Consider the following 57671-nt stretch of genomic DNA (forward strand, 5'->3'; position numbering starts at 1 on the left):
GTAAAAACAAACGTAGTGTCGCGTATTCAAAAGCTATAAAATAACGCAAAAAACCTATTAAAATACCTGGCAGGTATCAAAGCCGGGTTGTAGTTCAACCTGGAATAATCGCTGGGTCTTGCAGACCGCTCATATACTCTATTTATTGTAGTGCGTTTTTTCTTTCTTCCTTAATTTCAACTAACGCTTCAATAGCTTCAGGAACTAAATCTTCTTGAAGTCTGTTTTCAATTTCTATGTCAGTCAGATTTTCGAATTTTCTTTTAAAAAAATTCTGAGAGCTTTTCCTTGATTGTTCTTTGTCCTCCTCTGTCAACCCAAATATTTTAAGATAAAAAAGCCTTGTTTTATTACGTCTTTTTGCGACCAATACAATCAGAAAAACTAATGATATAAGTTGAATTCCTGGAGTTACAAAAATAGAGATTCCAAATGTCATTACCATGTTAATAAAATATGCAAATGACAGTAAATTAAATAGTCCAAGTAGCAGTAACACCAAAAGTGCTTCAAAAGACTTCGTTGGTTTTAAATATGAAAATGTAGACACAACTACCAAACCTACAAATCCAAAATAGTCAGAGGGAAACAAAGAATAATCATTTAATAACGCGATTGGGAAGGTAGTTAATGAAATAGTCCATAGAATCAATAAGATGATATTTTCGATATTCTTAAGTTTTTCCATATATAATTTTTCATTTTAGAATTCAGTAGAATTTGCTTGTTAATGCATACATAGCTTGAAATGCGGCAGGGTGTTGCACACAACGTTCACTGGATGAAGCGTAAATGATTTGAAAAGCCAAACCGACTCAAACTCCACAAAGCCAATATTTTTATTTTTGTTAAACTTAATGCTTTCTAAACATAAATTGAAATTTTGGCGGTGCTCAAACCTCCTGTGAACCGCCTAAATCCAAGCTGACATTTATGCTTTATACCAGATTGTTGGCCCTTCATTATATCAAAAGGTTTTACTTTAATACACCAACCTTCCCGATGGTGCCATATAAGTGTTGAAACTCATTTTCGATATCCTCTCACATAAAATGTTCTATTGGTAACCGGCTTATTATTTACTCCAGAATCTCTCATGGTTTCCACAATCAATGTAGGCTCCCAAGGTGATATTGTTGGGGCTTCCAACCACATAGTCTGTGTCATTTTAGATTCAATCCACTTACCGGTTTTTGGATGTTGATAAGGAATCAAGGTTGTTATCACTAATCTATTTTCCTGCCATCTTGTTTTTGAAATAGTGGGCCTCATACTACGTCCCATCGTATTATTATTTTCGGTAGTGGAGCCATCAAGCATATATCGGTACTTTATTAACGGTTGTATCTCTCTCGGAATAAATATCACGCGTTCAATTTCCAGTTGATCTGCTTGATGGATAATTGAAATTTCATCGCCCCAACCACTTCCCAAAGCAGGCACTTCAGGTTTTTCAATTCTATTTATTACTGAAACAATATGCAATTCGGCAGTAGACCAACTACCGGTAAAGTCAGGATTGGGCAATGCCGTAAAGGTACTATCAACGGTATCTCTATCAGAACGTGTATAGGTAGGAATTAAACTTCCAGAGCCAACTTTTGGAGGTAAGTATGGATCGGCTTCATTGGCACTGGCAGACACTCTGGGATATTGCACGAGAGATAATTCATATTCATTCACAATGGAATCCATGACACCGATGACCCAGGGATAGTAGTCTTTTACATCTATTTCTTCTTGTGGATCTACTCTAAGATCGAATAGCCGTACCAAATTATCGGGGTCCGGGTCAGGTATTTCGGTTTTAAAATTGTACCACAACTTCCAATCATGCCATTTTACTGCCATTACTTCGCCTCTTTGATTCATAATAATGGCACTTTCACGATTTGAATTGTGTTGAATACCTTCCAAAAACGGCAGTTGGTTTACACCATCAACAATTCGATCATTAGTGTCTGTAGTAGGCACGTCAGCGGCCGCCATAATCGTAGTAAACAGGTCTACCACATGCACAATTTCGTTGGAAATCTGACCGGCCTTTATCCTCTTTGGCCAGCGAATAACGGCAGGTGTTCTAATGCCACCTTCCATGGCCGAATTGTAATAACCTCTCCACGGGCCTGAAGACCCTCTCCACGGCCTCCTCATTTCGGCACCATTGTCGGTACACCATATCACAAGCGTATTATTTTCAATATCCAATCTTTCCAGTTCTTTTAAGATTAAACCAACATTGTAGTCAACATCGGCCATAGAATCTCCCATGTCACCCGCACCGGTAGTGCCTTCCTTATCAGGATGGGGCAGCGACGGAAAATGAAGTTGAGTCATGGGGTAATACAAGAAAAAAGGTTTTTTATTTTTTGCGTTTTTTTGAAAAAACCGGACTCCAAGCTCAGCTGTTTCACGATCAATAGTACGTCTTGCCAATAAATCAAACGGTTTTACCTTTTCCGATTTAGAACCTGCTTTCCCCTTCCATATATAGCTAACTTCATGTTTTTTTGGAAATCCTTCCATCGAAGAAAATTGCGATACATGTGTAGTGCCCGGAATACCATACCACTCATCAAAGCCTTGTTGTGTAGGCTCCCGTTTACCTCTCCAATCATCACCCCCAATATGCCATTTGCCATAAAGGGCAGTGGCATACCCAACAGATTTTAAACGTTCTGCTATTGTGTTTTCCCAAAGCGTGGCCCCTTTGTAATATTTATCGCAGGCCCGAGTGGCATATCGGCCGGTAAGCAATGCAATTCGAGAAGGTGTACAGGAATACTCGACATTAAAGTTAGTTAATCGAATGCCTTCTTCCCCAATGCCATCTATATTGGGTGTGGGTACGCCTCTAGCTCCTCCGAAAGAGCTAACCTCGCCAACTCCCAGATTATCGGGAAAAATGAGTATAATATTTGGTTTTTCTTGACTGTAAATTGGCCCAGCGATTTGTAAAAGCAAAAGAGAAAACGTGACAAATAAGGAATAGTTTTTCATTTTAATAATTTATAAGATTTCATTGTAGGTTTCCCTGCGGGTTATCATGAAGGTGCAGAACAGAGCCCGATAGCCTACTCGAATTACTGTGACTAAAAGTAACAATTATAAATAAACTAACAGCGCCCCCTGCATCAAACCGTACGTGAAGTTTTATTTTTCATAGTAGCAATGATTTATCTGTTTCGTTACGCATAACGCACAAAACAATAGACAGAAAAGAAAAGCAGGAACCCATTCCGCACTTTTCTATAAGCTATATTTATTTAGTTTAGCCAAAGTGATATTTAGTTCTTTCTCCATGCTTAATAGCTCTTCCTTATTGGCGTAAAAAAACATTAATTCATAATAATATTCAGAAATAGAAATCTCACCCTTTTGCATCCCTTTTTCTAACAAATCCAGAATGTTATTGGCCGAAATGCGTTGTTTAAAATCGGTTATACTATTTTGTAAAGCCGTTGCCTTGCCATGTAAAGTTTTCATTTCGTTATAAAACTGAACTTTGGCATCAGTTTCCATGCTATTCACTGCCTCGGTTTTTAACCTGGCATATTTTACCGTGTTTTTATTTCCCCACAGAGGTATTGAAAGACCAAGCGTTACCCCATGAAATTGCTCACCCACTACTTTTTCGCTCATGTAACCTGTATTTATTTTCGGTAAATTTTGTGCTACCCGTAGTTGCTTTTCTTTCAAAGAGATGGCTATTTCCTGTTTTAGCCAATTAAGCATTGGATTATAGCTTGCAGCCTGTGCGTACCACTTTTCAAAATCAGGTTCAATAATATCTGCCACAAAAACACTATCGCTATAATCAAGCGTATTACCTCCATTTAACCATGCTAGCTGTAGTAATGCGACATCACGCTCAATTTTGATTTGTTCCAATTGTTTTTCTGTATTTAACAGGCTTATTTGAGACTTGTTATATTCAAGAATAGTAGCATCACCAACTTCCATTTTCTTTTTGAAGGCATTCGCATTTTTTAAATCATTGTTAAAGCGTTTTTGATATTCAGCATACAAAGCGTTTAAATAAGTAAGCTCTGTGCAAAGAACTTTTGCGCCAAGCAAAACATCATACCGTTGCCTTTTATATTCCATTTCAACCTGTTCGTTTTTCAGGTTGGCAAGCTGCGATTTATACATATAAGCTGTCGGAAAATCGAATGATTGCGTGACCGATAAGTCGGTTCTGTTACCAATCTGGTCAGGGTTACCCCATAAATAGTTAAATCCCACTTCCGGATTTTCGGGTAATAGGCTTGTCTTATTACCTATTTTATCGGCATCGGCATTTTTACGATATGCTGCCAAGGTTGTATTGTTCTTTTCGATTTCAGCCAAAACCGAATCTATGCCGGCTTGGGAAAAGGCGGTGGAAACCGAAAGAATGAATATTAATGTTATATATATTTTACTCATTTCGATTCGTTTTTAATTAATCCTTTGTTGTTGAAGAACTGGTAAACCATTGGTACGATATAAATATTCAGGATGGTTGAGGTAAGCAGGCCACCTAAAATAACCTGTGCCATCGGGCTTTGAATTTCGTTACCGGGCTTATCGCCATTCATGGCCAATGGAATAAGAGCCAACGCAGCGGTAAGCGCCGTCATTAGGATTGGTAATAACCTGTCTTTAGAGCCATGTATCAATGTTTCATACAGCCGTTCTCCCTCTTGCTGTAAATGTTGGTAACGGGAAACCAGTAAAATTCCGTTTCGGGTAGCAATACCGAACAAGGTTATAAACCCGATTATTGCAGGGATGCTTAACATACCGGAAGTAATTACCACGGCTATAATCCCTCCGATAAGAGCAAGCGGTAAGTTTAGCAGAATAATTGCTGCCAGGTTGAAGTTTTTAAACTCCTGATAAAGCAACATAAAAATGATAAATATGGCAGCTATGGAAGTCAACATAAGCATACGAGATGCTTTTTGCTCACTTTCAAACTGACCTCCGTACTGGATATAGTAATTTTCAGGAAGCTTAATATTGTTGTTTATATTATTCTGAATATCTTCAACAACACCTCGTAAATCCCTTTCGGCAACGTTGGCAGAAATAACCAGCTTGCGCTGAACATTTTCCCTGCTAATGGAGTTTGGGCCGGTAGCCGAAACAATTTCAGCAACCTCACTCAATGGAATTTTACGACCATCATATGTATCAATCAAGGCATCCATAATACCAGATATTTTGTCGGTATAATCGGTACTGAATCGCAATATTAAATCAAACGTCTTTTGGCCCTCGTAAATATCAGCCACCTTTTCTCCTCCAAGCGCTATGTCAATAAACGCGTTAAACTCATGTATGCTTATTCCATAAAATGAAAGCATATTGCGGTTTGCACGAATTTGAATCTGAGGAATCTCAACCTGTTGTTCCACGCTAACGTCAACCAGACCTTCAATATCAATAATGTCGGATTTAATTTGGTTTCCGATAGTGAACATGCGGTTTAAATCGGTTCCGAACAATTTAATAGCAATGTTGGCACGCGTACCCGAAAGCATGTGGTCGATACGGTGTCCCAAAGGCTGGCCCACGGTATATGCTATGCCGGGAATGGAAGATAATTTAGCCCTTACTTCTCTTAAAAAATCTTCTAGTTCCCTTTCTTTTAGTGAAAAGTTAACATCTATCTCGGCACTATTTGTACTTTGGGAGTGGGTATCCAGTTCGCCCCGTCCTGTCCGTCTTGCGGTACTTGTAACATGAGGAATTGAAAGCATTTCATTTTCTACAAGGTTTCCCACACGGTTGCTCTCTTCAAGTGAGGTTCCCGGTTTTATCACAACAGAAAGGGTTAGAGCTCCCTCGTTAAACTCAGGCAGAAAGGTTCTTCCCAATCGCGAGAACATGACAAGGGAAATAATAAACAATCCCATAACCGGCAACACAACCCATTTTTTATGACCAAGCACCCATTTTAACGATTTCTCATATCCCTTAGCCAATTTCCCTGCCAGCCAACTATCCTTATCTCTTCCCGATAAGTATTTATCTCCTGACAGCATCATTTTAGCCAGGAGTGGCGTTAAAGTCATGGCAATTAGCAAGGACATAAAAAGAGATACGATATATGCTATACCCAAAGGTTTAAGCATTCTCCCCTCCATTCCTGACAGAAAGAACAGGGGCATAAAGGCAACTATAATAATTAGTGTTGCATTTAAAATAGATGCCCTTATTTCTTTTGAGGCTTCGTAAACCACCGTAAACGAATTTTGCCTGTCGCCGGGCGGTATTTTAAAATTCTGCTTTAAACGTTTATACACGTTCTCAACATCAATAATGGCATCGTCAACCAATGAACCGATAGCAATAGCCATACCTCCAAGGCTCATCGTATTAATGTTCAGACCTAAAAGCTGTAATACAATTACAGAACCTAATAACGACAAAGGAATTGCTAATAGTGAAATAATGGTGGTTCGAAAACTCCCCAAAAACAGGAATAAAATAATAATCACTAGTGCAGCTCCTTCCAGCAAGGCTTTTTGAACATTGTTTACCGATGTTTCAATAAAATCGGCCTGACGGAAAATCTTAGTATTTACAGTTACATCGGGCGGAAGTGTTGCTTTTATGGATTCAATCTTTTTTTCAATGTTTTCTGTTACCGCCAAAGTATTGGTGTTGGGCTGTTTAGATACAGATATTATGATGGCAGGTTTTGCGTTGTGGGCAGCATATCCCATTTTAACAGCACTTCCCAGTTTAACTTCTGCAACATCATTAACTCGAACGGGATTTCCGTTAACCGACTTAATATACGTATTCCCTAAATCATCAATTTTCGAGGTGCGGGCCATTCCTCTTACAACATATTCATTGCCATATTCACGTACTATTTTCCCCGAAGAATTTTGGCTCATTTCTTTACAGGCATCGGCCAGCTCCTGAACAGATACATCGTAATAGTTCATTTTCATTGGGTCGGCAAGAACCTGGTATTGTTTATAGTCTCCACCTACTATGGTAACCTGTGAAACTCCACCTGTAGCAAGAATTTGTGGTTGTAAATTCCATTCGGCAATGGTACGTAGTGTAGTAAGGTCTGTAGAATCCGCTTGCAAACTCAAAAAGAGAATTTCTCCCATGACACTCGATTGGGGAGCAAGTATTGGCTTTGCCACATTTTCAGGGATAACTTCCTGAACGGTCATTAGTTTTTCGCTCACCACCTGTCGTGCTTTATACACATCAGTTCCCCAATCAAAATCGACCCAAACGAAAGAAAAGCCCAGGGCAGACGTTGAACGAACACGTCTTACATCCATAGCTCCATTCACAGCTGTTTCAATGGGGTAGGTAACCAATCGTTCCACTTCCTCCGGAGCCATACCATGGGCATCGGTCATTACAATTACGGTAGGCGCGGTTAAATCGGGAAAAACATCGATATCCATATTGGTTGCTGTCCGTAATCCGAAAACCACAAGTACCACCGAACCCAAAAGAATCAGAAACTTATTATTCAGTGAAAATCTTATAATATTATTTATCATTGTTTACTCTTATAATGATTAAAATGGAAAGCATTGTTTTAATGTACGTGACCTGCATGAGGGTCAAGTACAGAAGATGCCTGAGCCAGCTTTATTTGCATTGCGCCACGCGTTACTATTCTTTCAGTGGCTCTTATTTCGGAAATCACTTCGGATCTAATTCCATCTGTTCCGCCAAGTTTTACTTCACGCTTCTCGAATAATTCAGGGCTGCGCTGCACAAAAACATAGAAAACACCTTGTTCTTCCAAAATTGCGCTATTGGGAATTGTCATGGCTTTGGTATTGGTTACCGTTTTTAAATATACTTCTGTCAGTGTTCCGGGGGCAAAACCTGCTTTATTGGCAATTTGCAGATGTACAGGAATCATAAAAGAATTGTTGGATGCCGATTTACCATAAGACAGCACCTTTCCATTTAATTCATCAAAAGTGTAAGTTTTATTGTTGTGCAAGGTTTTAATATTGGCAGAAACAACAGAAGGCAAATACTCCAGATACTTCTGTTGTACCTGAGCGGTTAAAATCAGGTTTTTATTTTGAGATAGGGACACAAGCGCTTGCCCTTCTTCGACATATTGACCATTTGCCACATAGATATTTTTAACGTAGCCGTTCAAATGGCTTTTAACGAATTGGCCTTCCGAACTGAAATTCCTCATAAGATTATTATAAATTGCTTCTGTTGTTTCAAACTCCTTTTTAGCTTCAAGAAATTCTGATTCAGTTATCAATTTATCTTTCACCAAGTCCGATACCCGTGCATAGTTTGCTTTAGCCGTTTCGTAATTGCTTTTTGCTCCTGCAAGACGTACAGCGATATTTTTTTCAGCTAATGCCCCTGATGATAACGTTAGCAGCGTTTGTCCCTGTGTTATATTCTTACCTTCAAGCAAGCTGTTATCCGAAAAAACAACTATCCCGGCAGCTTTTGCTGTAAGTACCGATTCTTCCCCTCTGGCAGGTTCAATTTTGGCAACTGTTTTAATTACCTGTCCGAATGGGGTTACTATTGGAAGCTCTGTGGCAAAATCTATTTTCCAAGATTGTTCTTTTGTAAATGCAATCGTGTTGGTAGGCGAAACAGCATTCATTTCAGAAGCTTCATGAGCTTCTCTTTCACCAGCAAAAACAGTTACTTGTGGAACTGTTATTTCTGAATATCCTGTTTCTGTTTTAATTTTAAATATAAGTGCTCCGGTTCCCATTGTATTGGGTTCAATATCGAAGCTATAAATCCCTTTACGGGTGGGTTTGTCAAGGGTCTGTTTTGTTTCTTTGCCATTTACCAAAAGAATAATGGTGATACTGCCTTTCTCAACCGCTTTAAAGTCGGGTAAAACAGAGAAGTGCGAAAGCACATTGGCTTTCTTTCCGGCAATAAAGGCATCGGCTTCTGCAAATAATTCAAAGCTTTTACCATATGCAGTATATTGAAATTTTACTTCTTCGTTTTCATCGTGTCCTTCTTCATTAGAATGATTGTGTGCTTCATGGTCATGCCCTTCGTGGCTATTACTTTGATTACATGCTACATAAATTAAACTCAGCAATGCAATAGCTAATATTTTCAGCTTCATTTTTCCGTTGTATATAATTTAAAAATCGAATTCATATTTTGCGAATAGCAAAACCTTTCGGCATTATCCGCCAAATAACAGCATATGTTTTTACAAGCCAATCAGGTAAAAAGGCTTAAAACATTCTGAAAAAAACAAATTGACTTTTAACAAACAGGAGGTGCTCTCAGACCTTGTGAAGAAACCAATAACCTTGAATACAATGGAATGCTTTCTGCTATTCCATATACAGCATTGATGAAGAAATTACGGTGTAAGGAAAATCTAAAATCACCGAACGTAAAGAAAAGGGAAATTAAAGAAACCACCTCACTCGACAATTCGTTATTACTTACCGAATTCCCTGGAATTAAAATGGCCTGACCTAAACTGCAAGCTGTAGTTTCGGAGGATTCACCCTCTTCGCAACAGATAGGCGAACATTCAATATGGTTATGACCTTCTTGATGAGTACAATCAACGATGAGTGCAATAGTATTGTCAACATGATGATGGTGAGGAATAACAGCATGAACCCACAAAACCAGGTTGGCTAACAATACAAATATGAATGCTGTTTTATTTCTCATCATTTATCCTGTACTTTACTTTACGTTACAAATTTACAAAAAAGTTTTGCAATAGTACGGATAAATGGTGGGTTGCGTGACGGCAAAAAAACAGCTCTTTTGAAAACTTATTGCGATAAGAAAGAGAGCAGAATCAAGCTTGCTTGAATTATGCCGAACGGAGCAATGATCTTTAAACAATTATTTAGGTAGGGTTTACACCTACCGGATTACCACAGCTTTGTGGCACACCAACACTAGATTGTATGAGTAGTGACAGATTGCGTAGAACTTTCCTGTCAAACCGCTACACAGCTTGAGCGGGTTACAAACCTTGATATTTAGCACTTTCCCTGCCATTCCAAAATACCAAATGTTAGGGGCTGGGATTTAGAATTTATACTTTAAACCTATCCGCATAATTTGAGTTTCATAATAATTCTCATAATCTGCCGTAAATCCTTCCCCATCTATTTCCTGCTGAAGACCGAATTGATTAAGAATATCAGTAAATGCATAAGATAATTCACCTTTTCCTTGCCACAGTTTCTTGTTCATACCAATATCAATTGAACTTCGGGACAATTGTTTTCCTTGTGGAATGTTTTTAGGGGCTAAATACAATGCCGTTAACTGAAATTGAAATTCTTTTGGTAAAGTAATGGTATTAATAATTTTAAAATCCCAAGTATTATCAGTGGTCTGTTCTACATTAAAAGCGTGTTCATAAGGGAATAAAAGAGTTCCTGTGTAGGCTTGTATTTTGTTTTGATACCTATTAAAATTCCCTGACAATTCGTAGAAGTCCGAAATTTTCTGACTAAAAACTAATTCAAATCCCAAATTCGCTGATTCTCCTGTATTAGCGTAGCTTTTTAGAATCACATCATATTCGGGTCTGCTCGTGTCCACTGTGTAAACCCTCATATATGGGTCGGTAATGAACCTGTAATAACCCGAAAGGAACAAGGAACCTTTCTTCCAATTTGTTTTATAACCGATTTCTGCTGATTGTGTATACTGAGGTCGTAAGTATGGATTGCCTACTTTGACCAATTCATGGTCGTCTGATTTAGCATACATACGCAGTTCCGGTTCGCCCGGACGGTCAATTCGCTGATTAAAGAAAATCGAAATTCTATTGTTTTCATTAAGTTTATAGCTTAATCGTATGTTGGGGAAAAGTTTAAAGTAATCGTATTTATCATTCTGGGTGTAATAAATGTTTTCCTCATCCATATCATAAAAGACGGAGGTGTACTCAGCCCTTATTCCGGCTTCTACCGAATATTTTATTTTCTCGTGTACCCAGTTGATGTATCCGGCATATATAGACTCGCCCCATTTTGTCCAACTCCCCAATCCGGGATATAAAATGGAGTTTTCACCCCTTTCTTGTTCGTAATCTACAGGCAGGTTCCTTATCTGAACTTTTGCCCCACTTTCAACACGCCCGGCCGATAAGGGTTTGGTATAATCAACATTCAGGCTTGTTGTATGCTCTGTACCTAAAACACTGGTAATATCTCTGCCATTTGGTCTAATAGAAGAGCTGTCGTTTACATAATAGGTTTCGTCTTCCCAACCTTTTGAATACTGAGCATGTGCATGAAGTTCGTGTCCGGTTTGTTTGAATTTATGCGTATAGTTTAACAGGTAATTCATGTAGCCTGTTATTTCTTCTTCATTCCAGTTTATATAGCGGTTTCTGGTATCCGTCATTAAATCGATATAGGGAACTTGGGCTGAATCGACATGTGATTCCCAATCGTAGATTCCTGAAAGCGATAAAATATTTTGCTCGTTAAACTGATAGTCTATGCCGCCTTTAACGATGTAGTGCGTTTGTTTTCTGTTTTCAGGAACCTGCGAGGCTATAATTCTTCCATCGTCGTAATACCGTGTCGTAAATTCATTATTGGGTAATTTCTTCTGATGAAGCACCTCCGATTGTATAAAAACACTAAGTTTTTTTGCTTTGTAGTTTAAATCAAGACTGGGAATATATTTTGGGGTAGGAGAAAAACTACCCAAATCCGTTGGTAAATCTGCCTTAGGTTTAGTAAGTGCTCCTAATCCGTACGCAAAACCAATACTTCCGTGTAAACCGTTTTGCTTTTCCTTTTTGTATACGATGTTAATTATACCAGCCATGCCTGCTGCATCGTATTTTGCCGACGGGTTATTAATTATCTCAATCCTTTCTACATTGGAAGCTGGAATATTGTCCAATCCTTTTTGATTGCCATATCCTGTCAGGCTCGATTGTTTCCCGTCTATTAAAATAATTACCTTGTCGCTACCTCTTAAAATTACCTTTCCCTCCTGGTCAAACGAAACACTTGGCATCGCCTTCATCGCATCCATAACTGAACCTCCCGATTGTGCCATATTACTGTTCATACTGTACGACTTTTTATCCAATCCGCCATTTATCTCGCTTCTTTCACCGCTAATAGTCACTTCGTCCAGTTGAGTTGTATTGACTTCTAGTTCTACCTTGCCAATATCATAGAACTGATTTAGTGTCCCTATTAAAATGTCAGATTGATAGGTATTATAACCCAGATATGAAACTTGTATTTTATATCTTCCAGACATTAAGCCATTTACCGTAAAACATCCGTCTTCTTTGCTCATGGATGCATTTTTAATATTTTCATTGGATAGAATAGCAACTGTTGCAAATGGAATCACTTCTTTTGTTTCTTTGTCAAGGATTTGCCCTGATATGGTAGCGCTTGATTGTGCATAAATCTTGAAACCTGCAATAAGGATTATTGCAAAAAGCAGCATATTTCTCTTCATATTATATCTAAAAAAAAATTAGGTGACAAATGTAATATTTTATTCACTGTTTGGTTTTTATCCTTGGCCACAGCAATGGCCGGACAAATCGTAAGCGATTTTCAAAATAAATGAAGTAAAAAGCAACGGTATCCGATCTCGCCGAGTTATCCCATTGGTATACAGGCCATTTTACAATATAATTCAAACAATCGCCCCAATATACTTCCCTTACTGTATATCAACAATCGACATATAGTGAAAGCACGGGTGTTATTAGCTACCACACCGAATTCGAGTATTGAAATAGCTGAAGCATGCGGTTATAAAAGCCATGCTTGTTTCTGGAATATTTTAACACATTGGTCAATCTCCCGGGGAATATAGTAATAATCCTGTTTGATTATTTGTGTTGAAATAAATTATTCGGAAATCAAAAGTCAAAACTACTACCATCCGCAACAGCACTAAAGTTTATGGAATCATAGATGTGATTCTTTAGCATGATCTCTTCCATTACATTTCTACAGAATCAACGGTATATCAAATTTTACTTTCATCCTACGGAATTCCAAGTGTCATAAATCCGACTATCATTTTTCGGACAAAATTAAGCTAATTTCACGAATCAAACTCCAACTGTTCCAAAGTACAGAACTTTGGAACAGTTTCGGTAATGCTTATTCAATACCCTACCATTGAAGCAGTTGCTTCCCCTTTCCAAACCTGAAAGTGGACTCCAAAAGCCAGGTTCAGTCCTCTGCTGTTCCACACATCCAAAGAATTAATGTTATCGGTCACCAAATATACCTGCATGCTTTTGGCTTTATACTGAAAGCCGAACCCAAAATTATACAACGAAAAATTACTGTACGATACCGTTCCCGTAAGGCCTATTCTCTTTATGGGCATCCATGTTGCCCCAAGTGTACCTTTGGCCACATACCCGTTTTTGTATATATGTGAATTAAACAATCCGTTAAAGCTAAGTTTATCCGAATATCGATACGAGGCGCCAAGATAGGTTTTAGGTACCAGGTTTGTTCTATAATCTTTACTGTACGAATCCGGAATTACGGTCGAGGATAAGGTATCGGCATATTGCTTAAGATAGTCCACAAAATCAAAATCATCTTCGTTGACGATATATGGCGAAAAATACGCTCCACTAAATTTAAATTCGTCATTTGAAATCAGTTGCTGGGCACTTTTACCCCATTTAATAAAGCCCAAATCAACCATCGAAGCATAAATATCCATTTTATCGCTTAGGCTATAAGTGATGCCCACATCCAAGGCCACTCCAAAATTCTTAAATCCAAACGCTTCTTTCCCGTATAGAAAATCGTCCACCTGTATTTGGGTATTAAACACCCTTTTTAACTTATCTGCCTCAAACAAGGTGCCCGACGTGTTCATGGAAATATCGGTCTTGAGTATCGACTCCGAAAAGTCATCACTTGTTTCAATGGAAGCCAGAAAGTGATTTGTTTTAATGGACGACAAACCCATCAAAGCCTTTATATGGGCGCCATAAGTAAATTTATCGTTTACTTTTTTAGAAGCTCCAAAGGAAAACTCGGTATAGCTTTGTTCTTTAAAATTATAGTTGTTCAAATCGATAGTCCTGGGCGAGTTGGTTTCCAGGTTGGCATTGCCAAAGCGTAATTTGCTGATGCTGCCCGGGTACATAAGGTAAGAGTCGTTTTTAAGGGATGCCGAGAAGTTCAAATACCATTTGTCGTTCAGTTTTAAGCCCACAAATATTGGAGAAACACTACCACCCACATATAAAAAGTTTTTATCTCTGAGTTTTTTATCGATAGACTCAAAATCCCAATATACCTCCGAAACCCCATCCACGGTTTTGCGGGTCAACAAATCGCTGAAGGTGAGCGAGGAGTTATCGAAGAATGAACTTGCCGACAATCCCACAATAAGCACTGAGGCATCATTTTGAAAGGCCGGATTCACCATGTTTTTCTGTGGATGGATGTCCATAAAATACAAGGTTCTGTCCTGGGCGTTTAAAGCCAGGCACAAACCACTGGTGCCTAATATTAGCAACCATATGGCAATCCTAAGAAATTTAGTTTTCATTACCCGACTGAACATGAAGGCTGGTTAAGATAGTTAAACTAATATCAAGTTTGTGTTCGTTACGGAAAACAACAATTTTTTCTTCTTCGGCGTTGGCCGTTTTAAAAGTGGCCACGGTAATCGTTTTCCGGGTATCATATAATTTTTCGATCTGCTCCTGGTTTTTACTTGAGTAAAATGTGGTCTTCACAGGATTACCTGCGTTATCGGACCCCCTTATTTCAGCAGGATTATCAAACAGGCTATCGATAAGCATGTTGTTGCGGTCGTAAAAATATGATTGAATATTCAACACAAAAGGGAAATTATTGGAAATATCCGTTTTAATAGAAGTCATTAGGGCATCAAAACCCAAATCTTCCAATGGTTCGAACACCTTGCTAACGATAGTGTCTCTAATCACAATTTCCGATATCCTTGCTTCAAATGGAAGATCTATATCCAACGTAATGTCCAGCGAGTCTTCGTCCCGTATGTAATTTTTTTGGGTGGGATTATTGGGGTTGGTGATCAAAAAACCTTCTATATCGAGCCATTCAGCCCCCTTGCCCAACAACTCATCAATATTGGTTGAAGGGTCGATCGTAATGGTTGACACGGCACCGTCCGAAACACCTTCCGCATTGGAAGTCCCTATATAAATCACATCGGGAATCCCCGTAACCTCTTCAATACTTCCGTCGTCCAGTTCCATCAAAGCTTTTTTAATGTTATATGCAAATGGCAGGTCGAAACTGTTACGCGTGTGCAATTTTATATCCGGTCGTTTAAAATCCATTGATATATCCTGATCTTGCAAAATGCTTCCCGGCATAGATATTTCCTGCGGCCCTATATTAGGTATGGTGTCGTACCCGAACGCGCCATAAATATAGTCCAGGTCAACCTTTTCCATCTGGAACTTTATTTTAGGATCAACATCGGTATAGTCTTCCAGGCTTTCAATATAAAAATCGAAATGAATCAGAAAGTATTCACGGTTTCTTCTTTTTAAAACCTGGATTTTATGGTTGGACAAATCCAGATCAATAGAATTCTTTTCGCGAGAGGGCACAAATTTTTCTACTTTCAGCACCTCCCCTTTTTCGTCCGTAATACCCGGGAAAGAGATAGTAAATTCGGAGTAAAACTGATCGTATGTATTAAATTCCAGTTTAAATATACCGTTATCGAGCTTTAACGAATCCAACTGTTTGGTATCGAATCCATCGCCCCAAAATGTGTTTAATTGGAAGCCAAAATCAAAATCCCCTTCAACGTAGAAATTGGATATAGCCGGAAAACCCGTAGAATCGGCAAACACCGAATCTGCTATATTTATCATGGAATCGAGACGGAGGGTATTGTATTTTTGGGTCATCCGCATTTTTAGAATGCCATCTTCACCGGGCATCAGTTCCACCACTGGTTTTGGCATGCCTTGCACCATTGGTTCCACGTCAATCTTTATGACTTCATCAATGTACAAGCTGACATCCGCCACACGAAGCCCCAAGTCGGTTACAAAATCAACCTTGGCGCTATTTAAATCGTCCAGCAAATTTTGGCATGCACCCATCCCCAGCAAGATTGTGATAAGAAGGAATATACTTTTTTTCTTGCGTTTGCGTAAAATCATATATGTGTTGGATTGTTTATTTATGTCCCAATATACACTATTGGACAATACTTTACAACATCCTTTGACAAAATAAAGCGATATTAATACTAACCTGAACGATTCATAATTTATAGAAATAATGCATAAAATTCAGCACCTGTCCGGCATAATTGCGGGAATAGTCCCGTCCCGGATAACCTACCTAAATAAATCCGGAACGATCTGTTACGAAGGATTTCGGGAGTTTTTCCCGAACTTGATTCTGGGAAACGTAATAAAAAATCAGGTCTAGTCGCTGTCGGATACAGAAATGATTTTTGAAACATCGTTCGGTGCAGCCAGCTATTTGGGTCTAGAACAATTATAACGCTTAAATCAAACAATCATCTGGGACCTGGCATTAGGCATTTTAAACTCCTTAGCGTAAGCAGGCACCAACGGTCCCGATTGCTATCAGCACAGAAAATCTTACATGGCTGTATTTAAGTAAGGTTTCGAATTTGATCATCGAATTGACATTTAGAGGATGTCTAATGACTATTTTGGGATAATTTATCCCTTGTCAGCGAAACAAGGGCAACACGCTTATCAGTAATAAAAACATGATTTCAAAATATTTTTTATGGAATCGAAGCCCACCAGAAACAGTTGACCGAATACTGCACTTTTGTCACAAAAACATGACAGGATTATATTGAATTTCTTTCTTCCCGTGTCAATATTTCATCAAACTGACATAAATGCCACGTGGCACAGCATTTGAAACAATGCTGATCGAGTTCACATATAGACAATTTAAAAATCTTATAATAAATTAAATAAAAATGGGAAAAATAATTGGAATCGACTTAGGTACAACCAACTCTTGTGTTTCCGTGATGGAAGGAAGCGAGCCGGTTGTAATTCCAAATAGCGAAGGTAAAAGAACCACACCATCAATTGTTGCATTTATTGATGGAGGAGAGAGAAAAGTAGGTGATCCTGCAAAACGTCAGGCTATTACAAACCCTGCTCACACCGTATATTCTATCAAGCGTTTTATCGGTGACAACTATGACGAAATTCCTAAGGAAGTTTCTCGTGTACCATATAAAGTAATCAAAGGCGATAACAATACCCCACGTGTTGTTATCGGAGATAGAAAATATTCCCCACAGGAAATCTCCGCCATGATTCTTCAAAAAATGAAGAAGACTGCCGAAGATTATCTTGGACAAGAAGTAACCGAGGCGGTAATTACTGTTCCTGCTTACTTTAACGACGCACAACGTCAAGCTACCAAAGAAGCTGGTGAAATAGCTGGTTTAACGGTGAAACGTATCATCAATGAACCCACTGCTGCATCTTTGGCATATGGCCTTGACAAGATGGACAAGGACATGAAGATCGCCGTGTTCGACCTTGGTGGTGGTACTTTTGATATTTCCGTTCTTGAGTTAGGCGATGGTGTATTCGAAGTAAAATCTACCAACGGTGATACTCACCTGGGCGGCGACGACTTTGACGATGTGATCATTAACTGGTTGGCAGATGAATTTTTAAAAGAGGAAGGCATTGATTTACGCAAAGACCCAATGGCGCACCAGCGTTTGAAAGATGCAGCCGAAAAAGCGAAGATTGAGCTTTCGAGCAGCAACTCAACTGAAATCAACCTGCCATATATTATGCCTGTTGACGGTATTCCAAAGCACTTGGTGAAAACATTAAGCCGTGCTCAATTCGAGCAATTGGCCGACAAATTAATACAGGCTACTTTGGCGCCATGTAAGGAAGCGTTATCTGATGCAGGAATGTCTCCGTCCGATATTGACGAAGTAATCCTGGTGGGTGGTTCAACCCGTATCCCTGCAATCCAGGAAATTGTGAAAAGTTTCTTCGGGAAAGAAGCTTCCAAAGGTGTGAACCCGGATGAAGTTGTAGCAGTAGGTGCCGCTATCCAGGGAGGTGTATTGACCGGTGAAGTTAAGGATGTATTGTTATTGGACGTTACGCCGCTTTCGTTAGGTATTGAAACCATGGGTGGTGTCATGACCAAGCTGATCGAATCCAACACTACTATACCGACCAAGAAATCGGAAACATTTACAACAGCTGCTGACAACCAGCCTTCGGTAGAGATTCACGTCTTACAGGGCGAACGTCCGATGGCTAACCAAAACAAAACAATTGGTCGTTTCCACTTAGACGGAATTCCACCAGCACAGCGTGGGATACCTCAAATCGAAGTGTCTTTTGACATTGATGCAAATGGTATTCTTCATGTAACAGCTAAAGATAAATCAACCGGTAAAGAGCAAAGCATCCGTATCGAAGCTTCTTCCGGCTTGAGCGATGACGAAATCAAGCGCATGAAGGACGAGGCCGCTGCCAATGCAGAGGCTGACAAGCAAGCCAAAGAGAAGATTGACAAGATGAACGGGGCCGACAGCCTTATCTTCCAAACCGAAAAGCAATTAAAAGAGTTTGGTGATAAGTTACCTGCTGACAAAAAGGCGCCCATCGAAGCTGCGCTTGAAAAATTAAAAACTGCTCACAAAGCTGAAGATTTGGCCGGTATTGATGCTGCAACTACAGAGTTGAACACAGTATTCCAGGCTGCTTCGCAGGAGATGTACAACGCTAGCCAAGCTGATGGTGGTGCTCAACCAGGAGGTGCTCAACCAGGACCTGATGGAGGACAACAAGCACAAGGCAGCAAAGCTAAAAGTGGCGACGACGAAGTGACTGATGTAGATTTTGAAGAAGTCAAATAAATAGCGATTATTAACAATAATCAATAATTAGCAAAACGCAGTAAATCTTTGATTTACTGCGTTTTTTGTTTGTGAGAAATTATTTATTTAAATAGTCTCTTATTATTTTCCGTCATACATAAGTACCATATTTGTTACGCACGTTATTTGATGTTAATGTGCGTGTTAAACAGTCTTATTAGGTCATATAGATGCTTATTTTATATAACGAAGCTAAAAACTGACGAAAGCATGGCGAAAAGTCAATTGAAATTACCAAAGATTTGTGAGCAATGTGGCCTATTTTTCCGCTCATTATTTATTCCAATTCCTTTTGAAAATCTTCCAGAAATATCAGATCGGTTGCTTAAGGGTGTGAAATGTGACCTATGCTGAATAATTGAATGAAAAAAATATACATAACTAAAACCGTGTTCTTAGAAAATCCCTAATATAAATATGGTCAACCCCATCATAACCATCTCCAGCCAATTTATCCATAGAAACTACCACCTTAGGATGGTTGTCATCAATTTTCAAGAGGTTCCCAAACTCACGCTTAACCGTTTCCTCCTTTTCTAGTAGATATGAAACCTGTACATATTTCTTATTATTGCTTCTTTCACAAACAAAATCAATCACCTGCGCATTCAACACGCCTACTTTTACTGAATAACCGCAAAACAACAGATGATTGTATACCAAATTTTCAAGAATCTTAGCAATATCATTGGTTTTATAACCCACTATCGCATTTCTGATTCCAATATTTTCAAAGAAATATTTGTCTCCTATCTCAAAGATTCGTTTCCCTACTATATCGTACCGCCTTGCTGGTAAAGTAATAAACGCACTCGACAAATATTTGATATAATTCTGAATTTGTACAGAAGATATATTTACTTTTTGCGATTTTAGAAAGTCACTAATTTTTTTTGCGGAAAAAAGACTACCTACATTATCTGCTAAAAATATAACCAAACGTTCAAGAAACTGGGTATTCCTCAGATTAAACCGACTCACCACATCTCGATATATAATAGTACTATATATATTTTTAAGATATTCAAAAATAACATCGTCATTAAGCGGTAAGTTGGTTATGTATGGAAGTCCTCCATACTTCATAAACAATGCTAAACTATCATCTGAATCATCTAGTGAATGAAACTTCAGAAACTCAAGGTAGGACAAACTATAGACGCTAATCTCAATATATCTCCCACTTAAAGTAGTTGCCAGTTCTCCGGAAAGCATCTTGGCATTACTTCCTGTAATATAAATATCAATATTTTCATTCAGAGCTAAAGAGCGCAAGGCTGCTTCGAAATCTTCAACGTCCTGAATCTCATCTACAAACAAATAGTTGGGATTTGATGATGATAGATGCTCAATCACATAATTATTTAAATCCTTTGCGGTTTTAATGAAATCAAAAGCCAAATCCTCCAGATTTATATAGATTATATTGGCGTTATCATATCTTTTTGAAATAAGATTTATTAGCTGAAATAGAAGATAAGATTTACCAACCCTTCTTTGTCCTGTTAACACCTTTATTAAAGAAGTATTTATGAAGGGATCAATTTTAGATATATAATCTTCTCTTGAAATGATATTTTTGGGAATATTCACAGCAAACAATGTTTTAAGTATACCTTAACTATTTGCATATATAATACATTATTTAAACTATACTTTAAACTTTTTCTGTAAAATTTAATCATATTTTAATAAGATAATTCAGTTATCTTTTTAATTGATTCAATTGTGATTGCCCTCTTTTGTGCGGAATTGTTTTTATGGTATACAGTTACGCAACTCTAAAAATATAGATGTCAAAATAATGAATTAATACTTTATCCCTTATTAAGTCTACATTGGTTCAATTCTTTGATAATTGAGGAACTTATAAAGAAGAGTACATTTGTTCCATATTTGTTTCATATAATTATAAAGCTCTGATAATAAGCAGCGGTTAATTTTGAAGAGGTAAAGTAGATAGCGATTATTAACAATAACCAATAATTAGCAAAACGCAGTAAATCATTGATTTACTGCGTTTTTTGTTTGTGAAAAACTATTTTCTAGGGTAATTGTAGAATAGTATTTTATAAAAAAAAAAGAAGCACCCAATTATTTGGGTACTTCTCCTCCTTAAATTCTACGCTAAAGATTACTGTCTATTGTTTCGGTTGGGCTTTTCTCCAACCCGCTTTTAATTGTTTCGAAAGTTCTTCGATCGATTTTGTATATTCAGGATCATTAGCCCTGTTTTTATTTTCCTGAGGATCTATCTCATGATCATATAACTCACTTCTTAAAAACTCTCCTTTTGTATCGTCAATCCATTTATACCATTCTACATAACGAAAGCGGTCGGTTCGAAGGGCATAACCCATTTGCTCGAATGGAATCGTTGTTGTACGTCCGTAACGTCCTAAAAGAAATTGGCTAAAGGCTCCACTTTTCCATACCAAATCAGGATTTTCAAGGAGTGGTGTAACACTCGTGCCCTGTAAATGTTCTGGAATTGGAATACCTGCCATGTCACATAAGGTGGGATAAATATCGACAAATTCTGTTAATGCATCACTCTGTCTGCCTTTGGCTTTAACACCTGCACCACTAAAAATCATCGGAACACGTGTATCTATTTCATAGGTAGTTTGCTTGCACCAGCCATTGTGTTCGCCAAGTTTCCAGCCATGGTCACCCCATAAAACCACAATGGTATTTTCTGCCAAACCCAACTCATCAAGCGCATCTAACAAACGGCCAATTTGTGCATCGGTATACGTAACACTGGCATAGTAACCGTGTTTAATTTCTTTCTGACGTTCAATATCCCAGGGCTCTTGACTGGGTAATGGCAGATCATGACAATCGGAATATCCTCTCAACTCTGCTTCACCATGAATCAGATAGGCAGGCACTCCTTCTGGAACAAATTGATTTTCAGCTAATGGAATCTCATCTCTGTTATACATGTCCCAATATTTTTTAGGGGCATTAAACGGAAGGTGAGGACGATAATATCCTACAGAAAGAAAGAAAGGTTTATCTGCCGACTTTAGTCTTTTAAGAATATTTATGGCCTCAGTAGTCTGAGCACCATCATAATATGCATCATCGTCTGCTTCAGCAATCTCCGTGGCATTTGCTTTTACATACCAATGCCCGCACTGATCAATTCTTGATTTCCCTGCAGCCTTTAACGCTTCAATTTTTTCTTTTTGGATTTCCAGATTTTCTTCGTTCAGATAAAAAGCATCCGGATCGAATGGAAAACCATCGAGATTTTGAGGTACTTCCGACCAAGAAATAGTGTCCGGATCATTGTTATGAAAGGCTTTCCCCAAACCAACTGTATGGTATCCATTTTGTTTAAAATATTGAGGTAGGGTAACCACATCAGGCATAGTATGTCTGAATTCGGTAATTAAATCCCACACTTTTATTGAATCGGGACGAAGACCTGTAAGCAAACTCGCTCGCGAAGGATTACAAACTGCCTCCTGGCAATAAGTTCGGGTAAAGGTTACCCCTTGCTTGGCCAACCTGTCCATATTAGGAGTTATTACGTAATCGCTTCCGTAGGCACCAAACTCAGGACGTAAATCATCAACAGGAATAAATAGAATATTAGGTCGTGCCGTCTTTTCTTTTTCCTGCTCCTTCGAAGGAGATGTGCAGCTAGATAGCAAAACTAAGATTGCTATCAATAAATTCCATTTTACTTTAGTCTGTTTCATATGTTTAAAAATTAGCAAAACTCTGATAACCAGCGCAAACTTCAATCATGCTCCTGTGTGGCCTAATTATTTGCCCCGGCCATGCCGGTTTCATCTATTTATATTTTAAAAATTTTACTACTAGGTCAACATCCCAAGAGGGTTGTCCATCTATTTTTAATAAAAATTGTAAAACCCTCAATATCTTGCCCTAATAGTTTGCCTTTATTAAATATTAAATTGTATTTGTTTGCATTACAAAACCTTGCACCTGTATACAACAACTTTTACCTTTTATTAAAATATAATTGTTTAAGTTGTTCAGAAAGAGCACTCACCATTTCTTTATATTTTGGATCCTCAGCCAGATTTGTGTTCTCTTGTGTATCCATTTCATGGTCGTACAACTCGGTACGTAAGTATTCTCCCTTAGTACTGTCTTGTGCAATCCATTTGTACCATTCCACATAGCGGTAACGATCAGTACGCATAGCATATCCCATTTGTTCTTCGTCTATATTTGTTGTACGTCGATCACGCCCCAGCAAATACTGGCTTAAAGCCACCTGTTCCCATTTCTGGTCGGGATTGGAAAACAACGAAGCCATGCTTGTTCCTTGTAAATGTTCAGGAACGTCAAGCCCGGAAAAATCGCATAAAGTAGGATATATATCTACTAGCTCTGTAAGCGCATACGACTTCTTACCTTTGGCATCCACCCCTGCCCCACTAAAAATCATGGGAACACGGCAGTCGATTTCATAGTTGCTTTTCTTACCCCAACCATTATGCTCTCCAAGTTTCCACCCATGGTCTCCGAAAAGCACGACAATAGTATTTTCACTTAAGCCGAAACGTTCTAAGGCATCAAGTAATCTGCCAATCTGGGCGTCGGTATACGATACACTTGCATAATAACCATGCTTAATTTCACGTTGACGATCTGCATCCCAGGGTTCTTCGATAGGCAAAGGAAGATCCTGGCAGTCGGTATAACTTTTCCTAAGCTCAGAGTCACCATGAACCAAAAAAGCAGGAGTCCCTTCTGGTACAAATTGATTTTTGGCTAATGGAATTTCATCACGATTGTATAAATCCCAATATCTTTTAGGTGCATTAAAAGGCAAGTGTGGTCGGTAATATCCTACGGAAAGGAAAAAAGGTTTATCCTGTTTTGCCAATCGTTCCATCACCTCAATTGCGCGAGTGGTTTGTGCCCCATCGTAATAGGCGTCGTCTTCCACATCGGCAATTTCAGTGGCATTTGCCTTAACATACCAAAATCCACACTGGTCAATCTTTGATTTTCCGGCTGCTTTTAATGCTTCAATTTTTGCTTGTTGAATTTCAAGGTTTTCTTCGGTTAAATACACTGCATCCGGATCGAATGGAAAATCATCGAGATTTTCAGGAATTTCGGACCAGGAAATAGTGTCAGGGTCGTTATTATGGAAAGCTTTCCCAAATCCCACCGTTTGATAACCGTTTTGTTTAAAATACTGTGGAATAGTAAGCACATCGGGAACCATATCTCTGAAGCGAGTTTTGTTATCCCAAATACGAAGAGAATCCGGACGAAGACCAGTCATTAAACTAGCCCTTGATGGATTACATACCGATTGCTGACAGTAGGCGCGCATAAAGGTAACCCCCTGTTTGGCCAATCGATCCATATTTGGCGTTTTTATAAAATCGCTTCCGTAAGCACCAATTTCAGGACGCAAATCGTCAACCGGAATAAATAGAATATTGGGTTGTTTCGCCACACTCTTCGACTTTCCCTCTTTTGATGAACAAGAGGAAAGCATTACCACTCCTAAAAGAAAGAGCGATAGTGCTAAAACGAATCTACCTCGATTCATAATCCCTATTTTTTATTGATTATACTGTTCATCAAACTTTATCATGTTTTTGCTTTTAGCAGCACTTACAGGTTCCAGTTTAGACTGTACTAGCTTTTTATTCAATTTTGACATATCAGCGTCCAATACTTCATACAGCTCATCAAGGTGCATTTTTAATTCGGCAGCAAGCTCGTCATACACATTTAAATAAGCAGCTGTTGGTTTCATGTCACCAACTTCCAAATGGCTTCTCAAACCGGTTAAACGGTCATTTAAACGAATAGGAAACGCAATTTTGTCTTTCGGACTTTGATTTTTCAGCTGATAAAACTTATCGGCAACCAAAGTGATTTTTGTCAAGAATGAACCAGCTTGTTTCTGAAGGCTATTGCTATTAGATGATTCCAATATATTTTCAACATCAGCTTTTACTTTTCGATAAAGAATGACAGCTTCATTGGCAGCACTCTCACAAGTTCTAATTTTCATTGCAAGTTCAAATTGTTCTTTCATGTCTTCAACAGAAACATCCGTTAATCTCGGATCTTTTTCCACTTCAAAACTTTCGGTTTGTGTTTTACCATTTACGGTTAACCGGGCCGAATAAGTTCCTGGAGTAGCCCATGGCCCCCTGTCTGGCTTACCACCTTCCAGAATAATATTTGCAAAAGTTGTAGCACCTTCGTAGCGAAGGTCCCAATTTAATCTGATCATTCCGGAATTAGTAGTTTTTTCATTCACTAACTGAACCACCATATTACCTTTATCATCCACTATGTCAAGTATTATCTGGCTATCCTTTTCCTTCACAAAAAAGTCGATAGTTGCTGGAGTAGCTCGTCTGATGGCCTTTGCCGGCTTAAACAAATGAAATGGTTTATCGCTAATATTTGCCACAGAAACCTGACGAAGCAGTTCAATATTTTGCATTTTCCAGAACGAACGACCATGTGTTGCAATGACAAGGTCGTTTTGTTTTACGGCAATTCCCATTACCGGTGTAATTGGTAAGTTATTCGATAAACTTTGCCAGTTGTTACCGCCATTGAAAGAGACGTACACCCCATTTTCTGTACCTAAATAAACCAAGCCTTCTTTTATCGGATCTTCTGTAATTGAATGTCCAAAGTCATTCGCTTGAATTCCTGTAACAATTTTTTTCCAGCTTTTACCATAATCTTCGGTTTTCCAAACATAAGGGGCGCGATCGTCCATTTCGTAACGACGGGCTGTTGCATAAGCTACAGCCGGATTATGTTGTGAAGCTTTTATTCCGCTTACTTTACTGTCTTTCAGTAGATCCTCAGGTGTAACATTCGACCATGTTTTTCCACCATCGCGGGTTAGGTTAATAAATCCATCATCCGATCCTACCCAAATAATATCTTTTTTTAGTGGAGAAGGCTCAATGGTGTATATGGTTGCGTAAATTTCCGGACCGTCCTGATCGAAAACAATCGGACCGCCGGAATCACCCATTGTTGCTTCATCGGCACGAGTAAGATCGGGACTGATTTTTGCCCAGGTTTTACCTTCATCATTCGATTTCCATAAATACTGCGATCCAACAAATAAAGCATCTGGTTCGGCAGGCGAAACAACAATCGGATAATTCCAATTCCAGCGCTCTGGCATCACTTTAGCCGCTTCTCCCATAACAATTCTTGGGAACGGTTGCACATCGGTTACCAGACCGGTATTTCTATCATAACGATCTAAAGCGTTAGTTTTGCCTGAATAGAAAATATTGAGCTTAGTCGGATGTTGTACCACATAACCGTTCTCACCACCTCCGGCTGCATACATCATTTCGCCAGGTGCAATTCTCTCATTTCTTAAATATCCTCCATCAGATGGAACCACTGCGGTTGAATTATCCTGCTGACCACCAGCCACATGATACGGGAAGTCGTTGGTAACACTCAATCGATATATTTGCGCGGTAGCATAACGAAAATGAGTCCAGGTTTGGCCGCCAGTTACAGAAACTACTGCTCCACCATCATTGGCGTTAATCATCCTTTTCGGATTTTTCGGATCGATCCACAAGTCATGATGATCGTTATGACTAGGAGGTAAATAATGGAATGTTTCTCCGCCATCTTCCGATTTAATCAATTTAAAGCTAAGAATATAAACAACATCACGATCAACAGGGTCGGCCTGAATACGAAGAAAGTAGAAAGCACGTTGCCACAAATCCCTGTGGTTATTAATTAGCTCAAAAGTTTCTCCACCATCGTCTGATCGATACAATCCACCGTTCTCAGCTTCCACATTCACATACACTCTTTTAGAATCGGCACCAGAAACAGAAACCGTACTTTTTCCCCAGATACCTTTTGGCAAACCCTGATTTCCGGTAAGTTCTGTCCAGGTATCTCCTCCATCAACGGACTTATAAAGACCTGAACCTTCACCACCACTCCAAAGTATGTAAGGCTTCCTGTATACCTCCCAAAGGGTTGCATATAAAACATCCGGATCATTAGGATCCATTGACAAATCAATGGCACCTGTTTTATCATCTTTAAAAAGTACTTTCTCCCATGATTCACCACCATCTTTGGTTCTGTAGATACCTCTTTCGCTATTTTGTCCAAATGTATGACCAAGAGCCGCAACATAAACACGATTAGGATCTGTAGGATGAATACGAACACGGCTAATAGCTTGTGTTTCTGACAACCCAAGATGTTTCCAGGTATCTCCGCCATCGGAAGAGCGATAAATACCATCTCCCTGCAATACATTTTGGCGCAACTGCGCTTCACCCATTCCCATATATACAATGTCGGGATTAGACTGCGCAACTGCCACAGCACCAACAGAAGAACTATTGATTTTCCCATCGGTTACCGGGTTCCAGCTGTTTCCACCGTCAACGGTTTTCCACAAACCACCACCCGTAGCTCCAAAATAATATTCATTTGGTCTTGCCGAACTACCTGCCGCAGCAATGGATCTACCTCCACGTTTTGGCCCTATATTGGTCCATTGCAGATTTTCAAGTAAATCAGGATTTATTTCGTTTGTGTTTTGGGCATTTAAAGACTGTGCTACAAAAAGTAAAATGAGTAAAAAAAGTATTCCACTCATTTTGTGAGTAGCCTTTAGAATCGTATTCATACTTGGAATATTTGTACTTTTCATACTAAGGCGTTGTTTAATTATTAATAACTAATCTATGAAAATTAGACATTCTATTTTTCTCAAAAAACCTACTTTAATTCGGGCACTTTCCATTTTACAGGAGGAAGCTCCATATCGGTATCTATTCCGGACGCATCGCCGGTTTCCAGAAACTTTAAAAGTTCCTGCTTAAATTCTTTTGAAGCCTGCATTCCGGCTCCCAACGAACCATGTGGTCCTCTTTTTAAAGGAATAAACGTTGCATTTTTAAAGTAAGGAACCAGCTCTTCCGCATTTTCCAATGGAGTACTTCTGTCCCAGGTTCCCTGAATTATAACAATTGGAATTTCAGACTCAAAGTTTTGGCGGAAATCGTTCCCCAAATCGCTGTCCCAGCAATCACATCCCTTAATGTAATTCCAATTCATTTGGCCCAAAATTTCATTGGCAGGGTCGGCCAATTGTTTGGCTAATCGCTCAGGGGTAATTCCCGATCCACAATCGAGCATATAGTAACTGGCCGTTCTGTATTTTGCGGTTCCGTTGTTGTATCTATCTACTATTGATTTGGCAGCATCTTCAAATTCTCCATTATAGAGTTTGATAATATCTGCCGGCCATGCTGTATAGTCGTTTGAATAACCTCTCACTAATTTTTTAGCCACGTGCTCATCAATAAGTACTTTTTGAACTTTATTAGTAGCCGGATTTGTTACTTCTACGGTAAAAGGTTTTTCTTTTGCACGCTTGATGATTGTTTTTACAGCAGCAACTAAACCACCATCAGGAATTAAGCCTTCCAATTCTTCGGCTTCTTCAGCTTCTTCGGCCATTCTTTCAAAAACATTCCATGCATGCCCCGGATCATCGTAAGTGTGGTCAGGACCTTCGCAACCTGTAAACACAACACGCGAAATTATTTCCGGATGTTTACGCATTAGAGTAAACCCCCAGTGCGAACCAAAACTTCCGCCCACAAGCGAAATTTTATCGTAGCCCAAGGCTTTACGCACATCATTAACATCTTCGGCTGCTTCCAATACGGTAAATCCTTTCAAGTCAACTCCATATTCTTCCCAAACCTGACGTTCTTTTGTAAGCAGTTCTTTCAAGTGTGCAACCGCTTTCTCCTCGTTGTACGCTTCGTCTGGCGCTGTTTTGTAATCGTTTTTATTTACAAGGGTTTTTGGCATTGAAGTACCAATTCCGCGTTGACTTACAATCACAACATCGGCCACATCCAGCAGGTAGCCATATTTTTTCTGAAAAACATCCAGCGACGTTACCCGCGATGGCACCCCTTGAAAACTTGGGCCACCATGAAGAAAGAAGATTGGTGGCGTTTCGGGATTCGCTTTTTCGTTACGTGCGAAACGATAAACGTCAAGCGCAATAACATCGGTATTTGCTTTTGAACGGTTTAAAGGAACAAACATGCTTGCTCTTTCTGCAGAAAGCAATTCGCCGCTAGGCAACAACATTCTTTCCGGATAAATAAACATTGTACCCGCCTTAGGTGCAGGTGCTACTGCAGTGTGCATACTAATATTTTGAGCTTTACTTATAGCTCCAATACAAAATACCAAGGCAATTAATAGTGCTATTTTTTTTGAAATCATGATTGATTTTTTTTAATTCTGTGCTTCTTTACGTGAACAAATATCTATTACTCTGGCACCACCCATTTTACTTGTGGCAATTCCATATGGTCTTTTAAATCTGAATTATCGCCACATTCCGCGAATTTTAAAAGGGCCTTTTTGAATTCGGCCGAATACAAATAAGCAGCCCTTATGGCACCGTGTGGTCCACGTTTTAAATGAACAAATTTCAGATTCTTGAAATATGGTATCAGTTCCAGCGCATTTTCGTAGGGTGTACTTCTGTCCCAGGTTCCCTGAACAATTACTGTTGGAATTTCGGTTTCAAAATTCGTACGGAATTCATCACCTAAATCGCTATCCCAACATGGGCAAGCCTTTCTGTAATCCCATTCGTATTCGATAACTTCTGTTGCCGGATCGGCCAAATGCTCTTTTAATCGTTCGGGCGTAATTCCTGAGCCACAATCGAGCATATAGTAACTGGCTGTTAATGGACGTGATCGTAAAGCGTAAGTATTCTCAATAACTTTTAATGCAGCTTTTGTAAAATCGCCATTGTACATGGTTATAATATCTGCCGGCCAGGTAGCTTCCTGTTTTCCGGTGTACCCACGGGTAAACTGTTTGGCCCAATGTCCATCCATTAAAACCTTCTCCGTTTTTCCGGTGTACGAATTCTCAACCTCAACTGTAACCGGTTTTTTGCTTAACCTTTTCACAATAGTTTCAGCAGCGGCAATTAACCCGCCTTCAGGAATTAATCCCTTTAATTCTTCCGAATTTTCGGCTTCTTCGGCTATTCTTTTGTAGGCATTCCAGGTATGCCCCGGATGATCGTAAGTGTGGTCAACTCCTTCCATCCCTCTTAAGATGGCGCGTTCAATAATTTCAGGATATTGACGCATAAGTGTCATCCCCCAATGCGAACCAAAACTTCCACCCCAAATGGTAATCTTATCGTACCCCAGAGCTTTTCTAACATCGTTTACATCTTCTGCAGCTTCCAGCACCGTAAACCCTTTTAAATCAACGCCAAGATTTTCCCAAACTTCTTTTTCTTTAGAAAGACGGTTCTGTAATTCTTCCACAGCAGCCTCTTCATTATAGGCTTCATCTAATGGCATTTTCGATTTTCTGCTATCAATTATAGTTGTTGGTTTCGACGTCCCAATTCCACGCTGACTAACCACAACAACATCAGCTACATCGGTCATAAATTGCCAATATTTTTCGAAAGTACCCAATTCTTTAAATGCCGACTCAAGTCCCTGGAAAGCAGGACCTCCATGAAGGAAAAATATGGGAGGAGTATTTGGATTGGCCTTTTCAGAAGCCTTAAATCGGTACACATCCAAGGAAATAACATCGCTGTTTTCTACTGAACGATTCATTGGTACAAACATGGTAGCACGTTCGGCATTATAAAAACTACCATCTTTTAAAAGAATTCTTTCGGGAAAGATAAACATACTTCCGGCCTCAGGAGCAGACGCTTTTGCGGTATGAAAACTTGTATTTTGAGCAATTGTTGCAGAGCTAATACAGAAAATCAGCCCTATAAAAGTCAATAACTTTTTTGAAATCATTTTTTGTTGTTGGTTATTTAAAACAAAATTTGGGCAATAAGAACCCTCATTCTTTGCCCTTAAAGCAAATAGCAAAGAAGAGCTAAGCCCAACAGTATCTTATAGAATATCTTAAATAAGAATCTGTTCAAGATTTGTTCTTAGAGAGAATAAAATCTTCTTTGCTAATTATGATATTTTCAATTACTCAGGAACTACCCATTTTAAAGGGCTCAGTTCCAAATTATCTTCAAGGTCTGAATCGTCGCCCGAAGCAGCAAATTTTAAAATTGCCTTTTTAAATTCGGGTAACTCCTTCAATGCAGCTTTAATAGCACCGTGGGGTCCGCGTTTTAAGTGTACAAATTTCAAGTTTTTGAAATACGGAGCCAACTCCAATGCATTTTCGTAAGGAGTACTTCTGTCCCAGGTTCCCTGAACCATTACGGTAGGAATTTCACATTCGAAATTCTGACGGAATTCATTACCTAAATCGCTATCCCAACATGGGCAACCATTTCTATATCCCCAGGCTGTTTCAATAAGTTCAGTAGCCGGGTCGGCCAAATGTTCTGCCGAGCGTTCGGGCGTAATACCCGAGCCGCAATCGAGCATAAAGTAACTGGCTGTTTTATAGGTTTTGCCCTGGTCATTCCATCGTCTAATAATCTTTTGTGCAGCCTTTGTAAAGTCGCCATTGTACATGGTAATAATATCAGCAGGCCAAGCTTCCAGGCTACCCGAATAACCTCTCGTAAGTTGTTTCACGGTGTGACCGTCAAATAATACCTTTTGCATTTTTTTAGTTACCGGGTTTTCCAACTCTACGGTAACAGGATTTTCGTTTAATCTTTTTACAATGGTTTCAACGGCAGCGATTAGTCCACCTTCAGGAATTAGTCCTTTTAATTCTTCTGAACTTTCAGCTTCTTCTGCCATGCGTTTGTACACATTCCAGGTATGCCCCGGATGGTCGTAAGTATGATCAGGACCTTCGAGTCCTCGTAAAATGGCGCGTTCAATAATTTCGGGGTGCATACGCATAAGCGACATTCCCCAGTGCGAACCAAAACTTCCGCCCCAAAGGGTAATTTTGTCGTAGCCCAGTGCTTTACGTACATCGTTCACATCTTCGGCCGCTTCTACCACCGTAAAACCTTTTAAGTCGACACCTAAATTTTCCCAAACATTACGCTCGCTTGTAAGCAAAGCCTGGTAGTCTTTAACTGCAGCTTCGTCGTTAAAAGCAACATCGGTAGGTTGTGCATTTCTGGTATTTTCAATTAATGTAGTTGGTTTCGATGGTCCAATTCCGCGTTGACTAACCACTACCACATCGGCAACATTGGTCATAAATTGCCAGGTTTGCTCGAAATATCCTAATACTTCAAGTTGCTCTTCAAGGCCACCAAAACGAGGCCCTCCAAAAAGATAAAAAATTGGAGGCGTATTTGGGTCTGCTTTTTCGGTAGCTTTAAAACGATAAACGTCCAGAGAAATAACATCGCTGTTTTCTTCTGAACGGTTTAAAGGAACAAACATAGTAGCTCGTTCGGCATTTAAAAAACCACCATTTTCTAAAAGAATTCTTTCAGGAAAAATAAACATGCTACCAGCCTCTGGTGCTTTTGCCGCAGCGGTATGAAATGATGTTTTTTGTGCATGTGCAATGCTGCCAATACCAAGTATTAACATCAAAAGCATTATGTGCTTTTTCATCTTATTAATTCTTTTTTGATTTATACTTTTGCTTTCTCTTTTTTTACTTCGTCGAGATAGCTGTAAACAGTAACTTTTGAGATATTCATTAATTCAGCAACCGTGTCAATAGAACCTTTTATCAGGAAAACACCTTTTTGTTCCATAAACTGAATAAGCGAAATTTTACCTTTTCTCTTCAAACTCTTAATGTCTGCATTTCCTATTATTCTTTTTATTAATTGGTTGGTTGTTTCGATAACACCTTCGTAACTGTTTGGTTTGGGTTCACTCTCAGTAATTGCCGGGGCTAATTTAAAATCATTGATAAAAGTTTGAATGGAATCAACCAATGAAATATCATAGTTAATACATAAAGCCCCGATAACAAAGTTTTTTCTGTCTCTGATAAATGCGGTTGAAGCTTTAATTTTCCTACCATCCTCTGTCGTTGTTTCATAATTAGAAAGGTAATCATCTTTAAAATTCTTCGATGATAAAACGATACTCAAAAGATGATCGAAAGGCTCTCCTATTTCACGTCCGGTAACATGTCCGTTAACCACGTAAACCACTGAGTTTTGAGGAATAGACAAATCATGCAAAATGACTTCGCAATTTTGACCAAAACTCGACCCAATCATGTTTGCAATTGGCACATAAGGTCTTAAAGAGGGAGATATTTCTTGTACTGTCATGATTCTGGATGTCTGTTTTATAATAAATTAAGTTTAAGCATGTTGTAATCTTTCCAATCAAAATTCAATATTTTAATTACAAATCATTTTATCATGCTTTCTTTTTAAGAAAAGTGTTAAAGATAGAAACTATGTACAACTTAAGAGAATAATTACATTGAACCTGGCTTAAATGTTGAATTAAAAGCAAGCCCCACATGAGTGGAACCTGCTTTCTACACAATCTATTTACTAAAACCTAATATCCTGAATTTTGAATCATATTTTCGTTAACTTCCATTTCATCTTCGCCTATGGCAAGAATAAATCCATCATTAGGATAATCAATTGAACATGCCGTAGTAGTACAATCATCTCTGTACACTCCTAGTTTATTCCTTGTTAAATCCCATAACCTATGTCCTTCATAACACAATTCCCTGCGTCTTTCAAGAAGGATCTCCTCCAAAAGTTCTTGTCCTGTTGACGTAACGGCATCTGCAGTCGATAAACCTCTTTTTCGTATGGTTGTTACATCCGACTGAGCCTCTGCTATAAAAGCTGGCGTATTAAGATGGTAAGCAGCTTCTGCCCTGATCAAATATAATTCTGAAAGCCTTATGATCGGTGTATTCTCATATCCTAATATGTCTTTGAACTTATCGGCCCGGTAGTTTCCATACAAACCGCCACCTAGTGTTGAATCATATAAGAAGTTGTTTTCTTTTCGAACATCTCCATCCTCATATGCATTCATTAAATCCGTGGTAGGAAGAAACTCATTGTAACCATTGATCACATAATTTCCGGCAAGCCCTGCGGCTCCCAGATTATCAACCACAGTCATATCCACTTCAAAAATAGTCTCTGAACTATGATCACCTGAAAAAATGCTCGAATAACTTTCACCTTCTACAAGGCTATAATCGCCCGATTCAATTACTTCATTGGCCATTGCTTCAGCATTCTCCCAATCCTCCTTATAAAGATAGACTCTTGACAACAGTGCTTTAACTACATTCTGTGAGAAATAAAACGAGTTTGCATCGTCGCCGATCAGTGTCAAAGCAGTTTCAAAATCTGAAATTACCTGCGCATATACTTCAGCAACAGTATTTCGTGCTGGCTCGGCTAAAACATCAACAGTTGTTACGATGGGTACACCAAGGTGAGATGCATCATCGCTATAAGTATAATGCTGTCCGTAAATTCGTACCAAATCAAAATGGGCAAGCGCTCTAAATGCATAAGCTTGTCCATAAAATTCATCAACATCCAGGCCTGAACCCGCTTCCAATATTCGATTAGCACGATCTATTATTCGGTAATAGTTAGCCCAGATATCATCAGCCAGATCAGTAAAGTCAGCGGAAGAACCTGAGTATGAATGCCAATCGTATATACGGTTGGTTACTAAACCGGCTTTAACATCATCGCTCATTACATCAGCAACAGCTATAAAGAATTTTCCATAAGAGGATCTATCCTGAAGTCCGTCGTAACAACCTATAATGGCGGTTGCAAAGTCAGATTCTGTTGTTAAGGCCTCACTCATTGAAACATCTTGCTGAGGATCAATCTCAAGGAAACTCTCTGAACATGATACAATAGTAAATAAGATCAATGTTAGTGATAGGAACAACTTCCCCGACGTTTTTAATTTATATATATTCGTTTTCATAATTCTGTATATTAATCGTTATCAAACTAAAACTGTTAACTTACAACCCTATGTTTACACCAATGGTTATTGACTTATTTTTTGGTACAGTTCCGTTTACATAGCCATTTTGGCCTGCCTCTGGATCAATTCTAAGATTATCGTGATCCCTTACCCAGGTAAAATAATTATTGGCTTTTGCAAATACAGAAAGAGAAGACATTTTCAAGCGCTTGACAACTGAAGGACTAAAAGTATATGACAAGGTCACATCTCTCAATCGCGCATAAGTTGCATCATACAAATAACGAGTACTGTATCTATAGTTACTGTTTGAACTATTACCCCAGACAAATATAGGAAGTTCAGATTCTTCTCCAGGAGTAGTCCATCTATTCTCAAATGCATATAAATTTGTACTCCTTGGTGCACGTTGTCCATCACTTTCAACACCCTTAGCCTGGTTATCGAATAGATATTTATCCCATACAAAAACCAGCTGGGCGCTAAGGTTAAACCCTTTATAACTTACACTTGTGTTCAATCCTCCAAAGCAAGAAGGTGTACCCGAATAGCCGGTATGTACTCTACTAGCTTCTTTTCTATTTTCTGTAATTGTGGTTTTTGTTTCATCCGTATACCATTGTGCTGCTCCGGTCTGCGGATTTACACCAGCCCAATGTATCAAGTAGAACTCGTTATAGTCATGTCCTTCAGAGTGTAAGTAAGCTGTATTAGCGATATCTTCGTCAAGTTTTGTTACTTCATTTTTAACAAAGGTCATATTCACACCTAAATCCCAGGTAAGATCTTCACCCTTGATGATGGCTGCATTTGCTTCAAACTCCCATCCACGGTTCAGCATATCCCCAACATTCTGCATGGTTTCAGAAAATCCTGTGGTGGTAGAAAGTGGTTTCTCCAATAATAGATCTGTATTTTCTCTACGGAAATAGGTTACTGTTGTATTTACACGGTCAAACACGCTCAAATCCATACCCAAATCTAATGTTCCCTGTGTTTCCCAGGTTAATTCAGGATTACCCACGTTAGATGGAGCAGAACCTGCAGTTCCGTCGTATTCATAATCATACCCATAAAGCGAGAGGGATTGGAAGTTTCCAATACTTGCATTACCCGTTATACCATAAGAAGCTCTAAGTTTCAGGTTATTCACCCAGGAAATATCTTTCATGAAATTTTCCCTGCTTAAATACCATGAACCACCAACAGACCAGAAATTACCCCAACGATTATCCTCACCGAAACGAGAAGAACCATCACGACGATAACTGGCAGTTGCATAATACTTACTCTTATAATTATAAGAAAACCTTGAGAATGCGGAAAGAAAACTGTACCCTGTTCCAGAACTTGAGCTTACAATAGGGTTTGCTGCGTTGGCAAGTGTTTTAAGTTTTGAGTTTGCATACCCTTCGGCTACAGCATACAATGATCTCATATCATATTTTTGAGATTCATAACCGGCCAACACATCAAAGGAATGGTTTTCCCCAAAAATTTTATTATAATTAACAGTCTGTGTACCAATCCAATTCAAACTATTAGCTGTTCCTTCTTCTCCTCGACCACTCACGTCCTTAAAGCTTCCCCAATCAGGGTTCTTCCACTTAAATTCGTTAACATTGATATAATCAATACTCCAAGCAGTTTTAAAGGTTAATGCGTCTGTTATCTTATAACTTGCACTAAAATTATCGAGAATACGCGTTTGCTTCTGCCATCTTTCATCGAACAATTGGTTACCTACAGGGTTATTTCCGTCCATCCCTACAATAGTGTGGTCACCAAAATAATTACCATAATCATCGTAAATAGGTACTACAGGCGGCGCCATATATCCGTTATGCATAGGGTTATTCCACGCAGTTCTATCCTCTGAACCGTTAGATACAGTATGCCCTAATGTAATATTATTGGTTATTGTAAGCTTTTCATTTAAATCAGCTGTCAAATTTAAGCGAGACGAATATCGTTGAAAATCAGTACCTAAAATCACACCCTCCTGGTCATAATACCCAAGCGAGGCAAAGTATCTAATTTTATCATTACCGCCACTGGCATCTAAGCTGTATTGCTGCGTAACTCCTGGATTATAAATCTCATCCATCCAATTGGTATCGGCATTATATATGTCAGCTGGGTAATAATCGTAAAACAATTCGGTGGCAGTTGCTTCTGTATAATCTCCCGTGTTCACCCAGCCTTCAATAAACAACTCCTTATACTGTGCTGCATTCAAACTTTTGTTAATATTATCATAAGCATTGTCGGAGACACCAACCTGCGCACTGAAATTGATTTTGGCTTTTCCTGATCCACCATTTTTGGTGGTAATAATAATTACACCGTTAGCACCACGAGAACCGTAGATTGCTGTTGCCGATGCATCCTTTAGAACAGTGATACTCTGAACATCATTCGGATTTAGAGTAGACATGACAGTAGAACTTATTCCACCGTTTGAATAGTCCGTTGGTGAAAGGTTGTGTGATTGAACAGGAATTCCGTCAATTACATACAAAGGTTCACTAGAAGCATTAATTGAGCCAATACCCCGGATATTGATCGAACTGGCAGCTCCAGGCTGACCATCCCCGTTACTCATCATAAGCCCGGTTACTCCACCCTGTAATGCATTTTCAAGAGTGGCACTAGGAAGCATCTTCAGGCTTTCTGAACCTACCACTTCCACAGCTCCGGTTAAAGCCTCTTTGGAAGAAACACCGTAACCTATAACTACAACTTCATCAAGTCCAACAAGATCAGATTTCAACACAATGTCAATTGTAGATTTTTTACCCACAACAACGGTTTGGGTTTTATATCCTACAAACGAGTATTCCAGGATAGCATCTTCTCCCGGGACATTAATCTGATACATGCCATCAAAATCAGTTGTTACGCCATTAGTTGTTCCTTTTACAACGACACTCACTCCCGGAATTGTTAATCCATCGTCGGCACCGCTAACAGTTCCTTTTATTACTATTCCCTGTGCAAATATTATTTGCGTTCCAAGAAACAACATTAAAGAAAATAATAATTTCTGTTTCATAAATATAAGTATTAAAATGGGTTTATATTCTGAGCTTACTTTTAACGGCCTACTTTATAATAAAGTATATAGTTACAAGCACGTTAATTACTTAATTCATAGGTGTAATTCTCCCATTATAGCACTGTATATGCTATTATATCAAAGCGTTAAACCTAAAACAGTTATTTGTCGCTACCTTGGATTGTTTCCGAATACAACAAGTCTCCAGTTAATCCATTAAAGTACTGAAATATTACCTGAGGTCTTGGAAAAGCTACCCACCTGTCTTTGCCCTCTTCTATCGGGTTGTTAAACACATTGTTTATTTGAACAACGCAATAACTTGGCGTGTAACGTAATCCGTTTGGCACATCGTTTAATATTGCCGTCGACCAACGAATATCAACTTCTCTTCCGCGTGAATTAAACTTACCATTCACAGGGCGATTACCTTCGGCACCTAGTGCATGATTTCTAGAATTGTGTGGGCCTGAGGCGAATTCCCAAACATTGTCGCTAACTTTAACAGCAAAACTATTGTGCAAATCACCAGTAAGCACGAAAACAGGTTTTCCTAAAGACTCCCAGAAATCAACCATTTCCTTTCGCTCCTCAATATAACTTGTCCAAGCATCATCACGTCCTGTTTGTCCTTTGGCTTTTCCATCAGCAGTATTTCCACCTGTTCCTCCTTCGTGTGGAATGGTAAAATTAACCGATGATACAAGGAAGAAAAACTCTGCATCGCTGTTTTTCATCTCTTCTTTCAACCAAGCTTTTTGTTCCTTACCTAAAATTGAAAGTCCTTTTTTATATGGATTACTTGTATCGTGCATATCTTGGTGAGAGCGCACATCCAGTATAAAAATATCAGAATTACTAACAGACATTTTTCCATAATTACGTCGTCCGATAGAATAAACAGGTTTACCATTCTTTTTTGGCGTTGGAAAAACACGCACATGATGTGCATCAATTACTTCTACTATTTTATATACACCGCTATTTGGATTACCAGGCTTAGTACCTTCAGGTATCCTTCTCATTCCATCATAAGGTCCTCCCCAGTGAATGTGAAGTGTTGCTGACTGAGCAAGATCAAGTTTTGTAAAATCAGCCTCTGTATCAGTTAAAATATCACTATTTGCTTTAATCTTTGCTTTTCCCAAATGTATACCTTGTGTAAATTCGGTTGGGTTACTCCAAGCTAAATAATCGTGCCAGGCCTGCACTGCAACATCGCGGTACACCGCTTTGTGATTTACGCGACCAATTTCTCCGGCACCATAGGTATTATCATAAATTTCATGATCGTCAATCGTATAAAAAGAAGGAACATGTTTATGCCATTCAACCAAATTGTGTCCACGCTCAAGATAACTTTTATAATTTTCCCAAACACCTACAATTTTTGGTGTTTTGTTTACAACCTCTGGAATTTCGTCAGCCTCTATACCTACTTGTTCCTTCCAGCTTTCAACCGAATAATCGCGCTTATTTTCATATAACCAGTCACCATTTAAAATGGCAAAATGTATTTTGTCTTTAATTTGGTCGATCATGGTACGAAACGTTGGTAACGTTGTACCTAAACCATTTGTACTCTGACTGTTTCCGCAAGCATATTCAAAACTAAAATTAAACAAACCATCAGGATTGACTTTTGTATCTTTCAATTCGTCCGAATCAGGAAGCGTTTTAAATGACCCTTTACGAGTTAACATTGTAGCTGTTCCTCCTTGTACCGTTAACGCATAATAATATTTAGTCCCTGCTTTCAAGTCCTTAATATAAACCACCCCTGTATTATCATGATCAATACTAGTAGTAACCGGATCAGATAATTGATCTAAATTTTCCGGATTAACACCATAACGTACCCAAAATGTTCCAGGTTTAAAAGTACGCGCCCAAATTCCAATTTCGTGAGAGCCCAAACGTCCCAACATGGGTCCGTGAGAAAAACGTGCTACATCCTGTGCATTTATATACATACCTAACAACATAAATACAACCAAAAGCACACTGGATAATTTTGAACTTTTTATTAATAAACCAGATGGTTTATAGACTGCTTGATTTTCATTTCTCTCCTTCATTTTAAATGGTATTATATTAATAGCTTATTTTATAATCGACAATATTTAAAATTAATAGTCGGTGTATTCAAGTTTTATCTCAAATCTGTGCTTTAACTAAAAACACCTTCCATACTTAGACTTTATGCTGTTTCAAGTTTCTTACTACTTTCAACACTATCTTTAACATTTTCATAGTTCAGCTCATTCTCACTATGTGCCACTACCGCTGCTACAACCGCATCGCCAGTTACATTTACTGCTGTCCGTATCATATCTAAGGGTCGGTCAATTCCAAGAATTAAAGCAAGACCTTCGGCAGGAATTCCTGCTGCCCCTAAAACAACTACCATCATTATTGTTCCACCTCCCGGAACACCAGGAGAACCAATAGCAGCAAGAGTAGCTGTAAGTACAATGGCCAATTGTTGCGTAAGTGATAAGTCTAAACCAAATACTTGTGCAATAAAAACGGCTGCTATTGCCTGATAAAAAGTTACCCCATTCATATTAATGGTAGCACCAATAGGCAAAACAAAGTTTACCACACTTTCCGACACACCCAACTCACTGGTACATTGGCGCATATTAACTGGCAAAGCTGCATTACTCGAACTTGTAGAAAATGCTACCATTTGAGTTGGAATTACAGCCTTTAAAACCTTACTCAACTTTAATTTGGTAAACAACAATATCAACGGTGGGTATAAAACAAATAATAATCCGATAAGCCCAAGGCTAACTAATAAGGCATATTTCCCTAAAGCCCAAAACAAACCTGCATCTGCAGAGAAATCAGTTACCAAAGCTGCCAATAACGCAAATACTCCAATAGGAGCAAACTTCATAACGATATCTACAATCTTGATCATTATTTCATTAAGACTATCAATTAAATTTTTAACAGGTATAACTTTTTGGCTATCCAGAAAAAACATGGATACCGCAAATAAAACAGCAAAGAAAATAACCTGTAACATTTTAGTATTATCGTTGGCTGCACTAAAAATATTATCTGGAACAATCTCTACAATAGCATGCAAAGGCGACTGATCTTTCATACTCGTTGCCATTTGCTCCTTTTCTTTTACATTTTGCTCATGCATCACCTGAAACTCCTGACGCTTTTTTTCAGGAAAGGTATCGCCTGGTTTAAATACATTAACCAACATTAGTCCAAGTAGGACAGAAATCATGGTGGTAATTACAAAAATAGACAAGGTTTTAATACCAATTCGGGAAAGTTTTGAAACATCGGTTAAACTCGTAATTCCTTTAACAAGAGAAATAAATATAAGTGGAACTGCTATTAATTTTAGCATTTTAATAAAAATTGTCCCCCAAGGTTTAATCCAATCGGAAGTAAAGCGTTCCAAACCAAAATATACTGCAATAACTCCCCAAACCAATCCGAGCATCATGCCGATAATAATCTTTAACCAAAGTGGAATTTTCTTTAACATGGATAATCAATTTATATATTATAAAATCAGACTAAATTGAGTTTCGATTTGTTACTTAATCCGCATGTGCACTTACAAATCAATACAAAAATATAAATTTTTATATAAATACTAGTTTTTTGTATGTTTTTTTATAGATTATTTGGATTTTTGTCCTGTTTTTTATCAAACATTGACAAAATACCAGAGTTTTTTATATGTATTATTTCACCTCCCCCCTTCTCAATTAGACTTCAGAGTCTATTTAATGCTAAAAAAAATAACACACCCCTACACAAACAACGATGACCCAAAAAAATCCCTTTTTGCAGAAAAAAAATAAACTAGAAACCGAATTCCTAGTTTAGTATACGATTACGTATAAATTATTAAGTCCTTTTAAGAACTAGTATTAAAACCAATATTTTTTTTTGCACAAGGCATAAGTTTCCTTAAAAAATATGATTCGATTAAAGCGTCAAGATCAATTTCACTTGCTTAGTTTTATTTTATAGTATTTGCACTAAACGCATCATTCTTAGGCAGAACATGTAACAATACACTGAGCAACAAAAAAACAAAACCAATTAAACTTATTGGGGGTAATCCACCATGCCAGGCATCAACTCGAAGCCACCCCTTAAAACCCATAAAAAACAAATGCAACAAACTAAATACCATTAAAGACAGAAAAAAGATGCGTCTTTTAAAAAATGATACAAATGATGATTCATTCTTCAGAAATACACTAAAACTTAAACTATAAACAAATAATAAAGCGAACAACAGAATACCACCAAACATACTAAGCCCTGCAAATAAGGTTAAGGTTCCATTATCTTCAAAGAATTTATTATACGTTGCTTTATTAAGAATTAAAAAACTCATTAAACCATGAATAAACATGAAAATCCCCCCCAAAGCACCAAGCTCTCTACGGGCACTCATCCAGCTACCATTAATCTTTACACCCAGTTTATACAAAGGAGTTAAACTAAAGCAAAAGCTTAAAACCATAAATGCACATAACGCAACAGCTTTATTCATTATAAAAAATGGAAAATCTTTCCATGGTACTGGTCCCATAATATGATACCGGAGTACAGCATATCCTAACGATAGAATAAAAAATACAGAAACAATACTTTTGGCTCTTTTCAAGCTAATTGCACCGTTTATTTCATCCAACTTCTCTTGCTTAACCATTTCCCTTTGCTGATTTTGATGAACATATACATTCGTTAAAAATTACATGAAGTCATGCTTGCATTTAAACAGTATTGAATAGTCTTTTGCTAACGATTCATACGATGCTTTTTAATACACATCTAAGTCTTTACCTACTTTAACTTTTCCCTTATATTTTGCTGATATTTCTTTTCTTAGTTCTTCCTCTGTTGCATTCCAAAATAATATATGATATAATACAACTAATTTAGGTTTCGCTTGATTAGCAATATCTGCAAGTTGAACTGTTGAGGTATGATTGCGTGCGTGATAATTCTTCCAGAAATCATCTTTTGTATCATAACCTTTTTGTGAATAAACTTCATGTATGAGGATATCAGCTCCTGAAGCATATTCAATAATTTTTTCTGAGGGTGATGTATCTCCGGATAATACAATAATCTTATCCGGTGTGGTAAAACGGAATCCCCAGGCATTTGGCCAGGTTCCATGAAGTACCGGAAAGGCTTCCACTTTTATATTCTCATCTTCATAGATGACACCTTCTTTTGTAATTTCATGACTATTAACACGCCACCCCTGATTATTAGCTGGCTCATAACCATATAAACGATATTTTATGTCGTCATCGTATGCTTTCAGTATATTGGTAGTCATATCTTTTATACCCTCAGGACCATACACTTCCAGGGGTTCATCTCTTCCCATCACCCACGGAGTAAGAATCAGGTCGGGATATCCTGTTGTATGATCAGAATGTAGATGAGTAAGAAAAGCATGCTTAATATTTTTTACATCGAGACCTTTTATCTTTCCTCCATACCGAGGACTCATAGCAGCCGCCTGACGAATTAAACCAGCACCAAAATCAACAATATAAGGTGTATCATTTACAACAATAGCAACCGAACAACCGGATTGAGATGGATTTGGATTTGGATTTCCTGTTCCAAGCAGAACGACTTTAGTCGTATCAGAATTAGAAAAATCCCTCTGTGCACAAACACAAGTAATAATTATTGAGAATGAAAGAATAAATAATAGTTTTAATTTCATAGTCTTATTTTTTTAAGGCGTGTCAACTATTCCGAGAAACTAAACACAATTGGTTTAGCCAAAGCTACATAGTCTTCTCTTTTCATAACTACCGAATCGGTTAAAGAGCCTGCATTGAAAGCAATTTTATCATTTTCCAAAATTGAATTATCAACGTATAAATCTAAATCTATTACTGGTCTTCCAAAAGGCGGGACAGATCCTGGAACCAAGCCAGTTAACTCCCAAAGCTCATCTTTTGAGGCAAAACGCATTTTTTTAGAGCTGAAATATTTTTTTACTGCAGTAGAATTTAACTTTTTGGCTGCACTTAATACCAGAATTTTAAAAGTTCCATCAATTTTAATTACAAGCGCTTTACCTCCAATAGAAATATCTTCCCCTCTTGCCTCTGCCGATTCCTCGGAAGTTTTTGTTATTTCGTGATGCACTTCTTTAAAATCAATGGATTCAGATTTTAACCAGTTTCTTATTTGTTTTAACATAGAAGATCTATTAGATGTAATTAAGAAATCGTTTTAAGTAACTTCTTTAATAAAATCGATAATTCTGAACATTCATTTTTATCCAAACCTTGCACTGCGGATTTTGACTCTTCGAAACGAACAACAATTGCCTGATCAATTTTTTCGCGCCCTTTTTCGGTTAAACCAACTAGTTTAATTCTACCATCTTTTAAATCTGGAGCTCTGTATACCAATTCCAATTTAGTAAGTCGATCTAACAAAGCAGTCATAGCACCAGACGTTATCAGTACTGATTTCATTAATTGCTTAGGTGCCAAAAGAAATGGTTCGCCTGAACGACGTAATGTGGCCAAAACATCTAAATCTGTATAATGAATAGCACTATCTTTTAATACCTTATTTGTTCGCTTTTCAAGAATTTTATTCAATTTTAAGATACGACCTACAATGTGCATTGCCTCTACATCGAGCTCTGGTCGCTCTTTTTTCCAGTCGGCTATTAATATATCAATAATATCCTTTTCGTCTTCCATTTCAACTTTATTATCAGCTTAGTGGAAACAAATATATGTAATTTATCTTTATATCAAGATAATTTTTCTACATTTGCATAATATCTTCATATAAAGACATATTTTTAAAACATCGCCAACCCACTGAACTCATGGATGATAAAATAATATTTATACAAACTGGGGGTACTATCGACAAGGACTATCCCCACACCACCAAAGGATGGGCTTTCGAATTTGGTGAGCCGGCAACACATCGGATTCTCGAAAAATTAAATCCTTCGTTTGAATACGAAATTATTACGTCTTGCCAGAAAGATAGTCTGGAAATGACTGAAGAAGACCGAATGAACCTTGCGAAACTAATATTAAATCGGCCCGAATCCAGGTTCATCATTACGCATGGAACAGACACCATGCTTGAAACTGCAACTTATTTAAAACAACACATTAAGGATAAATTAATCGTTATAACCGGTGCTATGCTTCCCGAAAGATTTAGTAACTCAGATGCTCCCATCAATTTAGGGTGTGCTATTGCAACGGCCAACCTTATAAAAACAGGGGTATATGTTTCCATGCATGGTATCGTAAAAAAAAGCGAGGAGATTGGCAGAAACCTTGAAAACGGAAAATACTATTAAACAAATATTGAAGTGATAGAAAATAAAAAACTAATAAGATATGTACAAAGAAAACCTTATTGCATCACACGAAAGAATTAAGCCATATATTCATAACACACCAGTAATGAGTTCTCAACAGCTAAATAAAATAGCTGGGATACAGATGTATTTTAAATGTGAGAATTTTCAGAAAATGGGTGCCTTTAAAATGCGCGGTGCAACAAATGCCATTATGCAGCTTACTGAAGAGCAGAAGCAAAAAGGTGTTGTAACGCATTCGTCAGGCAATTTTGCGCAGGCACTCTCTTTGGCTGCACAAAGTTTAGGTGTTAAGGCATATATTGTAATGCCATCCTCTGCACCACAGGTAAAAAAAGATGCTGTTAAAGGTTATGGCGGCATATTAATCGAATGCGAACCTACTTTAGTAGCGCGTAATAAAACAGCACAAGAGGTTAGTCAAAAGGAAGGCGCCACATTTATTCATCCGTCAAACGATATGAATGTTATCATTGGGCAGGGAACAGCAGCTAAAGAATTATTGGAAGTACAACCGGATCTTGACTACATTTTCACGCCTGTTGGCGGTGGCGGACTTATTGGAGGTACAGCCCTTTCTGCATTATACTTTGGAAACAATTGCAAAGTGATTGGTGGTGAACCTTTTGAATGCGATGATGCATACCGTTCTATGATAAGTGGTAAAATAGAATCGAACACCACGACCAACACGATTGCCGATGGACTAAAAACAGAGCTAGGCGACAAAAATTTTCCGATCATAAAAAAACACGTTGAAAAAATAATTCGCGTTACTGAGGAAGAAATAATTAACGCCATGCAACTCATATGGGAACGAATGAAAATCGTTTCAGAGCCTTCGAGTGCTGTAGCTTTTGCTGCTCTTTTAAAAGAAAAAGAATCATTTAAAGACTGTAAAGTTGGCATTGTAATATCCGGTGGAAACGTTGATCTAAAAAAATTACCTTTTTAATACCGTTCTCCATTAAACCGTTGAAAATAATTTATAATTAAAATGAAAAATATTCTCACAGCCTTTATGGTTGCTTTTTCACTTAATTGTTTTTCACAATCTGATATAACATCCAACATCTATAATATAGACGAGGTGGTCATTAGCGGATCACGAACTCCACAATTGCTGAAAAATACACCGGAGATTATGCACATTATTACCTCAAAAGAAATTGAGCAGCTTAATGTTAGTTCAACAGGCGAAATTCTTGAATATCTAACAGGGGTTAACATCGAATCCGGAACAGGCAGCGGTTATCCCAAAAGAAGCATTGTTAGTTTAGATGGGTTTCCGGCAAATTACACGCTGGTAATGGTAGATGGCATTCGTTTGTTAACTGAGCATATTCACACCGGACAAAATGTTGATGTTATTCCACCTGAGAATATCGAACGAATTGAAGTAATAAAAGGTGCAGCATCGGCACAATATGGTAGCGATGCTATGGGTGGTGTTGTAAATATTATCACCAAAAAAGCCAAGGATAAAACCGAAGTTTCCATTTCTGCTTCTGCAGCCAGTTATGAGACCTATACCTCTACGCTATCCGTTCGCACGCCATTAAATGACAAATTAAGCTTATCAAGTTTTTTAAATTATGAAGAATCGGATGGAGTTCCTATACTAGCACCGAGCCACCGAATAGGATATATGGGTTATGGTAAATTCAGTACCATGAATAATTTAGAATGGGCCATAAATAATAAATCAACTATTAGCGGAAATATCTATTTTTCACGTAATAAGATGGAGTCCAATGGCGGGGATAAATATGGTAAAATGCTTATGTACTCGGCAGATTACACCAATAAATTAAGTGATAACCTAAAAGCTGTTGCGCGTTTTAAATATTCACATTGGGATTCAGAACAAGGAAACGAAAACAATAACGAGATTAACCCTGAAGTTTATTTTAGTTACAATAAGTTCAAGAATAATGTTATTACTGCAGGGGCTGATTTTAAACACATTAAATTTACACGTAGTGCCGTTACCGAACGTACACAGGAAATGTTTGGAGCCTTTATTCAGGACGAAATTGATTTGGACAGGTTATCGTTTCTTTTTGCATTAAGGGTTGATAAAATGGAAAATATAAATCCTGTAATAACACCAAAACTTGCTGTCATGTTTCGTGCCAAAGACAATCTTCGCTTACGAGCTTCTTTAGGACGCGGATTTCATGCCCCAACACTTCAGGAATTATATGAAGAAGGATACGGACATAGTGGTAGCGCTTATCGTTTTGGAAATCCTGATTTGGAACCTGAGTACAGCTTAACATCAACTTTCAGCGTTGAATATGAGCCCGTAAAAAATCTTCAACTTCTGGCAGATGGCTATTACAGCAATATATCGGACATGATAACCCCTATTTATTCGGGAGTTTGGGAAGATAATCCAGATGCAACTACAGTTATAGACAAATGGGTTAGAACAAATATTCATGAAGCTAAAATTTATGGATTTGATGCGACGATCAGGTATCGTTTAATAAATAAGTTAACTATTGAGGGCGGATACACTTATACGCACAACGAAAACAGCAGTACCGGAGGCCAACTGCCCTATTATCCAGGAGAATCATTTTTCTCAAAAATAATCTATACAAAAAAGCATTCTTCTAAATTAACCAGTTCGTACTTTGTCTCTTTACGGGCAACAAAAAACCGAAGTGCATGGAACTGGAAACCCGATTCTGATGCTGAGTCAGACAACGCAGATGGGCTAATTACTGATTTAGAGGACTATCAATTATTAAATGCAGGCATAAAAATCGCGTACAACAAAAAGTATAATGTATTCCTGAATGTAGGAAATATCCTCGGTCAGGACATCCAACAACTGGATGATGTATTTACCGAACTTGATGGGGAGCCAACATTTAAAATTGGATGTTTGATTAATTTATAAAAAACCGTAATTATTCATTAACAACCTACAATATGAATGTATATATAAAACTCTATTCTTTATTAAAAGAAATTTTTAATGGTTCTCGCAACCTTATTATTATGGTATTAATATTTGGCTCAACAGTATCTGTGTATAGTCAGGACGAGAACGATGTAATTGAATTGAATCTTAGAGTACACCTCATGCGTGACATTACGATAACGCATTCGAGCGGCGTTTGTATGGAAAACTGGGTGACTTCTAAAGATGTGACTGAAATAATAATGCCTGAAGTAAACAAAATATGGGAACAAGCCAATATCAAATGGGTTATTGAATCTATTATCGAAGAAAGTGTTGTAAAAGGTGATACATATGAAGAATCTATAGCCTATATGGCCACCACAAAAAGAGACTCAGAAGGTCATTCAGACCCTGTACGTCTAAAACATTTATATTCTTTTATGCAACCCCAATACAGAACTCAGCCTGACGAAGTAGATAAGAATTTGTTTCACATTTACCTGTTCCCCTTTGTTGGGAATACGTCTCAGGGCAATGCGATGAAAAAATATGGATCGCACACTATTGTAGGAACATGGACCAACAAACACAACAGAGGTGGAATTCCAGAGAAACGATTATTAACTGAAGATCATAATGCATATAAACGTGGATCGCTTTCAAGAACCATTGCGCACGAAATAGGTCATAATTTACGCCTTAGACATAACGTGTGTAAGGTGAAGTGTTTAATGGGTGGAAAATCGAGAGGCTATTTATTATGCGAGGAACAGATTGAAAGAGCGCGTGCTGCTGCTAAAGAAAAAATTAAGTAATAACGTTTTAAAATCCGTCAATTCCTTTTTAAGGAATAGTGCTTACTAAGTAAGACCATAATACAGGTATTAATTTGAAACACAAAAGATGATGATTAAATATGCCAGTATTTGATACCGTATAAATTACCAAAGCCATTGTGAATTTAGAAGAAAGGCTAAAAAAGCACAATGGTTAAATTTACTAATATAATAAATATACTATGATAAAACATTCATTAATTTTCAACAGAACCGACATTCAATCATTAATGTCGTTACCCGAACATATTGAAGTTGTAGAGAATGCGTTTAAATTATACGCACAGGGAGATGTAATAAACCCCGATCTACTTCATTTCGATACGCAAAACGGAGAATTTCACCTTAAAGCCGGAGGACTAGAAACTCCAAAAACATACTTTGGATTAAAAAGTAACGGTGGCTTTTTTCAAAATAAAGCAACAAATGGTCTTCCAAATATTCAAGGCGTAATTTTACTTCACGATGGCGACAATGGCTTCCCATTGGCCATTTTTGAGTCGGGTGATATTACCATAAAAAGAACTGGAGCTGCTACTGCCGTTGCCGCAAAATATTTAGCAAAAAAAGATGCTGATGTAGCTACCATTTGTGGATGCGGAATTCAGGGCCAAATTCAGTTGGAATCAATCATGCAGGTAAGAAACATTAAAAAAGTTTTTGCTTACGATATGAATGAAGAAGCAATGACCAACTACGCTAAAAATATGTCAGAAAAACTGAATATTGAAGTTCTGCCTGCAACCGACTTGAAAACGGCTATTTTGGAAAGTCAGATTTGTATTTGCTGTACGCCTTCGCATAAAGCTTTCATCAAAAAAGAATATATCCACGATGGGCTGTTTATTGCTGCCGTTGGTGCTGATAGTCCGGAGAAGCAAGAGCTTGACCCGCAACTTTTGTCAGACTACAAAGTTGTTGCCGACATATTGGAACAATGTGTTAACGTGGGAGAATGCCACCATGCCATTGAACAAGGTTTAATGAGCAAAGACTCGGTTTTTGCAGAACTTGGCGATGTTATTCTTGGAAAGAAACCTGGTCGCGAATCGGAGGAAGAAGTTATCATTTATGATGCTACCGGTACCGCTCTTCAAGATGTTGCTGCTTCGGCGTACATTTACGAGAAAGCGATAAAACAAGATATTGGATTGAAATTTCAATTTCCTGCTTAAAATCAGTTTTGGTTAAGCTTGCTCAGTTTTTCTAATGTACAACAGATTTACAAATTTTAATCTTATGAAACCAGCATGGCCGGAGCAAATAATTAGGTCACTCAGGAGGATAACTTGTCCCGAACTAGTATCGGGAGCCAGCTCCTAACTTGATTCGGAGATTGAAATTTGCATTGGTCATCAATGTCTCACTAATTTTTAAAAAGATGAAAAAAAACCACATTTTAGTATTAACTGTAGTATTAGTTGTGTTGACAGCTTTTGGTTGCCAAAGCAAAAAAAAGGAGCAGGCTAAACCCAATGTCTTATTCATCTCTATCGATGATTTGCGCCCTAATTTGGGCGTATATGGAGACACAATAGCAGTTACGCCAAACATCGACCAACTGGCCGGTGAGGGTTTAACTTTTAGGGAAACATTTACGCAATGTGCAGTTTGTGCTCCATCGAGGGCAAGCTTAACCACAGGTGTTCGACCTGACTCAACCCGTGTTTGGCACTTAGGTGATAAGTTTCGTGAAATTAATCCTGATGCGGTAACCATGCCTCAGTATTTCCACAAGTATGGTTATTATACCGTGAACCTTGGGAAAATATTTCACAACTACATGCCGGATTCCATTTCGTGGGACGAGCCGGATCTTCGCCCTGAGCGCTACAAACGCAAAGAATGGCTGGGCAGAGATGGTGAAACTTTTTACATTAGCGAAGAGGTGGCAAAATCGCAGGTTCTAAGAAGAGATTCTTTATTAAAAATACGATCATATGCTGATGGATGGAATACGGGTCCTGCCTGGGAAGCCGCCGATGTGCACGACACCATGTACTACGATGGTGCACAAAACAAATTGGCTTTAAAAACACTTACTCGTTTAGCCAAAATGGACAAACCATTTTATGTTGGACTGGGCTACTTTCGTCCTCACCTTCCGTTTACTGCACCAAAAAAGTATTGGGACTTGTACGACCCGGCAAAAATACCTTTGGCCGAAAATCCGGAAAGACCGGAGAACACACCAATTTACACCATGAATTCGATGTATGAATTAAGGCATTACGATGGCTTTAATCACATTGGCCATCCTACTTCTGAGTATAGAATGAGCGAAGATACGGTTAGACTTTTACGCCATGGTTATTACGCCAGTGTAAGTTATGTAGATGCCTTGCTAGGCGACCTTTTCGCACACATGAAGAAGATTGGGATATACGACAATACCATAATTATTCTTTGGGGAGACCATGGATGGAAATTAGGCGACCACAACAGTTGGGGGAAAATGACCAATTACAACATCGACTTAAAAGTGCCAATGATTATTCGTACACCAAACCAGAAAAACAGGGGTGCGCATACATTCGAACTTACAGAGCTAGTCGATATGTTTCCATCGTTGTGTGAGCTTGCCGGTATTCCCGTTCCCGATTATATGCAAGGTACCAGTTTTGTGCCATTGATTGAAAATCCTGAGCGTGAATGGAAAAAGGCTGCCTTTAGCCAGTTTCACCGCCGACCAAAGGTTTCTGCCGATGGAAAAAGATACATGGGCTATTCCATTAACACCAAAGAATATCATTACATTGAATGGTATGCATGGAGTATGGAAACCGGTACCAGGGGTGATTATAAAAGCTCGGAGTTGTACGATTCTAAAAACGATCCGTACGAAACGGTTAATATTGCTGACAAAGAAAATATGAGTGATATTAAAGCACAATTATCGAAACAACTTAAGGCTGGTTGGCAAAAAGCAAAACCTGATTCTGTAGATTAAATTTCAATCGTAAGCAATCGTAAAACAGGGCAGTTTACCTCTATTTTTAATTGAAAACCGAATTACTAAAATTAAATAATATGAAACGAAATCGCATTTCAATTTTGTCCCTAATATTTGCTCTAGTGGCTGTATTTGGGTGTCAAAGTAAAAAAGAAGAGCCAAGTAAACCTAATGTATTATTTATATCCATTGACGACCTGCGACCAAATTTGGGAGTTTATGGCGATTCGATTGCCGTTACACCAAACATCGACCAACTGGCCGGTGAGGGTTTGACTTTTAGAGAAACGTTTACCCAGTGCGCGGTTTGTGCTCCATCGAGGGCAAGCTTAACCACAGGTGTTCGACCTGATTCAACCCGTGTTTGGCATTTAGGTGATAAGTTTCGCGAAATTAATCCGGATGCAGTAACCATGCCTCAGTATTTCCACAAGCATGGGTATTACACCGTAAACCTTGGGAAAATATTTCACAATTATATGCCCGACTCCGTTTCGTGGGACGAGCCAGATTTACGCCCAGCTAGATATAAACGCCCGGGTTGGTTAAAACGAGATGGCGAAACCTTTTATATAAGCGAAGAGGTAGCTAAGTCGCAGGTAATTAAACGCGACTCGTTATTAAAACTTCGCCCCATTCGATACGCGGATGGATGGAATACAGGACCAGCATGGGAGGCAGCCGATGTACACGACACCATGTACTACGATGGTGCACAAAACAAATTGGCTTTAAAAACACTTACCCGTTTAGCCAAAATGGACAAACCATTTTACGTAGGCTTGGGTTTCTTCCGCCCTCACCTTCCGTTTACTGCACCAAAAAAGTATTGGGACTTGTACGACCCGGCAAAAATACCTTTGGCCGAAAATCCGGAAAGACCGGAAAACACACCGATTTACACCATGAATTCGATGTATGAATTAAGGCATTACGATGGCTTTAATCACATTGGCCATCCTACTTCTGAGTATAGAATGAGCGAAGATACGGTTAGGCTTTTACGCCATGGTTATTACGCCAGTGTAAGTTATGTAGATGCCTTGCTTGGCGATCTTTTCGAGCACATGAAGAAGATTGGGATATACGACAATACCATAATTATTCTTTGGGGAGACCATGGATGGAAACTAGGCGACCACAACAGTTGGGGGAAAATGACCAATTACAACATCGACTTAAAAGTGCCAATGATTATTCGTACACCAAACCAGAAAAACAGGGGTGCACATACATTCGAACTTACAGAGCTAGTCGATATGTTTCCATCCTTGTGTGAGCTTGCCGGTATTCCCGTTCCCGATTATATGCAAGGTACCAGTTTTGTGCCATTGATTGAAAATCCTGAGCGAGAATGGAAAAAGGCTGCCTTTAGCCAGTTTCACCGCCGACCAAAGGTTTCTGCCGATGGAAAAAGATACATGGGCTATTCCATTAACACCAAAGAATATCATTACATTGAATGGTATGCATGGAGTATGGAAACCGGTACCAGAGGAGAATTTAAAGACGCGGAGCTATATGATTCTAAAAACGATCCGTACGAAACGGTGAATATTGCTGACAAAGAAAATATGAGTGATATAAAAGCGCAATTATCGAAACAACTTAAGGATGGTTGGCGAAAAGCGATGCCTGATTATTGAGATTAAAATATAATCGACCATTCAATACTTACTAATTTAAAGATGGATGCTAAGCATCCATCTTTTTATTATAACCCAAGTTGCTTCATTTTATCAATTAACTCTCTTTTATTAATTTTTTCAAAAACTGGTATATAAATATCTTTATTGGGTTCTGCTTTAAAACTTGTAAAATAGGTTTCGTCATTGATAATTTTAAAACCAATTACCATAGCGTTTATTGGAATGTTGCTAAATCCAATAGTCTTTGTTTTACTATTGAATGAGTTGGGTCTCATGATTGAACGATTCTGATTAAATATGGCAAAGTAATTATCATAGATCGTTTTTGCCTGTACCTTAATGTCTTTGTTGCTTTGGTAGAGAAAGTATTTGTCACAGTTTAGCCAGCCTAATTTATTGGTTCTAAGAAAAAACTCATTTAAAACTCCAAATGGTTTGTTATACTTTTGGAATGCTGAATCATTTTGTACAAATGTGTCAAAATCTGATGCGGTAGTAATTCTATTGGTAGTGTCGATGGGAAGTCCGCCATCTAAAACAAAGTTAAATGGAACAGTATATGATACCGAAACAGGTTTCCCATTTTGTCTGCCTGGAGTCCATCTGGGAGATAAATGAAGCACCCTTAATGCTTCGTAATCCAATGACGGGTGAACGCCTCTGGCAATTTTAGGGTTTTTAATCATACCCGACTCATCAATTATAAATGAAACGTAAACCCTACCTTGAATTCCTTTTTCCTGTGCAATAACCGGATATTTTAGTTGAGAATGCACAAATAACTTAAGAGCCCCCATAGAACCTCCGGGGAAAGTTGGCATCTCTTCTACAATAAAATAAACCCGCTCTGAATTATCATCAACATTGTTGGGGTTCAGTAATTGCCAATCCACACCATTGTCTGTTTCAATACCGGTAAACATTTGCATAGAATCTTTTTCGCTAATTCCTCTAAAACGTATTCCAATTTCAGCCTTATCTCCCATGGTACATTCATAGTTACCGGAGAATGCCTGAATGTACAACATCCCTCCTGTCTCTAGTATTTTATCTCCCGATTGAGTGCTCAGGTTAGCGTCAATCATTTCTGGTGCATCATAATATTCTGTGACTTGTATTTCAGTGGGACCTTTGGGTTTGTCTTTGTTTTCGTTTATGTCAAAACAGTTTTTCGGAATTTCAATTATAGATCCGTTTTTACATGTAATAGTTGTGTCTTTTGTATTATCTATTAAGAAGCTTTGTGGCTTTTTGTAATTGGGCTCTTTTGCTCGATGATTTATTTGAGGTAAAAAAACATCTACTTTTTTATAGCCAATATCATTTAAAGGGCTTTTCTCTTCGCCATAATTTATTTTTTCAATTTCTATTGTTTTATCAAAATCCAGCAATACACCTTCAACAACCGCTAATCTTTTTTGTGCCAGCAATTTATTATATCCAACTGTTCCAAGCGTATCTGAAAAGCCCTTAAGGACAACCATTGGTGGTTTAAAGGCTTGTATAAATTCCGTTATTTGAGTTTTTGAGTTCTCATCCAGCTGCGACTTGCCAAACTCAAATTTAACGGTCAGATTTTGAGAAAAAGTAAAAAAAGATAATGTTGAGATGATTGAAATTAAGGTTAGTTTTTTCATGCTTATCAAATATTTAATGCTTAAATAACACCCCTGTTTTTCAATGAGTATGCCAAAAAAAAGCAGCATTAAGTCGCAATTATACGCTCCTGATTTACAGAATGTAACAAATTTATAACCCTGGGGAAGTTGGTAAAATCACCCAAAAACATCGCCCAACTGAGCGATATCGCCTAATTTATATTTTATTTTAAATAAAAAAGCCACGTCTCCGGGGCTTTTTTATAACAAAATTATTACAACACTTATTTTTTAGCAACCTTAATAACTATTGATTTAGTAGAAGTGTTACCAATATTATCTACTGCCTCTACTGTAATTGTATAAGGTTCCAATTCTTTAAAAGTTCTAATATCTGCACTCAACTGAGTCAAGGAATATGGCTTTTTCTTACCACCATTAATCTGATAATGTATGGTTTTAACACCACATTCGCTATCGGTAGCCGCCAAATACATCTTTACAAAAGGAGAAAAAACATCAATTGATTTACCTTCATGGGTCTCTGAACGAATTGACTTGATACTAAAGTTTATAAATATTTCCGGAGCACTTTTATCAACTGCAAACTGGCTTTCCTTAGTTAACTCACGGTTGTTAACCATATCCTGGGCGTAAAATTTTAAGACATGGAACCCTTCTTCAGAAACTTTTAATTCTGAAGCTGTTACTTCTTTTGCTTTATCTAAACTATAAACAATCTCTTTAACTCCTGAAGCATCATCTTCAGAAAACAATTTTACTGTTGTATTTTCTGAGATAAACAAAGTGTCTTTAGCAAAAAACTGTGGTCCAACAAAATCAATACCCGACGAAGGTGCCTCCATATCCATATATACCTGTAACGGTTCGATTTCAGAAACATTTGCCACCAAGTCGAACACCTGGTAATATAATGTCTGGATTCCTTTTTCCTTTAAGAATGAAATAGGATCGGCCCATTCCTTATTTACCATTACATCAAAACAAGTCTTGTCTAATTCTTTTGAATTGAAATTATACAATATTTTAAAGATCCCAAGTTGATCTTCACCTTTGATTTTAGCCATACTGCGGGGTGATACATATAGATATTTACCCTCGTAAGAATCTCCTTCAATATCGCAACCGACCGTTGGTGCAACATCATCTACAACAAAAGAAAATGCCTCCTGATTTCCTAATACTGATACCTCTGAATCTCCAGATTTATTGGATATATTTCCTACATTATCTTCAGCCCAAAATACCATTTTATGGTCGCCTGACTTCAAAAACGATGTACTAATCGGTTTGTAATAAGTTCTTTCGGGCCCATCATTAATACGGTATTTTATATTTTTTATTCCAGATAACTCATCCGATGCCAACAGTTCGATGGTAGACTTTCCTGATATAGTTTGCCCCGATACGTTTCCATGGAAGGCCCAAGTAACACTTGGTTCCTTATTATCAATCGTAAAACTCTTCTCTTTTACTTCCTCAGCGTTCCCGACCCTGTCAACACAATAGTACTTTAAAACATATTTTCCCGGTTTTTCAAAACTAACCGTGTCTTGATAAACTTTATATGGTTCGCCATTAATACTTAAATACATGTTCTCTACTCCCGACACCTTATCTTTCGAATTCAGCACAACTTTTAAATGCTGATTATAATATACAACGCCCTCTTTACTGTACGCTTTGGAATCTATAAACCGGGAAGTAGTTACCGGAGCCAATCCATCCGCATACACTTCAAATACGATATCTGCCACTGGGTATACTATTTTTTTTGTAACGGTATCGACCTGCGAAGGTGTACGAACCGTATTCAAACCTTCTGAATCGAAATAAAAAGGATTTGCATATTGCGGTGTGCTTTGACTTTCCAGTTTTTCGACTCCGTTAGTAGGATTTGGAGATGTACCCAAAAACAAATACATAGGTTGATGTTTATTGGCATAGACTTTTCCTTCGGGCGATTTATACATCTTCATCTGATGTTTTAAAGGTTTCTGTGCCATTATACTGTAAGTCATCAGTATACAACTTAAAAGAACTGTTAGTTTAGTGCGCATTGTTTCGTTAAAATTTATAAATATTTTAGTGACAACTACGGCACGTAATATATTAAAGTTAACAATATGTGATGAACGTATTAATTCTGTTTATCAACAAAACATTGCTCATGCGAAGAATAAAAATAATTTAACCATATTTTTAAACAATTGTAACTGCTGCTGACACAACAAAAGCTACGAGAAGTAAAAATCTATACATTAAGAAAATAGCACTTGTATTTTTTACAGGCAATATTTTTAGATATAGGTGATTGAATATCCATTGCTTTCTTAATTTTGTTCGAAAATAAGTAATTTAATTGCTTAATAAAACAACATAATATCAATGGATCACAGAGATAAAGTATTTTTAGCTGTTGCCGAAAACCTTAGCTTTTC

Annotated in this window: 36 protein-coding genes (1 of these 36 running past the window's edge); 9 read left to right on the forward strand and 27 right to left on the reverse strand. The window is 38.1% G+C overall.

Going from position 1 to position 57671, the window contains the following annotated elements; genetic code table 11:
• Positions 1-142: 142 nt before the first annotated feature.
• The 9 genes from ACT29I_RS16665 to ACT29I_RS16705 form a co-directional block, all read right to left on the reverse strand.
• Positions 143-688, reverse strand: coding sequence for a hypothetical protein (locus ACT29I_RS16665; RefSeq protein ID WP_444793958.1), 546 nt, complete (start codon positions 686-688; stop codon positions 143-145).
• Positions 689-1026: 338 nt separating this feature from the next.
• Positions 1027-3000 (reverse strand): sulfatase-like hydrolase/transferase, encoded by a 1974-nt coding sequence (locus ACT29I_RS16670; RefSeq protein WP_444793959.1) that lies wholly within the window; start codon positions 2998-3000, stop codon positions 1027-1029.
• A 249-nt stretch (positions 3001-3249) separates the two neighbouring features.
• Positions 3250-4428: a TolC family protein gene (locus ACT29I_RS16675; RefSeq protein ID WP_444793960.1), complete on the reverse strand. Its 1179-nt coding sequence runs from the start codon at positions 4426-4428 to the stop codon at positions 3250-3252.
• A complete protein-coding gene (locus tag ACT29I_RS16680) occupies positions 4425-7526 on the reverse strand; it encodes an efflux RND transporter permease subunit (RefSeq protein WP_444793961.1) in 3102 nt (1033 codons plus the stop codon). The genes ACT29I_RS16675 and ACT29I_RS16680 overlap by 4 nt, the downstream gene beginning before the upstream one ends.
• A 38-nt stretch (positions 7527-7564) precedes the next feature.
• A complete protein-coding gene (locus tag ACT29I_RS16685; protein ID WP_444793962.1) occupies positions 7565-9106 on the reverse strand; it encodes an efflux RND transporter periplasmic adaptor subunit in 1542 nt (513 codons plus the stop codon).
• 146 nt (positions 9107-9252) lie between these two features.
• Positions 9253-9678: a DUF6769 family protein gene (locus ACT29I_RS16690; protein ID WP_444793963.1), complete on the reverse strand. Its 426-nt coding sequence runs from the start codon at positions 9676-9678 to the stop codon at positions 9253-9255.
• Positions 9679-10044: 366 nt separating this feature from the next.
• Positions 10045-12462, reverse strand: a complete 2418-nt coding sequence (locus ACT29I_RS16695; RefSeq protein WP_444793964.1) for a TonB-dependent receptor domain-containing protein — start codon at positions 12460-12462, stop codon at positions 10045-10047.
• A gap of 663 nt (positions 12463-13125) precedes the next feature.
• Positions 13126-14541, reverse strand: a complete 1416-nt coding sequence (locus ACT29I_RS16700) for a DUF5723 family protein (protein ID WP_444793965.1) — start codon at positions 14539-14541, stop codon at positions 13126-13128.
• Entirely contained in the window at positions 14531-16099 is a 1569-nt protein-coding gene (locus ACT29I_RS16705; protein ID WP_444793966.1) for a hypothetical protein, read from the reverse strand. The genes ACT29I_RS16700 and ACT29I_RS16705 overlap by 11 nt, the downstream gene beginning before the upstream one ends.
• Before the next feature lie 866 nt (positions 16100-16965).
• Here ACT29I_RS16705 and dnaK point away from each other — a divergent pair.
• Complete coding sequence (gene dnaK / locus ACT29I_RS16710) at positions 16966-18894, forward strand: molecular chaperone DnaK (protein ID WP_430935857.1); 1929 nt, start codon at positions 16966-16968, stop codon at positions 18892-18894.
• 402 nt (positions 18895-19296) lie between these two features.
• Here dnaK and ACT29I_RS16715 read toward each other — a convergent pair whose 3' ends face one another.
• The 16 genes from ACT29I_RS16715 to ACT29I_RS16790 form a co-directional block, all read right to left on the reverse strand.
• Positions 19297-20508 carry an ATP-binding protein gene (locus tag ACT29I_RS16715; protein ID WP_444793967.1) on the reverse strand — a complete coding sequence of 404 codons (1212 nt, stop codon included), beginning with the start codon at positions 20506-20508 and terminating at the stop codon, positions 19297-19299.
• 548 nt (positions 20509-21056) lie between these two features.
• The gene (locus ACT29I_RS16720) at positions 21057-22628 is read right to left on the reverse strand and encodes a sulfatase (protein ID WP_430935861.1); all 1572 of its coding nucleotides are present in this window, start codon (positions 22626-22628) and stop codon (positions 21057-21059) included.
• Between the two features lie 266 nt (positions 22629-22894).
• Complete coding sequence (locus ACT29I_RS16725; protein ID WP_430935863.1) at positions 22895-24469, reverse strand: sulfatase; 1575 nt, start codon at positions 24467-24469, stop codon at positions 22895-22897.
• Positions 24470-24481: 12 nt separating this feature from the next.
• On the reverse strand, positions 24482-27580 hold the full coding sequence (locus ACT29I_RS16730; protein WP_444793968.1) for a WD40/YVTN/BNR-like repeat-containing protein: 3099 nt from the start codon (positions 27578-27580) through the stop codon (positions 24482-24484).
• Between the two features lie 92 nt (positions 27581-27672).
• Positions 27673-29202 (reverse strand): alpha/beta hydrolase, encoded by a 1530-nt coding sequence (locus tag ACT29I_RS16735; protein WP_430935866.1) that lies wholly within the window; start codon positions 29200-29202, stop codon positions 27673-27675.
• A 47-nt stretch (positions 29203-29249) separates the two neighbouring features.
• Entirely contained in the window at positions 29250-30773 is a 1524-nt protein-coding gene (locus ACT29I_RS16740; RefSeq protein WP_444793969.1) for an alpha/beta fold hydrolase, read from the reverse strand.
• Positions 30774-30956: 183 nt separating this feature from the next.
• Entirely contained in the window at positions 30957-32471 is a 1515-nt protein-coding gene (locus ACT29I_RS16745; protein WP_444793970.1) for an alpha/beta hydrolase, read from the reverse strand.
• A 20-nt stretch (positions 32472-32491) separates the two neighbouring features.
• Positions 32492-33148, reverse strand: a complete 657-nt coding sequence (locus ACT29I_RS16750; RefSeq protein WP_430935872.1) for a helix-turn-helix transcriptional regulator — start codon at positions 33146-33148, stop codon at positions 32492-32494.
• A gap of 238 nt (positions 33149-33386) precedes the next feature.
• On the reverse strand, positions 33387-34808 hold the full coding sequence (locus tag ACT29I_RS16755; protein WP_444793971.1) for a RagB/SusD family nutrient uptake outer membrane protein: 1422 nt from the start codon (positions 34806-34808) through the stop codon (positions 33387-33389).
• A 40-nt stretch (positions 34809-34848) separates the two neighbouring features.
• Positions 34849-37866 carry a SusC/RagA family TonB-linked outer membrane protein gene (locus tag ACT29I_RS16760; RefSeq protein WP_430935876.1) on the reverse strand — a complete coding sequence of 1006 codons (3018 nt, stop codon included), beginning with the start codon at positions 37864-37866 and terminating at the stop codon, positions 34849-34851.
• A gap of 164 nt (positions 37867-38030) precedes the next feature.
• Positions 38031-39947 (reverse strand): alkaline phosphatase D family protein, encoded by a 1917-nt coding sequence (locus tag ACT29I_RS16765; protein WP_430935878.1) that lies wholly within the window; start codon positions 39945-39947, stop codon positions 38031-38033.
• 122 nt (positions 39948-40069) lie between these two features.
• Positions 40070-41389, reverse strand: a complete 1320-nt coding sequence (locus ACT29I_RS16770; protein ID WP_430935880.1) for a dicarboxylate/amino acid:cation symporter — start codon at positions 41387-41389, stop codon at positions 40070-40072.
• A gap of 483 nt (positions 41390-41872) precedes the next feature.
• On the reverse strand, positions 41873-42556 hold the full coding sequence (locus ACT29I_RS16775; protein ID WP_430935882.1) for a hypothetical protein: 684 nt from the start codon (positions 42554-42556) through the stop codon (positions 41873-41875).
• A 129-nt stretch (positions 42557-42685) separates the two neighbouring features.
• Positions 42686-43612: an MBL fold metallo-hydrolase gene (locus tag ACT29I_RS16780; RefSeq protein WP_430935884.1), complete on the reverse strand. Its 927-nt coding sequence runs from the start codon at positions 43610-43612 to the stop codon at positions 42686-42688.
• A gap of 26 nt (positions 43613-43638) precedes the next feature.
• On the reverse strand, positions 43639-44097 hold the full coding sequence (locus tag ACT29I_RS16785; RefSeq protein ID WP_430935886.1) for a YbaK/EbsC family protein: 459 nt from the start codon (positions 44095-44097) through the stop codon (positions 43639-43641).
• Positions 44098-44117: 20 nt separating this feature from the next.
• Entirely contained in the window at positions 44118-44612 is a 495-nt protein-coding gene (locus tag ACT29I_RS16790; protein ID WP_430935888.1) for a MarR family winged helix-turn-helix transcriptional regulator, read from the reverse strand.
• 131 nt (positions 44613-44743) lie between these two features.
• Between ACT29I_RS16790 and ACT29I_RS16795 the strand changes: the two genes are divergently transcribed.
• The 7 genes from ACT29I_RS16795 (at position 44744) to ACT29I_RS16825 (ending at position 53608) form a co-directional block, all read left to right on the forward strand.
• The gene (locus ACT29I_RS16795) at positions 44744-45235 is read left to right on the forward strand and encodes an asparaginase domain-containing protein (protein WP_430935890.1); all 492 of its coding nucleotides are present in this window, start codon (positions 44744-44746) and stop codon (positions 45233-45235) included.
• Between the two features lie 40 nt (positions 45236-45275).
• On the forward strand, positions 45276-46211 hold the full coding sequence (locus ACT29I_RS16800; RefSeq protein ID WP_430935892.1) for a pyridoxal-phosphate dependent enzyme: 936 nt from the start codon (positions 45276-45278) through the stop codon (positions 46209-46211).
• A 42-nt stretch (positions 46212-46253) separates the two neighbouring features.
• Positions 46254-48167 carry a TonB-dependent receptor plug domain-containing protein gene (locus ACT29I_RS16805; RefSeq protein ID WP_430935894.1) on the forward strand — a complete coding sequence of 638 codons (1914 nt, stop codon included), beginning with the start codon at positions 46254-46256 and terminating at the stop codon, positions 48165-48167.
• A 32-nt stretch (positions 48168-48199) separates the two neighbouring features.
• On the forward strand, positions 48200-48988 hold the full coding sequence (locus ACT29I_RS16810) for a zinc-dependent metalloprotease family protein (protein WP_430935896.1): 789 nt from the start codon (positions 48200-48202) through the stop codon (positions 48986-48988).
• Between the two features lie 203 nt (positions 48989-49191).
• Positions 49192-50184 carry an ornithine cyclodeaminase family protein gene (locus ACT29I_RS16815; protein ID WP_430935898.1) on the forward strand — a complete coding sequence of 331 codons (993 nt, stop codon included), beginning with the start codon at positions 49192-49194 and terminating at the stop codon, positions 50182-50184.
• A 206-nt stretch (positions 50185-50390) separates the two neighbouring features.
• Positions 50391-51959 carry a sulfatase gene (locus ACT29I_RS16820; RefSeq protein ID WP_430935900.1) on the forward strand — a complete coding sequence of 523 codons (1569 nt, stop codon included), beginning with the start codon at positions 50391-50393 and terminating at the stop codon, positions 51957-51959.
• A gap of 80 nt (positions 51960-52039) precedes the next feature.
• The gene (locus tag ACT29I_RS16825; protein ID WP_444793972.1) at positions 52040-53608 is read left to right on the forward strand and encodes a sulfatase; all 1569 of its coding nucleotides are present in this window, start codon (positions 52040-52042) and stop codon (positions 53606-53608) included.
• Positions 53609-53676: 68 nt separating this feature from the next.
• Here ACT29I_RS16825 and ACT29I_RS16830 read toward each other — a convergent pair whose 3' ends face one another.
• Positions 53677-55248 (reverse strand): TonB family protein, encoded by a 1572-nt coding sequence (locus tag ACT29I_RS16830; protein ID WP_430936396.1) that lies wholly within the window; start codon positions 55246-55248, stop codon positions 53677-53679.
• Positions 55249-55493: 245 nt separating this feature from the next.
• A complete protein-coding gene (locus tag ACT29I_RS16835) occupies positions 55494-57251 on the reverse strand; it encodes an OmpL47-type beta-barrel domain-containing protein (RefSeq protein ID WP_430936398.1) in 1758 nt (585 codons plus the stop codon).
• 367 nt (positions 57252-57618) lie between these two features.
• Here ACT29I_RS16835 and ACT29I_RS16840 point away from each other — a divergent pair, with 367 nt between their 5' ends.
• A protein-coding gene (locus tag ACT29I_RS16840) for a LysR substrate-binding domain-containing protein (RefSeq protein ID WP_430936400.1) crosses the window boundary here: on the forward strand, positions 57619-57671 show its start. Its footprint extends 835 nt past the window's final position; the window shows 53 of its 888 coding nt (coding positions 1-53); it begins with the start codon at positions 57619-57621; the stop codon falls past the right edge of the window.

It is taken from the genome of Saccharicrinis sp. GN24d3, assembly GCF_052400645.1.
Classification (GTDB): Bacteria; Bacteroidota; Bacteroidia; order Bacteroidales; family Marinilabiliaceae; genus Saccharicrinis.

Excerpts from the sequence above, each read along its gene's own strand:
- ACT29I_RS16815 (WP_430935898.1), top strand. The coding sequence starts at position 49,192 with ATGATAAAACATTCATTAATTTTCAACAGAACCGACATTCAATCATTA.
- ACT29I_RS16790 (WP_430935888.1), bottom strand. The coding sequence starts at position 44,612 with ATGGAAGACGAAAAGGATATTATTGATATATTAATAGCCGACTGGAAA.
- ACT29I_RS16675 (WP_444793960.1), bottom strand. The coding sequence starts at position 4,428 with ATGAGTAAAATATATATAACATTAATATTCATTCTTTCGGTTTCCACC.
- ACT29I_RS16825 (WP_444793972.1), top strand. The coding sequence starts at position 52,040 with ATGAAACGAAATCGCATTTCAATTTTGTCCCTAATATTTGCTCTAGTG.
- ACT29I_RS16665 (WP_444793958.1), bottom strand. The coding sequence starts at position 688 with ATGGAAAAACTTAAGAATATCGAAAATATCATCTTATTGATTCTATGG.
- ACT29I_RS16805 (WP_430935894.1), top strand. The coding sequence starts at position 46,254 with ATGAAAAATATTCTCACAGCCTTTATGGTTGCTTTTTCACTTAATTGT.
- ACT29I_RS16725 (WP_430935863.1), bottom strand. The coding sequence starts at position 24,469 with ATGAATCGAGGTAGATTCGTTTTAGCACTATCGCTCTTTCTTTTAGGA.
- ACT29I_RS16745 (WP_444793970.1), bottom strand. The coding sequence starts at position 32,471 with ATGAAAAAGCACATAATGCTTTTGATGTTAATACTTGGTATTGGCAGC.
- ACT29I_RS16705 (WP_444793966.1), bottom strand. The coding sequence starts at position 16,099 with ATGGGTGCATGCCAAAATTTGCTGGACGATTTAAATAGCGCCAAGGTT.
- ACT29I_RS16760 (WP_430935876.1), bottom strand. The coding sequence starts at position 37,866 with ATGAAACAGAAATTATTATTTTCTTTAATGTTGTTTCTTGGAACGCAA.
- ACT29I_RS16800 (WP_430935892.1), top strand. The coding sequence starts at position 45,276 with ATGTACAAAGAAAACCTTATTGCATCACACGAAAGAATTAAGCCATAT.
- ACT29I_RS16830 (WP_430936396.1), bottom strand. The coding sequence starts at position 55,248 with ATGAAAAAACTAACCTTAATTTCAATCATCTCAACATTATCTTTTTTT.
- ACT29I_RS16670 (WP_444793959.1), bottom strand. The coding sequence starts at position 3,000 with ATGAAAAACTATTCCTTATTTGTCACGTTTTCTCTTTTGCTTTTACAA.
- ACT29I_RS16785 (WP_430935886.1), bottom strand. The coding sequence starts at position 44,097 with ATGTTAAAACAAATAAGAAACTGGTTAAAATCTGAATCCATTGATTTT.
- ACT29I_RS16700 (WP_444793965.1), bottom strand. The coding sequence starts at position 14,541 with ATGAAAACTAAATTTCTTAGGATTGCCATATGGTTGCTAATATTAGGC.
- ACT29I_RS16720 (WP_430935861.1), bottom strand. The coding sequence starts at position 22,628 with ATGAAACAGACTAAAGTAAAATGGAATTTATTGATAGCAATCTTAGTT.
- ACT29I_RS16690 (WP_444793963.1), bottom strand. The coding sequence starts at position 9,678 with ATGATGAGAAATAAAACAGCATTCATATTTGTATTGTTAGCCAACCTG.
- ACT29I_RS16755 (WP_444793971.1), bottom strand. The coding sequence starts at position 34,808 with ATGAAAACGAATATATATAAATTAAAAACGTCGGGGAAGTTGTTCCTA.
- dnaK (WP_430935857.1), top strand. The coding sequence starts at position 16,966 with ATGGGAAAAATAATTGGAATCGACTTAGGTACAACCAACTCTTGTGTT.
- ACT29I_RS16735 (WP_430935866.1), bottom strand. The coding sequence starts at position 29,202 with ATGATTTCAAAAAAAATAGCACTATTAATTGCCTTGGTATTTTGTATT.
- ACT29I_RS16685 (WP_444793962.1), bottom strand. The coding sequence starts at position 9,106 with ATGAAGCTGAAAATATTAGCTATTGCATTGCTGAGTTTAATTTATGTA.
- ACT29I_RS16780 (WP_430935884.1), bottom strand. The coding sequence starts at position 43,612 with ATGAAATTAAAACTATTATTTATTCTTTCATTCTCAATAATTATTACT.
- ACT29I_RS16740 (WP_444793969.1), bottom strand. The coding sequence starts at position 30,773 with ATGATTTCAAAAAAGTTATTGACTTTTATAGGGCTGATTTTCTGTATT.
- ACT29I_RS16750 (WP_430935872.1), bottom strand. The coding sequence starts at position 33,148 with ATGACAGTACAAGAAATATCTCCCTCTTTAAGACCTTATGTGCCAATT.
- ACT29I_RS16765 (WP_430935878.1), bottom strand. The coding sequence starts at position 39,947 with ATGAAGGAGAGAAATGAAAATCAAGCAGTCTATAAACCATCTGGTTTA.
- ACT29I_RS16770 (WP_430935880.1), bottom strand. The coding sequence starts at position 41,389 with ATGTTAAAGAAAATTCCACTTTGGTTAAAGATTATTATCGGCATGATG.
- ACT29I_RS16680 (WP_444793961.1), bottom strand. The coding sequence starts at position 7,526 with ATGATAAATAATATTATAAGATTTTCACTGAATAATAAGTTTCTGATT.
- ACT29I_RS16730 (WP_444793968.1), bottom strand. The coding sequence starts at position 27,580 with ATGAATACGATTCTAAAGGCTACTCACAAAATGAGTGGAATACTTTTT.
- ACT29I_RS16795 (WP_430935890.1), top strand. The coding sequence starts at position 44,744 with ATGGATGATAAAATAATATTTATACAAACTGGGGGTACTATCGACAAG.
- ACT29I_RS16695 (WP_444793964.1), bottom strand. The coding sequence starts at position 12,462 with ATGAAGAGAAATATGCTGCTTTTTGCAATAATCCTTATTGCAGGTTTC.
- ACT29I_RS16820 (WP_430935900.1), top strand. The coding sequence starts at position 50,391 with ATGAAAAAAAACCACATTTTAGTATTAACTGTAGTATTAGTTGTGTTG.
- ACT29I_RS16810 (WP_430935896.1), top strand. The coding sequence starts at position 48,200 with ATGAATGTATATATAAAACTCTATTCTTTATTAAAAGAAATTTTTAAT.
- ACT29I_RS16835 (WP_430936398.1), bottom strand. The coding sequence starts at position 57,251 with ATGACTTACAGTATAATGGCACAGAAACCTTTAAAACATCAGATGAAG.